48 protein-coding genes (1 of these 48 only partly in view) are annotated in these 56,634 nt (G+C 69.4%); 26 read left to right on the forward strand and 22 right to left on the reverse strand.

Annotated features, from left to right (window positions below):
• Positions 1-259: 259 nt before the first annotated feature.
• From FBZ83_RS24285 to FBZ83_RS24300, 4 genes are all read right to left on the reverse strand, one after another.
• Positions 260-454: a hypothetical protein gene (locus FBZ83_RS24285; protein WP_145689290.1), complete on the reverse strand. Its 195-nt coding sequence runs from the start codon at positions 452-454 to the stop codon at positions 260-262.
• A gap of 434 nt (positions 455-888) precedes the next feature.
• Positions 889-2,085 carry a mannonate dehydratase gene (gene uxuA, locus FBZ83_RS24290; RefSeq protein ID WP_145689291.1) on the reverse strand — a complete coding sequence of 399 codons (1,197 nt, stop codon included), beginning with the start codon at positions 2,083-2,085 and terminating at the stop codon, positions 889-891.
• A 71-nt stretch (positions 2,086-2,156) separates the two neighbouring features.
• Positions 2,157-3,641: a mannitol dehydrogenase family protein gene (locus tag FBZ83_RS24295; RefSeq protein ID WP_145689293.1), complete on the reverse strand. Its 1,485-nt coding sequence runs from the start codon at positions 3,639-3,641 to the stop codon at positions 2,157-2,159.
• Between the two features lie 22 nt (positions 3,642-3,663).
• On the reverse strand, positions 3,664-4,359 hold the full coding sequence (locus tag FBZ83_RS24300) for a GntR family transcriptional regulator (protein WP_247888454.1): 696 nt from the start codon (positions 4,357-4,359) through the stop codon (positions 3,664-3,666).
• A 262-nt stretch (positions 4,360-4,621) separates the two neighbouring features.
• Here FBZ83_RS24300 and FBZ83_RS24310 point away from each other — a divergent pair, with 262 nt between their 5' ends.
• Both FBZ83_RS24310 and FBZ83_RS24315 read left to right on the forward strand, forming a co-directional pair.
• The gene (locus tag FBZ83_RS24310) at positions 4,622-5,218 is read left to right on the forward strand and encodes a PDC sensor domain-containing protein (RefSeq protein WP_145689296.1); all 597 of its coding nucleotides are present in this window, start codon (positions 4,622-4,624) and stop codon (positions 5,216-5,218) included.
• 283 nt (positions 5,219-5,501) lie between these two features.
• Positions 5,502-6,269 carry an alpha/beta fold hydrolase gene (locus tag FBZ83_RS24315; RefSeq protein ID WP_247888455.1) on the forward strand — a complete coding sequence of 256 codons (768 nt, stop codon included), beginning with the start codon at positions 5,502-5,504 and terminating at the stop codon, positions 6,267-6,269.
• 9 nt (positions 6,270-6,278) lie between these two features.
• Here the strand turns inward: FBZ83_RS24315 and FBZ83_RS24320 are convergent, their stop codons facing one another.
• The 4 genes from FBZ83_RS24320 to pflB form a co-directional block, all read right to left on the reverse strand.
• On the reverse strand, positions 6,279-7,496 hold the full coding sequence (locus tag FBZ83_RS24320; RefSeq protein ID WP_145689298.1) for an acetate/propionate family kinase: 1,218 nt from the start codon (positions 7,494-7,496) through the stop codon (positions 6,279-6,281).
• Between the two features lie 10 nt (positions 7,497-7,506).
• On the reverse strand, positions 7,507-8,994 hold the full coding sequence (locus FBZ83_RS24325; protein ID WP_145689299.1) for a bifunctional enoyl-CoA hydratase/phosphate acetyltransferase: 1,488 nt from the start codon (positions 8,992-8,994) through the stop codon (positions 7,507-7,509).
• 211 nt (positions 8,995-9,205) lie between these two features.
• Complete coding sequence (gene eno, locus FBZ83_RS24330) at positions 9,206-10,483, reverse strand: phosphopyruvate hydratase (RefSeq protein WP_145689300.1); 1,278 nt, start codon at positions 10,481-10,483, stop codon at positions 9,206-9,208.
• Positions 10,484-10,676: 193 nt separating this feature from the next.
• Entirely contained in the window at positions 10,677-12,959 is a 2,283-nt protein-coding gene (gene pflB, locus FBZ83_RS24335; RefSeq protein WP_145689301.1) for a formate C-acetyltransferase, read from the reverse strand.
• 372 nt (positions 12,960-13,331) lie between these two features.
• On the opposite strand from pflB, the gene FBZ83_RS24340 reads away from it, so the two are divergent.
• The gene (locus tag FBZ83_RS24340) at positions 13,332-14,168 is read left to right on the forward strand and encodes a MurR/RpiR family transcriptional regulator (RefSeq protein ID WP_145689302.1); all 837 of its coding nucleotides are present in this window, start codon (positions 13,332-13,334) and stop codon (positions 14,166-14,168) included.
• A gap of 156 nt (positions 14,169-14,324) precedes the next feature.
• On the opposite strand, the gene FBZ83_RS24345 is transcribed toward FBZ83_RS24340, so the two are convergent.
• Together FBZ83_RS24345 and FBZ83_RS24350 are read right to left on the reverse strand one after the other, a co-directional pair.
• A complete protein-coding gene (locus FBZ83_RS24345; protein ID WP_145689303.1) occupies positions 14,325-17,477 on the reverse strand; it encodes an efflux RND transporter permease subunit in 3,153 nt (1,050 codons plus the stop codon).
• A 16-nt stretch (positions 17,478-17,493) separates the two neighbouring features.
• Complete coding sequence (locus tag FBZ83_RS24350) at positions 17,494-18,678, reverse strand: efflux RND transporter periplasmic adaptor subunit (protein ID WP_145689304.1); 1,185 nt, start codon at positions 18,676-18,678, stop codon at positions 17,494-17,496.
• 209 nt (positions 18,679-18,887) lie between these two features.
• Here FBZ83_RS24350 and FBZ83_RS24355 point away from each other — a divergent pair, with 209 nt between their 5' ends.
• From FBZ83_RS24355 to FBZ83_RS24365, 3 genes are all read left to right on the forward strand, one after another.
• Positions 18,888-19,598, forward strand: coding sequence for a TetR/AcrR family transcriptional regulator (locus tag FBZ83_RS24355; RefSeq protein ID WP_145689305.1), 711 nt, complete (start codon positions 18,888-18,890; stop codon positions 19,596-19,598).
• Between the two features lie 231 nt (positions 19,599-19,829).
• Positions 19,830-20,522, forward strand: a complete 693-nt coding sequence (locus FBZ83_RS24360; protein ID WP_145689306.1) for a TetR/AcrR family transcriptional regulator — start codon at positions 19,830-19,832, stop codon at positions 20,520-20,522.
• 173 nt (positions 20,523-20,695) lie between these two features.
• A complete protein-coding gene (locus FBZ83_RS24365; RefSeq protein WP_145689410.1) occupies positions 20,696-23,461 on the forward strand; it encodes a hybrid sensor histidine kinase/response regulator in 2,766 nt (921 codons plus the stop codon).
• A 50-nt stretch (positions 23,462-23,511) separates the two neighbouring features.
• Here the strand turns inward: FBZ83_RS24365 and FBZ83_RS24370 are convergent, their stop codons facing one another.
• Positions 23,512-26,037, reverse strand: a complete 2,526-nt coding sequence (locus tag FBZ83_RS24370) for an HWE histidine kinase domain-containing protein (RefSeq protein ID WP_247888456.1) — start codon at positions 26,035-26,037, stop codon at positions 23,512-23,514.
• A gap of 517 nt (positions 26,038-26,554) precedes the next feature.
• Here FBZ83_RS24370 and pyk point away from each other — a divergent pair.
• From pyk to FBZ83_RS24425, 10 genes are all read left to right on the forward strand, one after another.
• Positions 26,555-28,078 carry a pyruvate kinase gene (pyk, locus tag FBZ83_RS24375; RefSeq protein ID WP_145689308.1) on the forward strand — a complete coding sequence of 508 codons (1,524 nt, stop codon included), beginning with the start codon at positions 26,555-26,557 and terminating at the stop codon, positions 28,076-28,078.
• 66 nt (positions 28,079-28,144) lie between these two features.
• Positions 28,145-28,924, forward strand: a complete 780-nt coding sequence (gene pflA / locus FBZ83_RS24380; RefSeq protein ID WP_145689309.1) for a pyruvate formate-lyase-activating protein — start codon at positions 28,145-28,147, stop codon at positions 28,922-28,924.
• A gap of 28 nt (positions 28,925-28,952) precedes the next feature.
• The gene (locus FBZ83_RS24385) at positions 28,953-29,870 is read left to right on the forward strand and encodes a formate/nitrite transporter family protein (protein WP_145689310.1); all 918 of its coding nucleotides are present in this window, start codon (positions 28,953-28,955) and stop codon (positions 29,868-29,870) included.
• Positions 29,871-30,004: 134 nt separating this feature from the next.
• Positions 30,005-30,952: a DMT family transporter gene (locus FBZ83_RS24390; protein WP_145689311.1), complete on the forward strand. Its 948-nt coding sequence runs from the start codon at positions 30,005-30,007 to the stop codon at positions 30,950-30,952.
• Positions 30,953-31,020: 68 nt separating this feature from the next.
• Positions 31,021-31,779 (forward strand): GntR family transcriptional regulator, encoded by a 759-nt coding sequence (locus FBZ83_RS24395; RefSeq protein ID WP_145689312.1) that lies wholly within the window; start codon positions 31,021-31,023, stop codon positions 31,777-31,779.
• Between the two features lie 430 nt (positions 31,780-32,209).
• Entirely contained in the window at positions 32,210-33,196 is a 987-nt protein-coding gene (locus tag FBZ83_RS24405; protein WP_145678951.1) for a TRAP transporter substrate-binding protein, read from the forward strand.
• Between the two features lie 64 nt (positions 33,197-33,260).
• Entirely contained in the window at positions 33,261-33,800 is a 540-nt protein-coding gene (locus FBZ83_RS24410; RefSeq protein ID WP_137143040.1) for a TRAP transporter small permease, read from the forward strand.
• Positions 33,791-35,074, forward strand: a complete 1,284-nt coding sequence (locus FBZ83_RS24415; protein ID WP_145689314.1) for a TRAP transporter large permease — start codon at positions 33,791-33,793, stop codon at positions 35,072-35,074. Before FBZ83_RS24410 ends, FBZ83_RS24415 begins: the two co-directional genes overlap by 10 nt.
• Positions 35,075-35,153: 79 nt before the next feature.
• Positions 35,154-35,831, forward strand: coding sequence for a YjbE family putative metal transport protein (locus tag FBZ83_RS24420; RefSeq protein ID WP_145689315.1), 678 nt, complete (start codon positions 35,154-35,156; stop codon positions 35,829-35,831).
• Between the two features lie 81 nt (positions 35,832-35,912).
• On the forward strand, positions 35,913-38,111 hold the full coding sequence (locus FBZ83_RS24425; protein ID WP_145689316.1) for a methyl-accepting chemotaxis protein: 2,199 nt from the start codon (positions 35,913-35,915) through the stop codon (positions 38,109-38,111).
• A gap of 45 nt (positions 38,112-38,156) precedes the next feature.
• Here FBZ83_RS24425 and FBZ83_RS24430 read toward each other — a convergent pair whose 3' ends face one another.
• The gene (locus FBZ83_RS24430; RefSeq protein ID WP_014199687.1) at positions 38,157-38,360 is read right to left on the reverse strand and encodes a hypothetical protein; all 204 of its coding nucleotides are present in this window, start codon (positions 38,358-38,360) and stop codon (positions 38,157-38,159) included.
• 194 nt (positions 38,361-38,554) lie between these two features.
• On the opposite strand from FBZ83_RS24430, the gene FBZ83_RS24435 reads away from it, so the two are divergent.
• Together FBZ83_RS24435 and FBZ83_RS24440 are read left to right on the forward strand one after the other, a co-directional pair.
• Positions 38,555-39,598 (forward strand): hypothetical protein, encoded by a 1,044-nt coding sequence (locus FBZ83_RS24435; protein ID WP_145689317.1) that lies wholly within the window; start codon positions 38,555-38,557, stop codon positions 39,596-39,598.
• 129 nt (positions 39,599-39,727) lie between these two features.
• Positions 39,728-40,051: a hypothetical protein gene (locus FBZ83_RS24440; protein WP_014199685.1), complete on the forward strand. Its 324-nt coding sequence runs from the start codon at positions 39,728-39,730 to the stop codon at positions 40,049-40,051.
• 75 nt (positions 40,052-40,126) lie between these two features.
• Here FBZ83_RS24440 and FBZ83_RS24445 read toward each other — a convergent pair whose 3' ends face one another.
• Entirely contained in the window at positions 40,127-40,732 is a 606-nt protein-coding gene (locus tag FBZ83_RS24445; RefSeq protein WP_145689318.1) for a cold-shock protein, read from the reverse strand.
• A 312-nt stretch (positions 40,733-41,044) separates the two neighbouring features.
• Between FBZ83_RS24445 and FBZ83_RS24450 the strand changes: the two genes are divergently transcribed.
• The 7 genes from FBZ83_RS24450 to FBZ83_RS24480 all read left to right on the forward strand — a co-directional run bounded on the left by FBZ83_RS24450 (position 41,045) and on the right by FBZ83_RS24480 (position 48,083).
• Positions 41,045-42,286: a flagellar hook protein FlgE gene (locus FBZ83_RS24450; protein WP_145689319.1), complete on the forward strand. Its 1,242-nt coding sequence runs from the start codon at positions 41,045-41,047 to the stop codon at positions 42,284-42,286.
• 25 nt (positions 42,287-42,311) lie between these two features.
• Complete coding sequence (flgK, locus tag FBZ83_RS24455; RefSeq protein WP_145689320.1) at positions 42,312-43,697, forward strand: flagellar hook-associated protein FlgK; 1,386 nt, start codon at positions 42,312-42,314, stop codon at positions 43,695-43,697.
• Positions 43,698-43,701: 4 nt separating this feature from the next.
• Entirely contained in the window at positions 43,702-44,766 is a 1,065-nt protein-coding gene (locus FBZ83_RS24460) for a flagellin (protein WP_145689321.1), read from the forward strand.
• Positions 44,767-44,806: 40 nt separating this feature from the next.
• Positions 44,807-45,958, forward strand: a complete 1,152-nt coding sequence (locus tag FBZ83_RS24465; RefSeq protein ID WP_247888457.1) for a flagellar basal body P-ring protein FlgI — start codon at positions 44,807-44,809, stop codon at positions 45,956-45,958.
• A gap of 25 nt (positions 45,959-45,983) precedes the next feature.
• Positions 45,984-46,304, forward strand: a complete 321-nt coding sequence (locus tag FBZ83_RS24470) for a rod-binding protein (protein WP_145689323.1) — start codon at positions 45,984-45,986, stop codon at positions 46,302-46,304.
• Positions 46,301-46,828, forward strand: a complete 528-nt coding sequence (locus tag FBZ83_RS24475; protein ID WP_145689324.1) for a flagellar protein FlgN — start codon at positions 46,301-46,303, stop codon at positions 46,826-46,828. The genes FBZ83_RS24470 and FBZ83_RS24475 overlap by 4 nt, the downstream gene beginning before the upstream one ends.
• A 253-nt stretch (positions 46,829-47,081) precedes the next feature.
• On the forward strand, positions 47,082-48,083 hold the full coding sequence (locus FBZ83_RS24480) for a glycosyltransferase family 9 protein (RefSeq protein ID WP_145689325.1): 1,002 nt from the start codon (positions 47,082-47,084) through the stop codon (positions 48,081-48,083).
• A gap of 73 nt (positions 48,084-48,156) precedes the next feature.
• Here FBZ83_RS24480 and FBZ83_RS24485 read toward each other — a convergent pair whose 3' ends face one another.
• The 9 genes from FBZ83_RS24485 to FBZ83_RS24530 all read right to left on the reverse strand — a co-directional run bounded on the left by FBZ83_RS24485 (position 48,157) and on the right by FBZ83_RS24530 (position 55,259).
• Positions 48,157-48,696 (reverse strand): hypothetical protein, encoded by a 540-nt coding sequence (locus FBZ83_RS24485; RefSeq protein ID WP_145689326.1) that lies wholly within the window; start codon positions 48,694-48,696, stop codon positions 48,157-48,159.
• 97 nt (positions 48,697-48,793) lie between these two features.
• On the reverse strand, positions 48,794-49,894 hold the full coding sequence (gene flhB, locus FBZ83_RS24490; protein ID WP_145689327.1) for a flagellar biosynthesis protein FlhB: 1,101 nt from the start codon (positions 49,892-49,894) through the stop codon (positions 48,794-48,796).
• Positions 49,895-49,907: 13 nt separating this feature from the next.
• Entirely contained in the window at positions 49,908-50,666 is a 759-nt protein-coding gene (locus tag FBZ83_RS24495) for a flagellar biosynthetic protein FliR (RefSeq protein WP_145689328.1), read from the reverse strand.
• A 24-nt stretch (positions 50,667-50,690) separates the two neighbouring features.
• Positions 50,691-52,784: a flagellar biosynthesis protein FlhA gene (flhA, locus tag FBZ83_RS24500; RefSeq protein ID WP_145689329.1), complete on the reverse strand. Its 2,094-nt coding sequence runs from the start codon at positions 52,782-52,784 to the stop codon at positions 50,691-50,693.
• Positions 52,785-52,854: 70 nt separating this feature from the next.
• Entirely contained in the window at positions 52,855-53,637 is a 783-nt protein-coding gene (locus FBZ83_RS24505; RefSeq protein WP_145689330.1) for a lytic transglycosylase domain-containing protein, read from the reverse strand.
• Position 53,638: 1 nt separating this feature from the next.
• Positions 53,639-53,905: a flagellar biosynthesis protein FliQ gene (gene fliQ, locus FBZ83_RS24510; protein ID WP_014199655.1), complete on the reverse strand. Its 267-nt coding sequence runs from the start codon at positions 53,903-53,905 to the stop codon at positions 53,639-53,641.
• Between the two features lie 145 nt (positions 53,906-54,050).
• Positions 54,051-54,413, reverse strand: a complete 363-nt coding sequence (locus FBZ83_RS24520; protein ID WP_145689331.1) for a flagellar hook-basal body complex protein FliE — start codon at positions 54,411-54,413, stop codon at positions 54,051-54,053.
• A 13-nt stretch (positions 54,414-54,426) separates the two neighbouring features.
• Complete coding sequence (gene flgC, locus FBZ83_RS24525) at positions 54,427-54,846, reverse strand: flagellar basal body rod protein FlgC (RefSeq protein ID WP_040137944.1); 420 nt, start codon at positions 54,844-54,846, stop codon at positions 54,427-54,429.
• Between the two features lie 20 nt (positions 54,847-54,866).
• Entirely contained in the window at positions 54,867-55,259 is a 393-nt protein-coding gene (locus FBZ83_RS24530; RefSeq protein ID WP_211111502.1) for a flagellar basal body rod protein FlgB, read from the reverse strand.
• 125 nt (positions 55,260-55,384) lie between these two features.
• On the opposite strand from FBZ83_RS24530, the gene fliI reads away from it, so the two are divergent.
• A protein-coding gene (gene fliI, locus FBZ83_RS24535) for a flagellar protein export ATPase FliI (protein WP_145689332.1) crosses the window boundary here: on the forward strand, positions 55,385-56,634 show its 5' portion. Its footprint extends 91 nt past the window's final position; the window shows 1,250 of its 1,341 coding nt (coding positions 1-1,250); it begins with the start codon at positions 55,385-55,387; its stop codon lies beyond the right edge, outside the window.

The following is a 56,634-nucleotide window of genomic DNA, read 5'->3' on the forward strand; positions in this document are numbered from 1 at the left end:
CGTCTCGCGCTGCGCTACCGGAGTTCGGTGCGGCGCGTCGGGGCGCTTTGTCTAGAAGATCCGAAGCGGTCTGTCAAGCCTTTGTTTTCGCGCCGACCGACTTTACTTCGTCTCGTCTTCGGCATCCCTGCCGATCCCTTCCGCCGTCGCGCTTCTCAGCGGCCCCGGCGTCGTGGGAGCCGGGTTATAGGCGCCTCGGCCAAACCCGGCAAGAGCTTTTTTCATCGCTCCGCATTTTTTCTGAAAGCGACCCTTCGGATCAGGCGCGGAGGGAAACGGCCCGCCGGCGAGAGGACGGCTGGGGCGCGAAGCCATCGTGCAGGAAGCGTTCGAGTTCGATCTCCTGGGCGCTCTTCGGCACCTGATCGATCGGACGAACATCGCAGCGCCCGTTCGCAGCGACCACGCGAAGAAGCATGGCTGCGGCGTATCGCGGATTCTGACGTTTGCTCATCCCAATCACTTCCCTTGTCATCAGGGTGCGGACACGCGAAGGGTCGACACCACGATCTTGATTTTAATTGATTGTGATGTTTTTGCCATAGCTTTTCGCTCGCCCGCCGAAAGAAAGTGACGAAGGCACTAAGCATGGGAAATTGTTGGAAAAACCATGCCTCAGGATAAACCTGAGGGGTGTGAGAAAAAGAAGACGGAGCGTTTCCAGGCCGCTTGTGGCGGATTTTATTCGAATGCAAACGACCTTTTGCCCGCCCTACCCTTCCCGGAGCGGCATGACGGTATGCTTGGACGCGCGGCACGAAGCCGCAGGCTGGTGGCAACGCCGGCCAAGCCGGCGGAGAAGGCCGCACCGGACACCCCGCTGCGGCACATCCCGCTTGTGAAAGGGGGAAGCGCCACCCGAGGCGCTCCCCTCCTCTCAAGAATGGATCAGACCGGGAGCTGGCGCATCGAGGCCACCGCGGTCATCACGCCGCGGATTTCCGCCAGACCGCGCAAACGGCCGATCGCCGGATAGCCAGGGTGGGTCTTCTTGCCGACGTCGTCCAGCAGCTCGTGCCCGTGATCGGGACGGAAGGGGATGCGCCAGTTCGGGTTGCCGGCGTCCTTGCGGCGCTTCTGCTCCTCCAGGAGCGTGGTGACGACCGACACCATGTCGACATCGCCGCCGAGATGCTCGGCTTCCTGGAAGGAGCCGTCGGGGTCCTTCTTCACGTTGCGCAGATGGGCGAAGGTGACCTTCGGGGCGAAACGCTTGATCATCGCCGGCACGTCGTTCTTGGCTCCGGCGCCGAGCGAGCCGGTGCAGAAGGTGATGCCGTTGGCCTCGGAATCGATGACGTTGACGATGAAGTCCAGATCGTCCTCGTTGCTGACGATGCGCGGCAGCCCCATCAGCGGACGCGGCGGGTCGTCGGGGTGGATGCACATGCGGATGCCGACCTCCTCCGCCGTCGGGATCACCTCGCGCAGGAAGCGGGCCAGCGTCTCGCGCAGCGCGCCGTGGCTCATGTCCTTGTAGCGGTCGAGCATCTTGCGCAGGCCCGGGATGTCGTAGCGGTCGAAGGCGCCCGGCAGGCCGGCCATGATGTTGGCGAGCAACCGCTTCTTGTCGTCCTCCGACGCCTTGTCGAACCAAGCGCGGGCGCGGGCCAGCACCTCGGGGGAATGATCGTCCTCCGCACCCGGACGCTCCAGCATGAAGACGTCGAAGGCGGCGTGCTCGAAGGCGTTGAAGCGCAGCGACGTGCCGCCGCCCGGCACCGGCGCGGCGAGGTCGGTGCGGGTCCAGTCGAGGATCGGCATGAAGTTGTAGCAGACCGTCGTCACCCCGCAGGCCGCGAGGTTGCGCAGCGACTGGCGGTAGTTGTCGAACAGCGGGGTCAGGTCACCCTCGCCGATCTTGATGGACTCATGGATCGGCAGGCTTTCCACCACGCTCCAGCGCAGGCCGAGCGAGGGGTCGGCGGCGATCATCGCCTTGCGCTCCTCGATCTCCTCGACCGACCAGACCACGCCGTAGGGGATCTGGTGCAGGGCGGTAACGATGCCGGTGGCGCCGGTCTGACGGATGTGGTTGAGCCGGATCACATCGTCCGGGCCGAACCAACGCCAAGTCTGTTCCATGGTCTGCTCCTTGAAGAAGAGTGCTGTGCCGAGTCCGGCGTGTCTCGATGGGATTCGTGGAAGGAGGCGCGTCAGCCCGCCGCCGATGGCGCGACCGATTGCACGACGGCGCGGGCGCCCTCGGCGTAGAGGCGGCGCAGCGCGTCGGTCACCGCGGCGGTGAAGCGCGGATCGCGCGGCAGGTCGTCGCCGAAAACGGCGCTCAGCCCGAACAGGGCGGGCGCCAGACGGTCGGCGTCCGGCCCCGCTTCCGCCGCCAGCTCGGCGAGCTTGGCGGCCATGGGGTCGCGCACGTCGATGGGGCGGCCGGCCTCGTCGGTGCCGGAGACGTAGCGCATCCAGCCCGCCACCCCCAGCGCCAGCCGGTCGATCGGCGCCCCGGCGGCCAGCCGGTCGCGGATGGTGCCGAGCAGCCGCTGCGGCAGCTTCTGCGTGCCGTCCATGGCGATCTGCCAGGTGCGGTGGCGCAGGGCGGGATTGCAGAAGCGCTCGATCAGCGCGTCCTTGTAATGGCCGAGGTCGGCGCCCGGCGGCATGTGCAGCGTCGGACCGGCCTCCTCGTCCATCAGGCCGCGGATCAGCCGGACAAAGGCCGGGTCGGCCATGGTGTCCGACACCGTCTCGTAGCCGGCGAGGTAGCCGAGATAGGCGAGCGTGGAGTGGCTGCCGTTCAGCAGGCGCAGCTTCATCGTCTCATAGGGATGGACGTCGGGAACCAGCTCCGCCCCCTCCAGCTCCCAGGCCGGGCGTCCGGTGGGGAAGCGGTCCTCGATCACCCACTGGCTGAACGGCTCGGTGACCACCGGCCAGGCGTCGCGCAGGCCAAGCCCGTCCGAGACGCGGTCGCGGTCGGCGTCGGTGGTGGCCGGCACGATGCGGTCGACCATGCTGTTCGGGCAGGCGACGTTCCCGGCGAACCACGTCCCCAGAGCGGGGTCGCGCAGCTCGGCGTAGCGGCGCAGCAGGCCCGCGGCGGTATCGCCATTGCTCGGCAGGTTGTCGCAGCTCAGCACCGTGAAGGGCTCCACCCCGGCGGCGCGGCGGCGGATCAGCGCCTCCACCAGGAAGCCGGGCACGCTGCGCGGGCGTTCCGGGTTGGCGAGGTCGTGGACGATGTCCGGGTGGGCCTCGTTCAGCGCGCCGGTCGCCGGATCGTGGCAATAGCCCTTCTCAGTGACGGTCAGGGTGACGATGCGGACGGAGGGGCGCGTCAGCAGCTCCAGCACAGCGGCGGGGTCCTCCGGGGCGACCAGCAGCCCGGTGACCGAGCCGACCACCCGCAGCCGCTCGCCGGCGGCGTCGCGCACGGCGACGGTGTAGAGGCCGTCCTGCGGCTCCAGCGCGTCGCGCGTGTCGGGGCTGCGCAGGCTGACCCCGGCGATCCCCCAGGGGCCGAAGGATCGGGCCAGGGCGGCGTCGGTGTAGACGGCCTGATGGGCGCGGTGGAAGGCGCCGATGCCCAGATGGACGATTCCGGTGGTCAGCGCGGCACGGTCATAGCCGGGACGCTGCACGCCGGGGCGCAGGGAGGGCAGCGTGTCGGGGCTCAGGCGCATGGAACACTCCGCATGACGGCTTTCAGGTCTCGAAAAAGTGGCTGTTGGTTCGGGCGATCTCGTCCACCGCGGCGAAAACGGTGCGCAGGTGGGCGCGCATGGCCTCCTCCGCCCCGTCGGGGTCGCGGGCGGCGACACGGTCCACGATGCTCTGGTGTTCGCCGACGATCTTCGCCGCCCAGCCTTCGCTGTGCAGCGACAGGAAACGCACGCGGTCGAGCTGGGCCTTGACGGCGACCAGCAGGTCCCACACCGCCGGACGCCCGGCGATGCGGGCCAGTTCGGCGTGGGTGGCCTCGTCGAGGGCGAAGAATTCGGCGTGGCGGTCGGGCGCCATCACCGCGCGGTGCGAGTCGAGGAGCCGGGTGAGCGCGGCGACGTCCGCCGCCTCCGCCCGCTCGGCGGCCAGACGCACGGTCCGGCATTCCAGGGTCTCGCGGATGAACTGGCTGTCCGACACCGCGCCGAGCTGGATCGGCGCCACGAAGGTGCCAACCTGCGGCACGATGCGCAGGAACCCCTCGTCGGCCAGCCGGCGGAAGGCCTCGCGCACCGGGGTGCGGCTAACGCCGTAGCGGGCGGCAACGCGGGTTTCCGAAATCCCCTCGCCGGGGCGGATCTCCCCCGACAGCACGGCGGCGCGCAACGCCTCATAGACCCCGTGCAGGCGGGGGCCGCGGATGTCGGTGGGGGCGGCGGAGGTCGGCGTGTCGGTCATGGCGTCCATCGCGTCAACTTGCATACTAGTATGCCATCACGAACAGCGCCTGACAAGAGGTGCAGTGCGGGCCGTACGGACAAGCGCGATTTGCAGGCAATTGGTCCAAGGGCAATTATGGTTGGTATGGTCAATTTTCCGCTAAACGGAATAAATTGCGCAATCCCCTGACCACCGGGATGATGCGGGACCTATGGTCTGGAGCCCGCGGAGCACAGGCCGGCAAGGCAGCCAGCGGGCGAACCATTCATGGGAGGAATCGATGTCCAAACGCTTTTCCCTGCTGCTCTCCACCGCGGCGGTTCTGGCAACGCTCGGCACCCTGCCGGCCTACGCCGCCGACCCCGCCCTGGAAGCCAATGTCCGCAAGACGGTAAGCCCGCAGGCCCAGCCCTGGCTCGCCGATCCGGCGGTCGTCGACGCCGTCAAGGCCCAGAACACCGCCCACAAGGGCCTCGATCAGGCCAAGATCGACGCCATGGACAACGACTGGAAAGCCGCTGCCAAAGCCAAGTCCGCCAACCCCACCTATGACAAGATCGCAGCGAACCCCGTCACCAAGCGCCTGAAGGAGGTGACGGACAAGAGCAACGGCCGGATCGTCGAGATCCTGCTGATGGACAACCGTGGCCTGAACGTCGCCCAGACCGGCGGCACCTCCGACTATTGGCAGGGCGACGAGCCGAAGTGGCAGAAGGTCTACAGCAACGGCTCCGACCTCTACATGACCGATCCGGAGAAGGACGCCGAGACGAACGCCATGCTGACCGAGGTCAGCGTTCCCGTGCTCGATCCGGCCAGCAAGGAAAAGATCGGCGTGGCGATGATCGTGCTCGACACCAACAAGCTCGGCAACTGACGACGCGCCATCGGACCGGCGCAATCGCGCAGGACAGGCCCCCTCCCCCGTCGGGACAGGGCCCGTCCTGCGGTCAAGGTTGCCCTTTCATGGCCATGGGCCTCCTGGCAATGGGCGGAAAGCCGGGCGCGACAAGCCTTCCGCCCGCCCTTGCGGGCGGGAGCCTGCTGGCGCAAAGGCGGCTTCGACAGCTTTCCGCGGGTGTTCGGCGGAACTTCACGGCATAACGGATGTCCCCTGGACCGCAACGCCCCCCGCCATGCCGACACAAAACCAAGCCCCCGTGACCGAGGCCGAATGGTGGATCCGGACCGCCGAGGGCGCCCTCTTCGCCAAAAGCTGGACGCCGGATGCCGCCGGCGCCGCGCCGATCATCCTGTTCCATGACTCCCTCGGCAGCGTGGACTTGTGGCGCAGCTTCCCGCAGCGGCTGGCCACCGGGACGAACCGCCGCGTCATCGCCTACGACCGGCTCGGCTTTGGACGCTCCGACGCCCATCCGGGGCGGCTTGCGTTGGACTTCGTCGCCGCCGAGGCGCGGGACAGCCTTCCGCCGCTGTGCGACCAGCTCGGCGTGACGGCGTTCGTCGCCTGCGGGCACAGCGTCGGGGGCGGCATGGCGGTCGAGACGGCGGCGCGCTTTCCGGAGCGGTGCCGCGCCCTCGTCACCATCGCCGCTCAGGCTTTCGTGGAAGAGAGGACCCTCGCCGGCATCCGCGACGCCAAGCGCGATTTCCAGGACCCCGCCAACGCCGCGCGGCTGGCGCGCTATCACGGCGACAAGGCCCGCTGGGTGCTGGATGCCTGGACGGAGACGTGGCTGTCGCCCGCCTTCGCCGACTGGACCCTGGACCATGCCCTGGCGGCGGTGCGCTGCCCGGTTCTGGCCCTGCACGGCGACCGCGACGAGTACGGGTCCAGCGCCCACCCCGAACGCATCGCGGCCGTGCGGGGAGTCGCGAAGCTTCTCCCCGACACCGGCCATGTGCCGCACCGCGAACAGGAAACGCTCGTCGTCGACGCGATCCGGAGCTTCCTGAACGGGCTTTGACGCGTCCGCTCAGGCCGCCAGGGGCGACAGCATCGCGCTGTGCGCCAGGATGCCCAGCGTGTGGCTGGCGATCATCCGCTCTTCGTCGGTGGGGATGACGAAGACCGGGACGCGGCTGTCGGCGGCCGAGATGCGCGTGGCGCGGGCGCGGTTCGCCGCCCCGTCGATGTGGACGCCGAGCCAGCCCAGCTTCTCCGCCACCCGCGCCCGCACCGGGGCGGAGTTCTCGCCGACGCCGGCGGTGAAGACCACCGCGTCCAGCCCGCCCATGGAAGCGGCCAGCCCCGCCGCCTGCTTGGCGACCTGGAAGCAGAACAGCTCCACGGCCTCCGCCGCCTGCGGATTCTCGCTGTCCAGCAGGGCGCGCATGTCGTTGGAGACGCCGGAGACGCCGAGCAGGCCGGACTTGTGGTAGAGCAGCCGCTCCAGCTCGTCGGGTCCCATGCCCTTCTCGCGCATCAGATAGATCAGCACGCCGGGGTCGATGGAACCGGGGCGCGTGCCCATGGGCAGGCCGTCCAGGGCGGTGAAGCCCATGGTGGTGTCGACGCTGCGGCCAGCGCGCATGCCGCACAGGCTGGACCCGCTGCCGAGATGGCAGACGACGACGCGGGCCTCGGCCAGCTCCGGCGCGATCTGCGGCAGGCGCTGGGCGATGTACTCGTAGGACAGGCCGTGAAAGCCGTAGCGGCGCACGCCCTCGTCGGTCAGCTCGCGCGGCAGGGCGAACATCTGGGCCTGCCAGGGCCGCGTGCTGTGGAAAGCGGTGTCGAAGCAGGCGACCTGCGGCAGTTCCGGATAGACCTCGGCCAGCGCGGTCATCGCCGCGATGTTGTGCGGCTGGTGCAGCGGGGCCAGCGGCACCAGGGCCTCCAGCTCCGCCAGCACCGCCGGGGTCAGCCGGACCGGCGCGTCGAAGCGGGTGCCGCCATGCACGACGCGGTGGCCGGCGGCGACCAGCCGCACGTCCCGAAGCTCGTGCCGCATCCAGGTCAGCAGGAAGCCGAGCAGCCCGGCGCGGTCGCCGGGGCCGACCTCATCCAGGAGGCCGTCGGCCAGGACGTGGCGGGCCGCGTCCTTGGCCTCGAAGCGCGGGGCGGTGCCGATGCCGGAGATCTGGCCGGTCAGGACGGCCTCCAGATCGCTCCTTCCGGCGCCGCAGAAGACGGAGAATTTCAGGCTGGAGGAGCCCGCGTTGATGACGAGACAGGCGTCACGGTGCGACATGGTGTGATCCTCACTCCGCGGCCAGGGGGGCAGCCAGGGGAGCGGCAACGGCGTTGAGCGCGAGGGCGGGACGGCGCGCGGCGGCCACCAGCGCCGCCACGGCGCAGGAGGCGAGGCGGGTGCGGACGTTGTCGGCGCGGCTGGTCAGGATGACCGGGACCCGCGCGCCGAGAACGATGCCCGCCGCGTCGGCGTTGGCGAGGAAGGAGAGCTGCTTGGCCAGCATGTTGCCGGCCTCCAGGTCGGGGACGAGCAGGATGTCGGCCTGTCCGGAGACGGGGGACGTGATGCCCTTGATGCGCGCGGCCTCGGCGCTGATGGCGTTGTCGAAGGCCAGCGGGCCGTCGAGGACGCCGCCGGTGATCTGGCCGCGGTCGGCCATCTTGCAGAGTGCGGCGGCTTCCAGCGTGGTGGCGATCTTCGGGTTGAGCGTTTCGACCGCCGACAGGATGGCGACGCGCGGCGTCTCGACACCCAGGACCTTGGCGAGGTCGATGGCGTTCTGGACGATGTGGACCTTGTCCTCCAGCGTCGGGTAGATGTTGATCGCCGCGTCGGTGATCAGCAGCGCCCGCGGGTAGGTCGGCACGTTCATCACGAAGACGTGGCTGATGCGGCGGCTGGTGCGCAGGCCGGTCTCCTTGCGGACGACCTCGGCCATCAGCTCGTCGGTGTGCAGGCTGCCCTTCATCACCGCCTCGGCCTCGCCGGTGCGGGCCAGCGCGACGGCCGCCGCGGCGGCGGCGTGGCTGTGTTCGACGTCGACCAGACGGTAGCGGGCGATGTCCAGCCCGTGGGCGGCGGCCAGCGCGCGGATCTTCGCCGCCGGGCCGATCAGGATGGGGTCGATCAGGCCGGCTTCCGCCGCCTCCACCGCGCCCTTCAGCGAGCTTTCGTCGCAGGGATGGGCGACCGCCGTGGCGACCGGCTCCAGCCCGTCGCACTTGCGCAGCAGCGCGTCGTGCTTGTCGTGGCGGATCATCTGGATCTGCGGCAGCGCGTGGGCGGCGCGGCGGACCTTGCGGGTCGGTGCCACCACCTCGGCAGTCCCGGTCACCACGACCTCGCCGTCCTGGTTGGTGCACAGGCAGTCGAAGACGACGATGTTCGTGTCGGCCTGCTTCTCGCGCACGGTGACGGTGGCGGTGATGACGTCGCCCAGCCCGACCGGACGGCGGAAGCGCAGGTCCTGGCCGGCGTAGACGGTGCCGGCGCCGGGCAGCCGGGTCCCCAGAACGCCGGAAATCAGCGCGCCGGACCACATGCCATGGCCGATCACCTTTTGAAAGCGGCTGTCGGCGGCGAATTTCGCGTCCAGATGAACCGGATCGATGTTGCCGGAGACGGTGGCGAACAGCTCGACGTCCATCACGGTCAGTTGCCGCGCGATGCTGGCGGACTGCCCGACCACGATCTCGTCGAAGGTGACGTTCTCGATCGGGGCCGCCTCGGTCGGCACCACAGGAAGGTCGCCGCTGGTTTCACCATTGGCAGTCATTGCAGAACACTCCGGATGAGAGAAATAGGCATGATGCTGCCCGTTTCAGCCGATCCCTCCCGGCGCGCGCCTTGCTGAAAGGGGAAGCGCGTCTTGCCGTCTTCTTCTGTGAGCGTCTTTTTGTGTACTGATATATTAGCGCAAGAGGCGGTGCGGCGCAGCAAATCCGGCATCACCGGACACTTTGCCGCAGCCGCCTTCCCTTGGACCGTTACGCCTTGAGGATGCCGCGTCCGGCGAAGCGGGATGCTGCGCCGAGCATCTCCTCGATGCGGATCAGCTGGTTGTACTTGGCCAGCCGGTCGGAGCGCGACAGCGAGCCGGTCTTGATCTGGCCGCAGTTGGTGGCGACCGCCAGATCGGCGATGGTGCTGTCCTCGGTCTCGCCCGAGCGGTGCGACATGACCGCCGTGTAGCCGGCCTTGTGCGCCATGTCGACGGCTTCCAGCGTCTCCGACAGCGTGCCGATCTGGTTGACCTTGACCAGGATCGAGTTGCCCACGCCCTTCTTGATGCCGTCCGCCAGACGCGCCGGGTTGGTCACGAACAGGTCGTCGCCGACCAGCTGCACCTTGTTGCCGATGGCGTCGGTCAGCGCCTTCCAGCCCTCCCAGTCGTCCTCGGCCATGCCGTCCTCGATCGAGATGATCGGGTAGCGGCCGACCAGATCGGCCCAGTAGGCCACCATCTGCTCCGACGCCAGCGACTTGCCCTCGCCGGCCAGCTCGTATTTGCCGTTCTTGAAGAACTCGGTCGAGGCGGCGTCGATCGCCAGCATGACGTCGTCGCCCGGCTTGTAGCCGGCGGACTCGATGGCCTTCATGATGAAGCCCAGAGCATCCTCGGTCGAGGCGAGGTTGGGGGCGAAGCCGCCCTCGTCGCCGACGTTGGTGTTGTGGCCGGCGTCCTTGAGCTTCTTCTTGAGCGCCTGGAAGATCTCCGAGCCCATGCGGATGGCCTCGGCGCCGGTCTCGGCGCCGACCGGCATGACCATGAACTCCTGGATGTCGATCGGGTTGTCGGCGTGGGCGCCGCCGTTGATGATGTTCATCATCGGCACCGGCAGCAGGTTGGCGAAGGCGCCGCCGACGTAGCGGAACAGCGGCAGGGCCGCCTCTTCCGCCGAGGCCTTGGCGACGGCGAGCGAGACGCCGAGGATGGCGTTGGCGCCGAGGCGGCCCTTGTTGGGGGTGCCGTCCAGTTCGATCATGGCGAGGTCGAGGGCGCGCTGGTTGGAGCCGTCGAGGCCGGCGATGGCGTCGAAGATCTCGCCGTTGACCGATTCCACGGCCTTCAGCACGCCCTTGCCGCCGTAGCGAGACTTGTCGCCGTCGCGCAGCTCCACCGCCTCGTGCGCGCCGGTCGAGGCGCCCGACGGGACGGCGGCGCGGCCGAAGGCGCCGGATTCGAGCCGGACGTCCACCTCGACGGTCGGGTTCCCACGGCTGTCGAGGATCTCGCGGGCGTGGATTTCGGTGATGGCGCTCATGGCGGGGTGTGGACCTTGATCTGGAGGGTGGATTTTTTGGGGAGGTGGTCGCAGCGGAGCCCCCACCCTTCCCGCTTCGCGGGCCCCTTCCCTCCCCCGCTGGGCGGGAGAGGGAGTTCATCCCCTCCCCTGCGTCAGCGGGGGAGGGCTAGGGAGGGGGCAATACGCCCCAACTCAACAGCTCTGCTACGCTTCAATGCGCCCCATGGAAGGTGCGGCTGATGACGTCCATCTGCTGCTCGCGGGTCAGCTTGATGAAGTTCACCGCGTAGCCCGACACCCGGATGGTCAGCTGCGGGTACAGCTCCGGATGGTCCATGGCGTGCAGCAGCGTCTCGCGGTCGAAGACGTTCACGTTGATGTGGTGGCCGCCCTGGCCGAAATAGCCGTCCAGCATGCCCACCAGATTGGCCACCCGCTCACCCTCGGTAGGGCCCAGCGCGCCGGGCACGATGGTGAAGGTGTAGCTGATGCCGTCCTGGGCGTGGGCGTAGGGCAGCTTGGCCACCGACGCCATCGAGGCGATGGCCCCCTTGCGGTCGCGCCCGTGCATCGGGTTGGCCCCCGGCGCGAAGGGCTGGCCGGCCTTGCGACCGTCCGGCGTGTTGCCCGTCTTCTTGCCGTAGACCACGTTCGACGTGATCGTCAGCACCGACTGCGTCGGCACCGCGTCGCGGTAGGCCTTCTGCTTGCGCAGCAGATCCATGAAGGTCTCGACCAGCCACACCGCGATGCCGTCGACCCGGTCGTCGTTGTTGCCGAAGGCCGGGTAGTCGCCCTCGATGACGAAGTCGGTGGCGAGGCCACGCTCGTCGCGGACCACCTTGACCGTGGCGTGCTTGATCGCCGACAGGCTGTCCGCGACGACGCTCAGACCGGCGATGCCGCAGGCCATGGTGCGCAGCACGTCGCGGTCGTGCAGCGCCATCTCCAGCCGCTCGTACATGTACTTGTCATGCATGAAGTGGATGGCGTTGAGCGTGTTCATGTAGGCGCGCGCCAGCCACTCCATCATCGGCAGCAGGCGGGCGACCACCGTGTCGTGGTCGAGCACGTCGCCGGTGATCGGCGCGAAGGCCGGGCCGACCTGCTCGCCCGACACCTCGTCGCGGCCGCCGTTGATGGCGTAGAGCAGCGTCTTGGCGAGGTTGGCGCGGGCGCCGAAGAACTGCATCTGCTTGCCGATGCGCATGGCCGAGACGCAGCAGGCGATGCCGTAGTCGTCGCCCCAGTAGGGCCGCATCAGGTCGTCGTTCTCGTACTGCACCGAGCAGGTCTTGATCGACGTCTCCGCGCAGAATTTCTTGAAGCCCTCCGGCAGGCTTTCCGACCACAGAACGGTCAGGTTCGGCTCCGGAGCGGGCCCGAGGTTGTTCAAGGTCTGGAGCATGCGGAAGCTGTTCTTGGTGACCAGCGTGCGCCCGTCGAGCGCCATGCCGCCGATGCATTCCGTGACCCAGGTCGGGTCGCCCGAGAACAGCTGGTCGTATTCCGGCGTGCGCAGGAAGCGGACGATGCGCAGCTTGGTCACGAACTGGTCGATCAGCTCCTGCGCCTCCTCCTCGCTCAGCAATCCGTCGCGCAGGTCGCGCTCGACGTAGACGTCGAGGAAGCTCGACACACGGCCGAGCGACATGGCCGCCCCGTTGGCCTCCTTCACCGCGGCCAGATAGGCCAGATAGGTCCACTGCACCGCCTCGCGGGCGTTGGCCGCCGGGCGCGACACGTCGAAGCCGTAGGACTTGGCCATGGCGGCCAGTTCCTTCAGCGCCTTGATCTGCTCGGTGATCTCCTCGCGCAGGCGCAGCGTGTGCTCGTCGATGCGGTCGACTTCCAGGCTCTTGTACTGCGCCTTCTTGTCCTCGATCAGGAAGGTCGCGCCGTAGAGCGCCAGCCGGCGGTAGTCGCCGATGATGCGCCCACGGCCGTAGGCGTCGGGCAGGCCGGTGATGACGCCCGACTTGCGGCAGCGCAGCATCTCGTCGGTGTAGACGTCGAAGACGCCGTCGTTGTGCGACTTGCGCAGGCCGGGGAAGACCTCCTCCAGCTTGGGCGAGGGTTTGAAGCCGTAGGCTTCCAGCCCGTTCTTGACCATCCGCCAGCCGCCGAAGGGCATGATCGCGCGCTTCAGCGGCTTGTCCGTCTGCAGCCCGACGACGAGTTCAAGCTCCCGGTCGATGTAGCCCGGCGCGTGAGCGGTGATCGCGCCGAAGACCTCCGTGTCGGCGTCGAGCACGCCGCCCTTGGCCGCACGCTCCTCCTTCAGCAGGGCGGTGACCTTGTCCCACAGCGCCCGGGTCCGTTCGGTCGGGCCGGTCAGGAAGCGCTGGTCCCCGGCGTAGGGGTGGACGTTGCGGACGATGAAGTCGCGGACGTTGACCTCTTGCTGCCAGACGCCCGGAATGAAGCGGCGCCAGGGGCGCTCGGCTTGCTGTTCCGGGGTCTCGACGAGTCCGTCTCTCAGCAGGGTGTCCATGATGTCTCCTCACGAAAAGGCGTCTGGGCGGCACGCGCCGCGTCGCTGATCGACCCTGGAGGCCCCCCAGCGGAGGGGTCGGAAGACCGCCGGACCCCGCGCGGGGCGGGTGCTGCGGTGTGGCAACGGGCTGTGAAGCCGGCAGGGCCAAAAGTCATTCTGTAGTTTTGCTACATAAACCGGATCGGCGAGGCGCGCAAGGCAAAAGCGGTTGATTTTCCACGTTCTTTGATGAAGTCACTGTGACGGAACGCCGCATCGTCGGCGGTTCCGCCCTGTGGAACAGCGCGGGGGAGAGCGCCCTTCTATCGCACGATGTAGTTTTACTATCCGTGCTACAGTGGCGGACGGACGGAACGGGGGAACAGGCCGATGCTGGCGAGGATCATGGCGGTGCGCGACGGGCTCCGTCCTTCGGAACGGAAGCTGGCGGACTGTGTGCTGGCCCAGCCGGGCGAGGTCATCACCCTGTCGATGGCCGACATGGCCGAGCGCGCCGGGGTCAGCGAGCCGACCATCGCCCGCTTCTGCGGGGCGCTGGGCTGCAGCGGCTTCCGCGAGTTCAAGATCAAGCTGGCCCAGGACATCGCCGCCGGCATGCCCTTCATCGACCAGGAGGTCAGCCCGGGCGACCGCGCGGCGGGCATCGCGGGAAAGGTGTTCGACCGCACCCTGGCGACGCTCATGCAGGTGCGCAACAACCTGTCGGCGGAATCGGTGGACCGCGCCGCCGACCTGCTGGCCGGGGCGCGGCGAATCGAGTTCTACGGCTCCGGCAACTCCGGCACGGTGGCGCAGGACATCCAGCGCCGCTTCTTCCGGCTGGGCATCCCCACCGTCGCCTACAGCGACGCCCACGTCTATTTCGTGTCGGCCCTGTCGCTCGCCCCCGGCGACGCGGTGGTCGCCGTGTCCAGCTCGGGCGGCACCCGCGACATGCTGGAGGCCGTGCAGAACGCGCTGTCGTCCGGGGCAACGGTCGTCGCCATCACCCGCTCCGGCTCGCCGCTGGCGCAGCTCGCCACGGTCAGCCTGCTCGCCGACGTCGCGGAAGACTTCGACATTCACTCGCCCATGACGTCGCGCATCAGCCATCTGGTCCTCGGCGACATACTGTCGATTGCCGTGGCGCTGCGCAAAGGCGACGCCCTGCGAGAGCGGCTGGAACGTCACAAGCAGGCGCTCAGCCGCCACCCTCGCGAGCAATAAATACTAGTATATTAGTTTGAGGGCAAGCCGCCCCGCCGGGTGCCGCGCGTCCTGTGCCGTTCTGCCGCAGCCCCCCACGCAAAAGGCACCCGCGCAGCAAAAAGCCCGGCCCCGTTTCCGGGACCGGGCCTTCCGCTTCCAGCCGCAGCCGAACCGTCAGTCGCCGGCGTGCATCGGCTCGGCACCCTGCAGGGGGTGGGCGCCGGCGCGCTTGCTGCCGAACAGACGGTAGACCGCGACGAAGAAGACCGGGACGAAGAGGATCGCCAGCACGGTGGCGGAGATCATGCCGCCCATCACGCCGACGCCGATGGCGTTCTGGCTTTCCGAACCGGCGCCGCTGCTGGTCGCCAGCGGCAGCACGCCCAGCACGAAGGCCAGCGAGGTCATGATGATCGGGCGCAGGCGCTGGCGGCACGCCTCGATGGCGGCGTCCTTCAGCTCCATGCCCTCGTCGTAGAGCGCCTTGGCGAATTCCACGATCAGGATGGCGTTCTTCGCCGACAGGCCGATGGTCGTCAGCAGGCCCACCTGGAAGTAGACGTCGCTGGGCAGGCCGCGCAGCGTGGCGGCCAGCACGGCGCCGATGACGCCCAGCGGCACCACCAGGATGACCGACACCGGCACTGACCAGCTCTCGTAGAGCGCGGCCAGGCAGAGGAAGACGATCAGCATGGACAGGGCGTAGAGCGCCGGCGCCTGCGACCCGCTCAGCCGCTCCTCGTAGGACAGGCCGGTCCATTCATAGCCGACGCCCGGCGGCAGCTTGGCCATCATCGCCTCCATCTCCTGCATCGCCTCGCCGGAACTGATGCCCGGCGCCGCGGAGCCCTGGATGTTGAGCGACGACATGCCGTTGTACCGCTCCAGCTTCGGCGACCCGTAGGTCCATTGCGCCGTGGTGAAGGCGGAGAAGGGCACCATCTGCCCCATGGCGTTGCGCACGTACCAACGGTCGACGTCGCTCGGCTGCATGCGGTAGGGGGCGTCCGCCTGGAGATAGACGCGCTTCACACGCCCCCGGTCGATGAAGTCGTTGACGTAGGAGGAGCCCCAGGCCGCCGTCAGGGTCGTGTTGACGTCGGTCAGCGACAGGCCGAGCGCGCTGGCCTTCTCGCGGTCCACCGTCAGCTTGAACTGCGGCGTGTCCTCCAGGCCGTTCGGGCGGACGCCGACCAGCTTGGCGTTCTGCGCCGCGAGGCCCAGAAGCTGGTTGCGCGCCTGCATCAGCCGGTCGTGCCCGACGCCGCCGCGGTCCACCAGCTGGAGGTCGAAGCCGGTGGCGTTGCCGAGCCCCGGAACCGAGGGCGGCATGAAGGCGAAGACCACCGCGTCCTTGGCCTTCGACAGGGCGCCCATGGCGCGGCCGGCGATGGCCGTCGGCTTGCGGTCGGCGGACTCGCGCTCGCTCCAGTCGCGCAGCCGGACGAAGGCCATGCCGGCGTTCTGGCCGCGGCCCGCGAAGTTGAAGCCGGCGATTGTGAACAGGCCCTCGACGCTGTCCTTCTCCTGCTCCAGGAAATAGGTCTCGACCTGCTTGGTGGTCTCTATCGTGCGCTCGATGCTGGCGTTCGGCGGGGCCGACCACAGCACGAACATCGTTCCGCGGTCCTCCTGCGGCAGGAAGGAGGAGGGCATCTGGAGGAACAGGTAGGCCAGGCCGCCGACGATCAGCGCATAGGCGAGGCCGTAGCGCCCGAGCCGCGACACCGCCCCGCGCACGCCGCGCAGATAGACGCGGCTGCTGGCGTCGAAGCCGCGGTTGAACAGGCCGAAGAAACCGCGCTTGGCGTGGCCGTGGCCCTTCGCCACCGGCTTCAGGATGGTCGCGCAGAGCGCCGGGGTCAGCACCAGGGCGACCAGCACCGACAGCGCCATCGCCGACACGATGGTCAACGAGAACTGACGGTAGATGGCGCCGGCGGAGCCGCCGAAGAAGGCCATGGGAACGAACACGGCGGACAGCACCAGCGCGATGCCGATCAGCGCGCCGGTGATCTGGCCCATCGACTTGCGGGTCGCCTCGCGCGGGGGCAGCCCGTCCTCGCTCATCACGCGCTCGACGTTCTCCACCACCACGATGGCGTCGTCGACCAGCAGGCCGATGGCCAGCACCATGCCGAACATGGTCAGCGTGTTGATCGAGAAGCCGAACAGCGACAGCACGCCGAAGGTGCCGAGAAGCACCACGGGGACCGCGATGGTCGGGATCAGCGTCGCCCGGAAGTTCTGCAGGAACAGGTACATCACGGCGAAGACGAGGATGATCGCCTCGATCAGCGTCTTGACGACCTCGTGGATCGACAGCTCGACGAAGGGCGTCGTGTCGTAGGGGTAGATGACCTCCAGCCCTTCGGGGAAGAAGGCCGACAGCTCGGCGATGCGCGCCTTCACGGCCGCCGCGGTGTCCAGCGCGTTGGCCCCGGTCGCCAGCTTGACGCCCAGGCCCGCCGCCGGCTTGCCGTTGTAGCGGGCGGTGATCTCGTAGGTTTCCTGCCCGACCTCGATCCGTGCGACGTCGCGCAGCCGCACCTGGCCGCCGTCGGGATTGACGCGCAGCAGGATGGCGCCGAACTCTTCCGGCGTCTGCATGCGCGACTGCGCCATGATGGTGGCGTTGATGCGCTGGCCGGGCACCGCCGGGGCGCCGCCGAGCTGGCCGGCCGAGACCTGCGCGTTCTCCGCCTTGATGGCGTTGGTGACGTCGATGGTGGTCAGCTGGTGGCTGTTCAGCGCGTCGGGGTCCAGCCAGATCCGCATGGCGTGCTGCGGGCCGAACACGGTGATGTCGCCCACGCCCTCGACGCGGCTGATCGTGTCCTGGAGGTTGGAGGCCACATAGTCGGCGATGTCGCCCTGGCTCAGCCGCCCGTCGCTGGACACGAAGCCGGCGACCATCAGGAAGTCGTTGCCGGCCTTCGACACCTGGAGGCCGCGCTGCTGCACCTCCTGCGGCAGGAGCGGCACGGCGAGCTGGAGCTTGTTCTGCACCTGGACCTGGGCGATGTCCGGGTTGGCCTCCGGCTCGAAGGTCAGGGTGATGGTGACGTTGCCCGACGAATCGCTGTTCGAGGACATGTAGCGGAAATGGTCGAGCCCGGTCATCTTCTGCTCGATGACCTGGGTGACCGTGTCCTCCAGCGTCTTCGCGGACGCGCCGGGGTAGCTGGCGGTGATGGACACCGTCGGCGGGGCGATCTTCGGGTACTGCTCGACGGGCAGGCCAAGGATGGCCAGACCGCCCGCCAGCATGATGACGATGGCGATGACCCAGGCGAAGACGGGCCGGTCGATGAAGAATTTCGACATGGATCGGTCCTCGGTCTCAGCGCGCCTGCGGTCCGGGCAGGGCCGCCACGGCGGCCTGGGCCGGGACCGGCTTGACCTCGCCCCCCGGCTTCACCTTCTGCAGCCCCTCGACCACGATGCGTTCACCCGCCTTCAGCCCGTCGGAGACCAGCCAGGCGTTGTTGATCGCCCGCTCGGTCTTGATGGTGCGCGGGTTGACCTTGTTGTCGTCGCCGACGACCCAGACGCGGGCCGAGCCGTCCGGACCGCGCTGCACCGCCTCCTGCGGCACGGCGAGCGCGTTCTCGGCGACGCCCTGCTCGACGCGGGCGCGCACGAACAGGCCGGGCAGCAGCTCCTGGTTCGGGTTCGGGAAGACCGCGCGGAGCTGGACCGAGCTGGTGCCCGGATCGACCGACACGTCGGAGAACTGAAGCTCGCCGCGCTGGGGATAGGGGGCCTCCGCCGCGTGCAGGAACAGCGAGACAGGAATTTTTCCGGGCTCGGCCGGGCGGATGCGGCCGCTCTCCATGTCATGGCGGAGCTGCATGAGCTGCGAGGCGGTCTGGGTCACGTCCACATAGATCGGGTCGAGCTGCTGGACAGTGGCGAGCGCCGTCGCCTGGTTGGCGGTGACCAGCGCGCCTTCCGTCACGGCGGACTTGCCGATGCGGCCGGAGATGGGGGCGAAGACCTTGGTGTAGTCCAGGTTGATGCGCGCCAGATTGTAGGCGGCCTTGGCAGCGGCGAGCTGCGCCTCGTTCTGCTTCAGCGCGGCCATGGCGTCGTCGTAGTCCTGCTTGCTGACGACGCTGTTCTTGACGAGGTCGTTGTAGCGGCCGGCCTTGTTGCGGGCGGCCTGCAGGTTGGCCTCCGCCTTCTGGATGTCGGCCTGGGCGACGGCGAGGTTGGCCTCGTAGGTGGCCGGGTCGATCTGGTAGAGCTGGTCGCCCGCCTTGACGTCGCCCCCCTCGGTGAAGAAGCGCTTCAGCACGATGCCGCTGACCTGCGGGCGGATCTCCGCCACGCGGAAGGCCGCGGTGCGGCCGGGCAGCTCGGTGGTGACGGACAGGCTCTGCGGCTGGATGGTCGCCACCGCGACCTCCGCCGGACCGGGCGCCGGCTGGCCCCCGGCAGCGTGCTTCTTGTCCTGGCAGGCACCCAGCACCACGGTCAGGGAGGCCGCCACGGCAAGAGACAGAAATGCGTTCCTGTTGAACATCCGTTCCTCGTGAAAACGCCGTGATGCGGCGATGAAATGTCCTAATGAGCCAGGAATCTTCCACGTTCCGCCCGGCTTTTTTCGGGACCGGCGGAAAAGGCCGGTGCGCGCGGACGGTGCGAAATGACCCCTTTATTCGTACTGTCTCATACAGTACACTGTACCGGACGATACATTCAGAACGACCGTTCGCGCAAGGGGGAACCGCAATGCCCGACAAGGGGGCATCCACACCGTTTCAGGGCGGAATCGCCGGCGCCGGAATCGCCAGCCTCGGCATCAACAGCTTCGACACGCCCGGCTGCGGCCCGCGCGGCCAAGCGCGCTGCCGGGCGCTGCTCGACGCCGCGGCGGCGCTGTTCGTGGAGAAGGGATTCGCGCTGACCTCGCTGTCCGACATCCTGCGGCAGGCCGGCGGGTCGCGCACCACGCTCTACGAGCATTTCGGCGACAAGGAGGGGCTGTTCCGCGCGGTGATGGAGCGCCACTGCGACCGCGTGCTGGAGGAGATGTCGGCCACGCGCGCCGCCGGGCCGGCGGCGATGGCCGAGGGGCTGGAGGAGAATCTGTACCGCGTCGGCCTGCACATCGCCGGCACGCTGACCATGCCGGAAACCACCGCCATCCTGCGCATCCTGGTGTCGGAAGGCGGGCGCATCCCCGACATCGCCCGGGCCTTTTTCCAGGTCGGCCCGGAGAAGACCATCGGCTGGCTCGCCGATTGCTTCCGCGAGTGGTCCGAGGCGGGGCGCCTGCGCATCGACGATCCGGAGGGAGCCGCCCACGCCTTCATCGGCATGGTGGTCGGCGACCTGCTGACCAAGCGGCTGATCCTTCCGGACGAACCCGTCTCGATGGAGGAATTGGAGCGTTACGTCCGTCAGTCCGTGCGGTTGTTCCTCGCAGGGACGCGGCCCTGACCGTGGACGGTGAGTGTGGGGAGAGCGGCGTATTGCCGTCTTGCCAGCGGGGGCGGCAAAGGCCATAGCTCCCGCGACGATGCGCGCGCTTGCTGTGGCGTTGCCCCCACCCCGGCCCTCCCCCGCTTCGCGGGAGAGGGTGCCTTCCGCGAAGCGGCGGCAGTCCCCTCCCCTGCGAAGCGGGGGAGGGTTAGGGAGGGGGCGAGGGCCGCCAGCGCAAGGAAAAAACCGATGGACCGGGGAAACGCCAGGGAATTGACGGACAGGACAACGGACAAGGACGCACCCACCATCGGCCCACGCGGCCGGGCGCGCCGGCAGGCCCTGCTCGACGCGGCGGCGGCGCTGTTCGTGGAGAAGGGCTTCGAGAAGACCACGCTGACCGACATCATCGGCCGGGCCGGCGGCTCGCGCGCCACCCTCTACGAGCATTTCGGCGACAAGGAGGGGCTGTTCCGCGCGATGATGGAGGAGAACAGCGCCCGCATCCAGGAGGGGCTCGCCGCCATCCAGGCCGACGAACGGGCCGCACCCGAGGACGGGCTGACCCGCTTCGCCCTGCACATCGTCGCGGCGCTGTTCGACGACCGCACCATGGCCATCATCCGCGTGCTGGTGTCGGAGGGCGGGCGCATCCCCGACATCGCCGAAGCCTTCTTCCGCATCGGCCCGGAAACCGCCCAGCGGCGGCTGGCCAATTATCTGGCGCGGCAGACCGCCGCCGGCACCCTGTCCGTCGCGGAGCCGGAGACCGCCGCCCGCGGCTTCATCGGCATGATCACCGGAAACATCCTGCTGCGCCGCCTGATCCTGCCGGACCAGTCCCTCTCGTTGGAGGAGGTGGAGCGTTACGTCGGACGCGCCGTTGCCCTCTTCCTGGCGGGCGCCCGCCCCCTTCCAAACGGGCGTCCGGACCCTTCCTAACAGGCTCCCGCCCGATGGTGGAGCACTGACCTTGGGCCGAGGGTCGCACGGCCGGGCACAGGAAAGCGTTAGGACCGAAGGACAGGCGTTGCAACATACTTCAGTATGTTAGGGTTCACACGATCGTTTCCCTCATCCCAACGGCCCCCGGGCCGGGACGGTCGATCGTGTCCATGGTTCGCTGGCTTCTGCTGCTCGTCTTCACCCTGGCCCCGCTGATCGGGTTCGAGGTCTATTCCCACACCCGGCTGCGGGTGGAGCGCGAGGCCGAACTCGGCCAGGAGGCGGTGCGCCTGCTCGACCTGATCCAGACCGAACAGCAGCGGATCGTCGACGACATCGAACACATCCTGGCCACGCTGGCGGAGGCGAACATTGCCGGCTCCGGCTGCCAGGACACCATGGAACGGCTGCGCCAGCGCCTGCCCAGCTATCTGACGCTGGGCTTCGCCGACCGGACCGGAATCATCCTGTGCTCCACCGACCGGCGCAGCGTCGGGACCGGCAGCGCCGACCAGCCGCAGATCCGGCAGGCCCTAGCCTCCGGCCTCTTTTCCGTGGGGGAGTATGTCGCCACCGAGGGGCCGCGCCGCCGCGCCCTGCCCTTCGCCCTGCCCTACGCCCGCGGGGGTGGCCAGGGAGATCAAACCGGACCGGCCGTCGTCACGGCGCTGCTCGATCTCGATTGGCTGCGCCAGTATCAGGCGCGCAAGCCGCTGCCGCCGAACGTGACGGTCCTGCTGGCCGACCGCGGCGGCACCGTCCTCGTCCGGGTGCCGGACCTCCAGGGAATCGTCGGCCAACCGCTTCCCGAGCGGCTCGGCCTTCTTCTCAGCGGCACGGAGACGGCAACGGCGCTGACCGAGGGGCTGGACGGGAGGCCCCGCGTCACCGCCTATTCCCCGCCCGGCGCCAACGGAAGCGGTCTCGCCATCGCCGTGGGGATCGACCGGGCCGCCGCGCTGCGCAGCGTCGACGTGGCCGCGCTGTGGTCCTGGTTCCCCTTCTCGCTCATCCTGCTGCTCACCCTGACCGGCACCGCCTGGGCCATCGGGCGCCTGACCCGCCAGCGCGAGACGGAGCGGTCGTTGCTGAAGGCGGTGCTGGAGCATCTGCGCGCCGGCGTGGTGGTGGCCGAGGCGCCCACCGGGCGGGTGATCCTGCACAACAGCGCGGCGGAACGGCTGATCGGCCAGCCCCTGGGCCGGATCGACCGCGTCGAGGACTATCCCCGCCCCTTCACCAGCGTCGCGGACAGGTCTTCGGAGACGTCCGCGGAGCTGCCGCTGGTCCGCGCCCTGCGCGATGGCGCGGTGGTGCGGCAGCAGGAGCTGCGCCGCGACACCCCCGCCGGCCCGATCACCTGTCTGGCCGACGCCGAGCCGGTGCGCGACCCCGACGGCTGCATCACGCTGGCCGTCGTCACCCTGACCGACCTCACCGAGCGCAAGGCCGGCGAGGAGGCCCTGCGGCGGAGCGAGACCCGGTTCCGCGAGCTGGTCGAGAACACGCCGGTGATGATGTGGATCAACCGGCCGGACGGCGGGCGGGAATACTACAACGCCGCTTGGCGCTCCTACACCGGGCGCAGCCTGGAGCAGGGCGAGCGCTGGTCCTACATCCACCCCGCCGACTATCCCCGGCTGCTCGACAGCCGCGAGCGCGGCATCGCCGCGGGCGAATCCTACGGCTTCGACGTGCGCATGCAGCGCCATGACGGGACCTACCGCTGGCACGTCTGCCGGATCAACCCGATGCGCCAGAACGATCAGATCATCGCCTGGGTGGGCACCGCGGTGGACGTGCACGACAGCCGCATGGCGCGCGATGCGGCGGAGCAGGCCGACCGTTCCAAGAGCCGCTTCCTGGCGGCCGCCAGCCACGACCTGCGCCAGCCCATGCAGTCCATGTTCTTCTTCGCCGAGGCGCTGCACAGCCACGTCCATTCCCCGCGCGGGCGCGACGCCCTGGCGATGCTGGAGCGCGGGATGGAGACGCTGAAGGGCCTGCTCGACAGCCTGCTCGACGTCTCGCAGCTCGACGCCGGGGTGATCGAGCCGCGGATCGAGGACATCGCGGTCAAGCCGCTGCTCGACGACATCGGCTCCTCCTACGCCCCGGTCGCCGCCGCCAAGGGTCTCGATCTCCAGGTGGTGAACCATCACGACCTGACCGTGCGCAGCGACCGCAACCTGCTGGGGCGCATGGTGCGCAATCTGGTGGAGAACGCCATCCGCTACACCGAGCGCGGGGTGATCCGCCTGGAGTGCCACCCCCTGGACGGCCACGCCGGCATCCAGGTGCGCGACACCGGGATCGGCATTTCCGGCGAGCAGATGTCCTGGATCTTCGAGGAGTTCTATCAGGTCGGCAACCCCGAGCGGGACCGCAACCAGGGGCTCGGCCTCGGCCTCGCCATCGTGCAGAAGCTGTCGGCGCTGCTCGGCCATCCGGTGGAGGTGCGCTCCGAACTCGGCAAGGGGTCGGTGTTCCGCATCTCCGTCCCCCTCGGCGAGGCCGTGGACAGCCCGGCCCCGTCTCCCCCGGCCCGTGTGCCGGAGCGCGGGCGGCTGGCCGTCCTGATCGACGACGACGCCATCGTCCTGATGGGGCTGCGCTCGATCTTCCAGGACTGGGGCTACGACACCATCGTCGCCTCCTCCACCGAGGAGGCGCTGGAGCGGCTGCGGGCAGCCGGGCGGCGGCCCGACGTGATGGTCGCCGACTACCGGCTGCGCGAGCACAAGGTGGGCACCGAAGCCATCCTGAAGATCCGCGAACTGGCCGGCGCACCGGTCCCCGCCGTCCTGCTGACCGGCGATTCCGGCCCCGACGTGATGCAGGAGGCCGAACGGCACGGGATCGGCCTGATGTTCAAGCCGGTCACCGCCCGCCTGCTGCAGGAAGCGCTGACCCGCCAGACCGGCACCGCCGCGTGACGGTGCGCAGCGGGCCGAATCTTCCGACGACCAGCTCTTCCAACAACCGGTTACAGCCCCCGCACCGTCTGGAGCCCCCGCCGCACCTGCTCCGAATCGTAGGGCTTGCGCAGGACCAGCACGTCGCGGAACTCCTCCGGGAAGATCGCGGACTCGCCGTAGCCGGTGGCGAACAGGAAGGGGATGCCCAGCTCGCGCAGCCGCTCCGCCACCGGGAAGGAGGTCTCGGTTCCCAGATTGACGTCGAGAAGCGCCATGCCCGGCGGGTCGTCGGCGATGGCGACCAGCGCCTGACGGACGCTCGCCACCGTCTCCACCCGGTCGGCGCCCAGCTTCAGCAGCATGTCCTCCGCGCTCATCGCGATGATCATGTTGTCTTCCAGAAGCAGAACCGTCCCACCCAGCGGGACATCCGCCGCCGCGCAGGGCGTCACCGCCGCCTCGATCACCGCCTCCGGGCGTTCCGGCGCCACGCTGACGTGGATGGCCGGTATGGTGAAGCGCGCCTTCAGCCCGGCCAAGGCGTAGGTCACCGTCGCCTCGCCCTTCAGCTCGTGCGGGACCGAACGCTCGATGATGGTGGTGCCGAACCCCTGGCGCGTCGGCGCCTGCACGGGCGGGCCGCCGCTTTCCTCCCAGCAGAGTTCCAGGGCGTCCCGGTCGTCGAAGCTCCAATGGACCTTCACCCGGCCGCCGCTGTCGGCGAAGGCGCCGTATTTGGCAGCGTTGGTCACCAGCTCGTGCATGATCAACGCCATCACCGACAGAGCCGGCGGCGACAGCAGCACCTCCGGCCCCGACAGGACCACCCGGTCCGCCCGGCTGCCCAGATAGGCGTCGACCTCCGCCGCGATCAGCGGGCGCAGGGGCGAGGGTTTCCAGTTCTCCGCCGTCAGCTGGTCGTGCGCCCGCGCCAGCGCCTGGATGCGCCCGCCGACGATCTCCGCAAACTCCTCGACGCGGGTGACGCCGGCCCGGCTCTGGACCAGCAGCGCGCGGACGAGGCTGAGGATGTTGCGGACCCGGTGGTTCAGCTCGGCGATCAGCAGCTCCTGCCGCTCGCGGGCGGTCCGGCGCTCCTCCTCCGCCTGGTCGGCCAGCCGCAGCACCACCTCCATCAGCGTGATCCGCAGCGAGTCGGCGATGCGCAGGTCGGCCTCCGTCCAGGGCTCGGACTGACCGTGCACCGTTTCCTTCCACGCCTCGAAGCTCTTGCGCGGGGTCAGCCGTTGCCCGTTCGGGCCGGGCTCCACCGGCTTGTCCGGGTTGCCGGCCCAGGTGACGGTGCGCACCGACTCCCGGCGGAAGAAGATGATGTAGTCGCGCGGTTTGCGCGACACCGGTATGGCCAGCATGCCGGCGGCGCGCTCGGCGAAATCCAGCGCCGGCTGGTGGACCTGTCCGATCTCGCTGGTAGCGAAGACGCGGCTGGCGTGCGCGCGGTTGAGCATGCGCACCAGCCCGAGCAGCTCCTCCGGCGTCGGGGTGCTGCCGTCCACAAGGGTCTGGCCGCCCAGCACGATGGCGAAGCCGTCGCTGCGGATGTAGTGGCCGACCTCGCCGCGCAACCGCTCCAGATTCTCCATGGAGGAGGCGCCGTCGGCCATCACCGCCATGATGCGGGTGTGGAGCAGGCGCGCCTTGGCCTCGTAGGCCTCCTCGCGGTCGCGTTCGACGCCCTCCAGAAGGAAGGAGAACATCTGGCCGTACAGCTCGGCCGCCGTGCGCCGCTCCAGCGACAGCCGCCGTGGCACCATGTTGTGGCAGGCGAACAGGCCCCACAGCTTGCCGCGGCGCAGGATCGACACCGACAGCGAGGCGGCGACGCCCATGTTGCGCAAATACTCGCAATGGATGGGCGACACGCTGCGCAGAACGCTCATCGACAGGTCGAGCGGTTCGCCCTCCGGTCCGACGGGCGGCAGGATGGCCGCAGGCGGCGCGTCCACATCGTTGATGCAGCGCAGCCAGTTCCGCTCGTACAGCGCGCGGGCCTGCTTCGGGATGTCCGACGCCGGGTAGCGCAGCCCCAGATAGGACGGCATGCCGCGCACCGCGGATTCCGCGATCACCTCGCCCGCCCCGTCGCGGTCGAAACGGTAGATCATCACCCGGTCGAAGCCGGTCAGCGACCGCAGCTGCCGCGCCGCCTCGCGGCAGCAGGAGTCGAAATCGGGGGTGCGCTGGAGCCGCCCGATCATCGCGCGGACCATGGAACCGACGTCCAGCTCGCTGTCCGGCTCGCTCGGCTCCGCCTCGATGATGATCGACTGGCCGGACAGATGGACCGCGATGTCCAGCGGCAGCGCGTTGGCCGACAGCTTCACCCGGAAGGCGCGCTCCACCGACCCGTTGATCAGGGAGAGCTGGAGCCGGCCGCGGATGGCGTGCAGCGCTTCCTCGTCCATCACCTCGGTCAGGGGAAGCCCCAGCAGGGCGTCGGGCTCCACCCCCAGCCACGCCCCGATGTTGGACGAAGCGTGCTTGACGATCCAATCCGTCGACAGCGCGATCAGGAATCCGCTTGGTTGGATGGACCCGACGAGATGGATCGGCTCCCGGTCGCAATTGCTCAAGTCTACGCCACCGTTCATAGCCGCACCGCCCGCGTCATTCGGCCACCATCGTCATTGTTCCGGCGTTCCTCAAATTTGTTCCATGCATCCGGATGGGCCGATGATTTGCCGATCCCTTGGCTTATTCCATGCCAACACACCGAAGCGGACTTAAAGCACGTCGTGTCCCTAAAATAATCCAAAATCGGAAAGGGACCAATGCCGCCGCTCTCGGCAAAAAGCCTTACGCCGGCGGCCGCTCCACCCGATGGACGTCTGCGACATTTTGGCTGAAAGGCCGGGCCGCCTTACGAAACGGGCTTGCCTTTCAATCTGATATACTAGTATTTTATTTGCGAAGGACAGACGCGCAGCCCGGCCGGCCCAAGCCCGCCCGTGCCGCGAGCGCATCCCCCAGGACCGCACCGACCGCCGCGCGCCGCATCCGTCACGCCGGCTCTGGCGCGGCGGTCTTACCGATGAACGCCCGCGCGCCGCGCCCGCCGTCCCCGCCCTCTTTTGCGGAGCCCGTTTCGATATGACCGCCACCTCCCCGATCCGCCGCTTCCGGCAGACGAAGATCGTCGCCACGCTGGGTCCGTCCTCCTCCTCGCCGGAGATGATCCGCTCGCTGTTCGAGGCGGGCGTCGACGTCTTCCGCCTGAACTTCAGCCACGGCTCCCACGACGACCACGGCGCCCGCGTGCGCGCCATCCGCGCCCTGGAGCGCGAGCTGGAGCGGCCGATCGCCATCATGGCCGACCTCCAGGGGCCGAAGCTGCGGCTCGGCCGCTTCGCCGACGGTTCGGTGGAGCTGACGGTGGGCCAGCGCTTCCGCCTCGACCTCTCCACCGAGCCGGGCGACGCGACCCGCGTCGGCATGCCCCACCCGGAAATCTTCGCCGCCCTGCGCCCCGACACCGACCTGCTGCTCGACGACGGCAAGGTTCGGCTGCGCATCGCCGCGTGCAGCCCGGAGCACGCCGACACCGTCGTCGTGGCCGGCACCAAGCTGTCCGACCGCAAGGGCGTGAACGTGCCCGACGTGCTGCTGCCGCTGTCGCCCCTGACCGCCAAGGACCGCGCCGACCTCATCTTCGCGCTCGACCAGGAGGTCGACTGGGTGGCGCTGTCCTTCGTCCAGCGGCCGGAGGATGTGGCCGAGGCGCGCAAGCTGATCGCCGGGCGCGCCGCCCTGATGTCCAAGCTGGAGAAGCCGCTGGCCATCCAGCATCTGGAGCGCATCGTCGAGCTGTCGGACGGCGTGATGGTCGCCCGCGGCGATCTCGGCGTGGAGATGCCGCCGGAGGACGTGCCGAGCATCCAGAAGCGGATCATCCGCGAGGCGCGCAAGGCCGGCAAGCCGGTGATCGTCGCCACCCAGATGCTGGAATCGATGATCGGCGCCCCCGCCCCGACCCGCGCCGAGGCATCGGACGTCGCCACCGCCGTCTTCGACGGCGCCGACGCGGTGATGCTGTCGGCGGAGACCGCGTCGGGCGCCTATCCGGTGGAGGCGGTGTCGATGATGGACCGCATCGCCCGCCGGGTCGAGCATGACGACCTCTACCGCACGATGATGGACGCGCAGCACGCCGACCCGCAGGAGACGGCCGCCGACGCCATCACCGCGGCGGCGCGGCAGGTCGCCCACACCATCCACGCGGCGGCCATCGTCACCTACACGACCAGCGGCTCGACCACCCTGCGCGCCGCCCGCGAGCGGCCGGAGGTGCCGATCCTCTGCCTGACCGCGACCGTCGCCGCCTCGCGCCGTCTGGTGCTGGCCTACGGCGTGCACAGCGTGCTGACCGAGGACATCCAGAACTTCTCCGACATGGTGCACAAGGCGACCCGCATCGCCTACGCACACGGTCTGGCGGAGGACGGGCAGCGGCTGGTCATCACCGCGGGCGTGCCCTTCGGCATGCCGGGATCGACCAACATTCTGCGCATCGCCTGGGTGGAGCGCCCCGTCCTCTCGGCGGGCGCGCACACGCAGTACGCGCAAGAGTCGCGGTCAGATCAATTGACCCCGGTCATGGCCGACGCCGGGGCATGACATAGGATGGCACACAGCGCCGGTGCCGCATGAAGCGGACACCGGCGCCCATTCACGAGGTGCCTCATGCTCAGCCCGATTACCCCCCAACCCGCGCACGCCGCCGGGACGGGCGCATCGGTCCGCGGCTGGGTCCATTCGGTGGAGACGGGCGGCACGGTCGATGGGCCGGGTTTGCGCTACGTCCTGTTCCTGGCCGGATGCCCGCTGCGCTGCCAGTACTGCCACAACCCCGACACCCGCCACATGCACGACGGGTCGCCGGCCCAGTCCTCGGACGTGCTGGCCGACATCGCCACCTACGCCGATTTCCTGCACCGCGCCCACGGCGGCCTGACCATCAGCGGCGGCGAGCCGCTGGTCCAGCCGGAATTCTGCGCGGCCATCTACCGCGGCGCCAAGCAACTCGGCCTGCACACCGCGCTCGACACCTCGGGCTTCCTCGGCAGCCACGCCGACGACCATCTGCTGGCCGACGTCGATCTGGTGCTGCTGGACATCAAGGCGTTCAAGGAATCGACCTACCGCGCGGTGACCGGCGTGCCGCTGCGCCCGACCCTGGAATTCGCCGAGCGGCTGTCCGCATTGCGCAAGCCGATCTGGCTGCGCTACGTGCTGGTCCCCGGCCTGACCGACCATCTCGACGAGATCGAGGGGCTGGCGGAATTCGCCGCCGGCCTGGAGGTGGTGGAGCGGGTGGATGTCCTGCCCTTCCACAAGATGGGCGAGTTCAAGTGGAAGCAGCTCGGCCTGCCCTACGCGCTGGCCAACACCGAACCTCCCCCGCCGGAGCTGACCGAGCGGGTGCGCGGCATCTTCCGGACGCAGGGCCTGAAGGTCGTGTGAGACGCCGTACGAGACGAGGAGCACCTTTATGGACACGCATTCCTTTCCGGAGGCGAACCCACACGCCTCCCCGGCCATCTCCCCTGCCGCCGCCCCGCCCGCGTCCTCCCTCGACGCGCTGATGCCCGACGCCATCGCGCTCGCCGCGGAGAATCTGGGCGTCAAGAAGGCCAACTACGACGGCGCGACGCTGTTCGCCCTGGCCGTCCTGGCCGGCGCCTTCATCGCGCTGGGCGGCCTGTTCGCCACCGTCGCCATGTCGGGGGCGGAGGGCATGCTGCCCTACGGGGTGACCCGGCTGCTCGGCGGCCTGGTCTTCTCGCTGGGGCTGATCCTGGTCATCGTCGGCGGCGCCCAGCTCTTCACGGGCGACGCGCTGATGGTCATGGCCTGGGCGAGCGGGCGGGTGAAGACCGGGCGGATGCTCCAGGTCTGGACCACGGTGTGGATCGGCAACTTCGTCGGCGCCGCCGGCACGGCGCTGCTGGTCTTCCTGTCCGGGCAATACGCCTTCGGCCACGGGGCGGTGGGCGCCTCGGCGCTCTACTTCGCCACGGCCAAGGCCGGGCTGCCCGCCGGGCAGGCCTTCTTCCTGGGCATCCTGTGCAACGTGCTGGTTTGCCTGGCGGTGTGGCTGGCGCTCGGCGCGCGCAGCGTCACCGACAAGATCATGGCGATCGTCTTCCCGGTCAGCGCCTTCGTCGCCGCCGGCTTCGAGCACTGCGTCGCCAACATGTATTTCGTGCCGCTGGGCCTGCTGATCGAATGGGGCGCCCCCGCCTCCTTCTGGGCCGACCTCGGCCGCGCCGCGCCGGTCATCCCGGTCGGGCAGTTCCTGCTGAACCTCGCCGCGGTGACGCTGGGCAACTGGTTCGGCGGCGCGGTGCTGGTCGGCGCCGTCTACTGGTTCATTTATCGCCGCCCGAGCCGCCGCACGGCGCATTGAGCGGCAAGCGTTGGCCCCCACCCTAACCCTCCCCCGCTGACGCAGGGGAGGGGACTGAATCTCCCTCCCCTGCGAAGCGGGGGAGGGCCGGGGTGGGGGCAAGGTCTCACCAACGAACCACCCCCGGGGCACCCATGGCCCAGCCCATCCCCACCCATCTCCAGGCGCGCAACGGCATCGTCTCCATGCTGCTGGCGGTGTTCCTCTACGCGGTGCTGAACGCGCTGGCGAAGCATCTCGCGGCGGACTACTCGCTGGCCGAGGTGACCTTCTTCCGCAACGCCTTCGCCCTGCTGCCCGCCACCGCCATGCTGGCCCGCGCCGGCGGCTGGCGCGGCCTGCGCACGGAGCATCTGGGCGGCCATTTCTGGCGGGCGGCGATCGGCCTGACCTCGATGGTGCTGCTGTTCCTCTCCTACCACCTGATGCCGATGGCCGACGCGGTGGCGCTGTCCTTCTCCGCCCCGCTGTTCCTGACCGCGTTGTCCGTGCCGGTGCTGGGGGAGCGGGTCGGCCCCTACCGCTGGGGAGCCGTAGCGGTGGGTTTCGCCGGGGTGCTGGTCATCGTGCAGCCGGGAAGCGGCATGCTGAACACCGGCGCGCTGGTCGGGCTGACCGCCGCCGTCGCCTACGCCTTCGCCATGATGGCGATGCGGCAGCTGGGGCGGACGGAGGCGCCGGTCACCACCGTCTTCTACTTCACCGCCTTCTCCACGCTGCTCAGCGCCGTCGCCCTGCCCTTCGTCTGGACGATGCCGACGGCGGAGGGTTTCGCGCTGATGGCGGCGATGGGGCTGGTCGGCGGCGGCGCCCAGTATTTCGCCACCCGCGCCTACGCGCTGGCCCCGGCGGCGGTCATCAGCCCCTTCAACTACGCCGGAATCCTCTGGGCCTGCCTGTTCGGCTGGCTGTTCTGGGGCGACTGGCCGGGAACGCATGTGCTGGCCGGGGCCGCCATCGTCATCGCCAGCGGCCTGCTGATCCTGATCCGCGAGACGCGCCGCCGGCCCGAAGCGGAGGCGTGCGACACTTCGCCTGGGGTGTCCCCCACTTTGCCCCTCAGCACCGGACGCAAACACTAATATATTAGCTTTTATGGTTTCCTGCGGAGCGCCGACCCGTGCGCCCCGCCCGCCCGACGAGGTGGCTCATGCCATCGGATTCCCTCACCGCCATCCCGCCGCGGCAGCGCCGGCTGGCAACGGCCCGGCCCGCGCCGCGCTCCGCCTCCCTCATCTACCGCGACCTGCGGAACGACATCCTGGGCATGCGCCGACGACCCGGCGAGCCCATCGCCGAGGCCCGCATCGCCGCGGCCTACGGCGTCAGCCGCACCCCCGTGCACGAGGCGGTGCTGCGGCTGGCCGACGAAGGGCTGATCGACGTCTTTCCGCAGTCGGGCACCTACGTCTCGCTGATCCCGGTCGCCGCTCTGCCGGAAGCCGGGGTGATCCGCAAGGCACTGGAGGAGGCTGCGGTGCGGATGGCCGCCGTCCGCGCCACCGCCAGCGACATCGCCCGGCTGCGCGCCGCGCTGGCGGAGCAGCGCGATCTCTGCGCCGCCTGCGACCGCGACGGCTTCCACGAAGCCGACGAGAGCTTCCACGCCCTGCTCGCCGAGGTCGCCGGATTCCCTGGTTTCTGGACGCTGGTGGAGCAGGTGAAGGTGCAGGTCGACCGCTGCCGGCGCCTGACGCTGCCCGTCCCCGGCCAGATGACGAAGGTCATCGCCGAGCACGACGCCATCGTCGAGGCCGTCGCCGCCCACGACCGCGAGGCGAGCGTCCGGGCGCTCGGTGCCCATCTCGACGAATTGCGCTTGGCAATCGACGATTTGCGCGCCGCCGCACCGCTTTATTTCACCGACGCGCCCACCGCCGTGGGGCGTCAAACCCCTGCCCGGCTTTAATCCCCACCCGGCTTGCGACATTTTGGCGTCACGCGTTCCGACCTCCGTTTTGCGCTTGCCTTGAAAGCTGATATATTAATATAACTAGCGCAGCGGGATGTAGCACGGACGTGAACAACCGACGCCGCCCGCTCACCGGACAACACCAGGGCAGCCGCGCGGAAGAACGCCGCGGGCGCTTCGGAACAAAGGACAAGAACCGCCCAGCTTCACCCCCGTCGGCACGCGCCGATGGCGCCGGGATTTTGCGCCCTCATCCCCTTCGGGATTCTTTTTTGCCTTCCCCTTCGCAGCGCTATTATTCGAGGCGCACAGCCGAACAGCCGGGGGCTTCTTCCGAACGCTCGAACCATTCGTTTGTCCATTTTCGGCGGGCCGACACCCCGCCTCCGCTCCAACAGGCACTTCTCCTAAGGCAGGAGTACGGTCCATGAAGAACAGTTTCCGCCGCCTCGGCATGGCGCTGCTGGCCGCCTGCGCCGCGGGCGCGCTGCTCGCCGCCCCGGTCTCGGCCCGCGACTTCCGGTCGGCCGACATCCACCCCGGCGACTACCCGACCGTCGAGGCGGTCAAATACATGGGCAAGCTGCTCAGCGAACGCAGCAACGGCAAGCTCGGCGTGAAGGTCTACCCGAACGGCGCGCTGGGCAACGAGCGCGACACGATCGAGCAGATCAAGATCGGCGGCCTCGACATGATGCGCATCAACGTGGCGCCGCTGAACAACGTGGTGCCGGAGTCGATGGTCGTCGCCCTGCCCTTCATCTTCCGCGACACCGACCACATGCACGCCGTTCTGGACGGCCCGATCGGCGACGAGATCCTCGCCGCCATGGAAAGCCAGGGGCTGATCGGTCTGGCCTTCTACGACAGCGGATCGCGCTCGCTCTATTCCAAGAAGCCGGTGTCGTCTCTGGCCGACCTGAAGGGCATGAAGATCCGCGTCCAGCAGTCGGACCTGTTCGTGTCGATGATCGAGGCGCTGGGCGCCAACCCGACGCCGATGCCGATGGGCGAGGTTTACACCGGCCTGAAGACCGGCATCATCGACGCGGCGGAGAACAACTACCCGTCTTACGAATCCTCGCGCCACTTCGAGGCGGCCAAGTACTTCACCCGCACCGAGCACGCGATGGCGCCGGAGGTGCTGGTCTTCTCCAAGGTCACCTGGGACCGCCTGTCCAAGGACGATCAGGCCGCCATCCGCAAGGCCGCCAAGGACTCCGTCCCCTACATGCGCAAGCTGTGGGCGGAACGCGAGGAGGCCTCCCGCGCCATCGTCGAGAAGGCCGGCTCCCAGATCAGCGACGTGAAGAACAAGCAGGAATTCATCGACGCCATGAAGCCCGTGTTCGCCAAGTTCGCGAACACGCCGAAGCTGCAGGGCCTCGTCCAGCGCATCCAGGATACGAAGTAAGGCACGCGGTCGCGGCGCCGGCCAAGTCCGGCCGGCGCCGCCCCCCCGCGGGAAGGACGGCATCATGAGCATCGAACTTGAACTGGAAGAGGTCCGCCCCCTCGCCGCCCCACGCTTGTTGACGCGGGTGAACGCGCGTCTGGCGTGGTCGGGGATGTGCGTGGCGATGGTCGGCCTGATGGCCATCGTCTGTGTGGTGTTCTATCAGGTCTTCGGCCGCTACGTGCTGAACGACTCGCCGACCTGGGCGGAGAGCCTGGCCATCGTGCTGGTCCTCTACGTCACCCTCATCGGCGCCGCCGTCGGCGTCCGCGACGCCGGCCACATCGGCCTGGAATCCTTCCTCGTCATGCTGCCCGACGCCATCCGCCGCAAGGTCGAGATCGTCATCTACGCCCTCGTCGGCGTCTTCGGCGCCTGCATGGCCTACAACGGCTGGGTCCTCGGCACCTCCGTCGCCGCCTACTACATCCCCAACCTGCACGTCTCCGAAGCCGTCCGCTACATCCCGCTCGTGCTCTCCGGCGTCCTGATCGTGCTTTTCGCCATCGAACACGTCGTCGCCATCATCCGCGGCGAGGAGGTCGCACCATCATGGAACTGACCATCCTTTCCATCAGCTTCTTCGGCTTCCTCGTCCTGGGCATCCCGGTCGCCTTCGCCATCGGCCTGTCGGCGCTCTGCACCATCCTCTACGAGGGCCTCCCCGTCGCCGTCATCTTCCAGCAGATGATGTCCGGCATGAACGTCTTCTCCTTCCTCGCCATCCCCTTCTTCGTCTTCTCCGGCGAGCTGATGCTCCACGGCGGCGTCGCCGACAAGATCGTCGCCACCGCCAAGAACATGGTCGGCCACATCCGCGGCGGCCTCGGCATGTCCAACGTCGTCGCCTGCACGCTGTTCGGCGGCGTCGCCGGCTCCCCCGTCGCCGACGTCTCGGCCATGGGCGCGGTGATGATCCCGATGATGAAGCGCGAGGGCTACCACGCCGACTACGCCGTCAACGTCACCACCCATGCGGCTCTCGTCGGCGCGCTGATGCCGACCAGCCACAACATGATCATCTACGCGCTGGCCGCCGGCGGCAAAGCCTCCATCGGCGCGCTGATCGCCGCTGGCATCGTCCCCGCCCTGCTGCTGATGGTCTGCAACCTGGGTGCCGCCTACTACGTCGCGGTCAAGCGCGGCTACCCCGCCGGCACCTTCCCCGGCTGGTCCATCCTGGGCCGCTCCTTCGCCGCCGCCGCGCCGGGCCTGCTCATCGTCGTCATCATCCTGGCCGGCATCACGTCGGGCGTCTTCACCGCCACCGAGTCCGCCTCCATCGCGGTGATCTACGCGCTGCTGCTCACCACCTTCGTCTACCGCACGCTGACCTGGGAGCATTTCCTGGCGGCCGCCGCCAAGACGGTCAAGACGACCGGCGTGGTCCTGCTGCTGATCGGCGTCTCGACGATGTTCCAGTACATCATGGGCCTCTATCAGGTGGCCGAGATCACCGGTGAGCTGATGGCGGGCATCTCGACCAACCCGCTGGTCATCTTCCTGCTGATCAACATCATCCTGTTCCTGCTCGGCACCTTCATGGACATGGCGAGCACGATCCTGATCTGCACGCCGATCTTCCTGCCCATCGCCATGCAGTACGGCATGGACCCGGTGCAGTTCGGCATCGTCATGCTGATCAACTGCGCGCTCGGCCTCAACACGCCGCCGGTCGGCACCACCCAGTTCATCGGCTGCGCCATCGGCGAGGTCTCGGTCGGGCAGGTCATGCGCTCCATCACCCCCTTCTACGGCGCGCTCTTCCTCGCCCTCCTCCTCGTCACTTACGTCCCATCCTTCTCCCTCTGGCTCCCGCACATGCTCATGCGCTGACCGGGCGCCCCCAACCGCACAGCAAGGATACCGCGGGGCGCTCCGATCATCGGGCGCCCCGCTGCAATGGAGACGAATCATGATGACCGCCGAACTCTGGCCGCAACTCGTCGCTTTCGGGCAGGTGGTCGCCATCGACCTCGTTCTGGCCGGCGACAACGCCATCGTCGTCGGCATGGCCGCCGCCGCCGTCCCGGCCGAGCAGCGGCGCCGGGTCATCCTGTGGGGCATCAGCGCCGCCATCGTGCTGCGCATCATCTTCGCGCTGATGACCACCCAGCTTCTCGCCATCATCGGGCTGACCCTGGCCGGCGGCGTGCTGCTGCTCTGGGTCTGCTGGAAGATGTTCCGCGAGCTGCGCTCGCAGGGCGCCGACGAGATCACGCCGGAGGAGGCGCTGGACGCCCCCGACGTCCTGCCTGGAACGGCCTCCCTCAGCAGCAATGCGGCGGTGGCCGCCGCCAGCAGCGTCTCCGTGGGCGCCGCCGTCTGGCAGATCGTGGTGGCCGACGTGTCGATGTCGCTTGACAATGTGCTGGCGGTGGCCGGTGCTGCCAAGGAGCATCCGACCGTGCTTGTGCTCGGCCTGCTGCTCTCGGTGGCGTTGATGGGTGCCGCCGCGAACGTAATCGCACGTGTTCTGCACAAACATCGCTGGATTGGTTGGATCGGTCTTGCGATCATCACTTATGTTGCGCTCGACATGGTCTGGCGGGGCTCGAACGAGGTTCTGGCCCACACGGCCTGGCTCGGCTGACGGGAAGTGGGGACAAGGCCCGCCGCGGACGGCGTGCGGCGGCGCCAAGAGAAGCAAGACCGCCGTTGGGGAAGAGATGACATGTCCAAACCGTTAGGAATTGCCCAGGATAAGGCGGTGCGCCCAAGCCGGCTGGGAGGCGTTCAGGGGCGCCTGTTCACCGGTGTCGGCGCCGTGGTGTGCTGCACGCTCGTCGCCATCGGGGTGGCGCTGACCGGGTACGCCGGCTTCGGCCGGACGCTGCAGGTCATCACCGCGGAGGCCGTGCCGTCCGCGCTCGGCGCCCTGCGGGCGGCCCAGCACGCGGGCCGCATCGACGCGCTGGCTCCCGCCTTCCGCTCCGTCACCAGCAAGGAGGAGAAGGCGGACCTCGCAGCGCGCATCGCCATGGAGCGGCAAGACTTCGAACGCGAACTGCGCGATCTGGCCGAGCTTGAGCAGAGCAGCGCCAACGCCGCGTCCCACGCCGGCGGTCCGTCCGAAACCGCCGCCGCCAGCAGCGCCGCCCAGGCCCTGCTCGCCAACGTCACGCTGCTCGATCAGGCGGCGGACAAGCGGATCGGGCTGAGCGACCACCGCGCCGAACTGCTGGAGCAGGTGGTCGCCGCCACGCGGCGCCTGTCCCAGCTCGTGGCGCCCTGGAAGTCGATCCACAGCAGCGGCGTGGACATGCAGCGCGCCGCCTTCCGGGACGACACCCGTCCGGCGGAAGAGCGGCTGCAGGCCGGCGAGGAGTATCTCCAGACAGAGGAACAGCTCACCCTCGTCCGCAGCATCGACGACGGCGCCACCACCGTCCGCGGCCTGCTGACCGAAGCCGCCGCCAGCTCCGACGCGAACCGGCTGTCGATCATCGAGGCGCAGACCCGCATCCTCGTCACCACCATGACCGCCAGCTCGAACCAATTGCCCGAGGCCTCACGCCAAGCGATGGCGGAGCCGCTGAAGGCGATCGAATCCCTCTCGATCGAGCCGGACGGGCTGATCCCCACCCGTCTGGCCGAGTTGGAAATCCTGAAGGCGCAGCGCGACCTGCTGACCAACAACCTGAGCCTGTCCGAAACGCTGTCCATGGCGGTCGTGAACCTCGTGCACACGCAGGAGGGCGCCATCACCACCGCCGCCGAGGACAGCGAGAAGGCCCTGTCCAACGGCACGATCCTGCAGATCGGGGTCGGCGTGGTCAGCCTGCTGCTGTCGGCGCTGGTCGTCCTGGTCTTCGTGCGCCGCATGGTGGTCCGACGCCTGCTCACCCTCCAGGGCGGAATGGAGAAGATCGCCGCCGGCGACCTCGACGTGACGGTTCCCGCCGGAGGCCGCGACGAGATTTCCGCCATGGCCCGCACGGTGGAGGTCTTCCGCGAGAACGCCCTCGCCAAGCGCCGCCTGGAGGCCGAGCAGATCGAATCCGCCCGCCGCGCCGAGGAGGACCGCAAGCGCTCCCTGGAGGAGATCGCCAACAGCTTCGAAGGGGCGGTCGGCAGCGTGGTCAGCCGCTTCGTGGCGGAATCCACCGAGATGGAGGAGAGCGCCCGCAGCATGTCGGCCACGGCGGAGGAGACCAACCGCCTCGCCACCAGCGTCGCCGCCGCGACCGAGCAGACCTCGGCCAACGTCGAGACGGTCGCCGCGGCGTCGGAGCAGCTCACCAGCTCCATCGAGGAGATCACCCGCCAGATCAGCGAGTCCACCAACATCGTCCGCGAGGCGATGACGCTGGCCGAGCGCGCCAACGGGCAGATCGGCGGCCTTGCGGACTCCGTGCAGAGCATCGGGCGCGTCGTCGACCTCATCAACGACATCGCCAGCCAGACCAACCTGCTGGCGCTCAACGCCACCATCGAGGCGGCGCGCGCCGGCGAGGCCGGCAAGGGCTTCGCCGTCGTCGCCAACGAGGTGAAGGCGCTGGCCGCCCAGACCGCCCGCGCCACCGGCGAGATCGCCGCCCAGGCTGCGGGCATCCAGAGCGCGACCGGCGAGGCCGTGCAGGAGATCCAGGCGGTCGTCCAGGTGGTCACCCGCGTCGGCGCCATCGGCGCCACCGTCGCCGCGGCGGTGGAGGAGCAGAGCGCCGCCACCAAGGAGATCGCCCGCAACGTCCATCAGGCGGCGCTGGGCACCTCCGAGGTGACGCAGACCATCGCCGGGGTCAACGCCGCCGCCGACCGCAGCGGCACCGCCGCCCGCACGCTCCTCGACAAGGCCCACGACCTCGCCGACGGCGCCAACGCGCTCAACCGCGAGCTGTCCGGCTTCCTCCAGCGCGTCCGCGCGAGCTGACGGGAACGCCCTTCCCCGCACCGTCGCGGGGAAGGGCGTTTTCCTTTATTCCGAAATCACGATCTGGCGTTCGCGCCCGCCCTTGCCGACGATCTTCAGCACGCGACGGCCGCGCTCGTCGCGGCTGGATTCGTCCAGCACGACCCGCCCCAGGGCGGCGAGCAGATGCAGAAGCTCGCTGTTCGAGGCCACCCCGAAGCCTTTGCGAAGCTCCGCCAGCAGGACCTCCGTCTCATCGCGCGTCGTCACGGGCCCTGCCCTCCGGCTTTTGATTGCGGTCCCCAGCCTGCCGCAGGACGGGCGCCGCTGTCGAGTGCCCTGAGACGAGGGTTCTGAAAGCGGAAGAGGACGGCTTGCCAGCGCGCCCCGCGGCCACTACGGTCACTGCCCGTATCGTCACCCCCGCGCCCGACGGCGCCGGCGGACCAGTCAGGAGAGGCAGCATGGCAAAGACAGGCAACGGGCGGAACGGCGCGGACAAGCCGGCCTCCGGAACCTTCACGGGCACGCCGGCGGACCGCCTGGTCCGCTATTGGCGCAACAGCGACCGCCGCTTCGACGAACTGCTCGACGAGACGCTGGACGCGGGCCGCCAGGCGGTGCTGGAAGCCGCGCTGGACAAGCTGCGCGAGGAGGAACAGCCGGAGTTCCTCGACGAGGTGGAGACCATCGCCGAATCCGTCCGCCGCACCGACGCCCAGGGCGACGACATGATCGCCACCCTCTTCTGGCTGGCGGTGGAGGTGTCCGGCGACCTGTCGCAGCCACCCGCCGCCGCGGCCATCGAGGAGGCTCTGGATTCCACCGGCCTGCTGGAAACCGCCGCCGACACCCGCCTGCTGCCGGTCTGGCTGGAGCCGGAAGCGCTGGTCTATCTGGAGGCCGCCGACCGCCGTACCCTGCTGCTGCGCCTGCTGGACTCGACCGACGCGGCGCTGCGCTTCGTCCGCGAGGCCGACCTGCTGGCCGATCCGGCGGACGCCGGCACCCGTCTGGTCGGCGTCGTCGGCCTGATCGAGGAGGAGGCGGAAGCCGTCGAGGCGGCCGGCGAGGACGCGGTTCCCGATTTCCTCGGGCTGGCCCGCATCGGCGAGGACGGCGAACCCGAGCTGGACCCCGCGGAGGAGACCCGCATCCGCGAAGCGCTGACCCGCTTCACCGCGGCCATCCAGGGCGCCGACCCGCGCGTCCAGCGCTGCGAGCCCGCCGGCGGGCTGAACGACCTGCTCGACCTGATCGCCGAGGCCGATTGGACGGACAATGGCGAACTGGCGGAACTCGCCTCCTTCATCGACGTGGCAAGCGACGAGACGGCGGACGCCGTGGTGGACGCCGTTGTGACCAGCACCGCGCACGGCCTGTTCGTCCGCGCCTTCAACGCCGACGGGCGGCTGCTGGACGAGCGGGCCTTCACCCTGCAGGGCGACGAGGCCGCCCAGGCCGTCGCCCTGCTCCAGCAGCGCTGCCGGAGCGTGACCAAGGAGTAAAAAGAGGCGCATTCCGGGCGTCTTGTGGCGGGACGCCCCTTCGCCACCCTGTTGTTCGGCGCGGAAATCGGGTACACCCCTATTGGCAACCCGGTTTCCTGTCCCCACCCCAGTCTTGGAGCTTCTTCGATGCGCGACCAGTCACTCTCCATCGCCGAGGCGGCGGCCTGGCTGAAGTGCTCGGAAGCCGAGGTGGAGGAACTTGTGCAGGCGGGCCGGCTGCGCGCCGACCGGATGGAGCCGGCGATCGACCGGATCTCGCTCAACACCGTCATCGTCCTGGCGGAGAGCCTGCCGGTCGAACGCCGCATCTTCGAGGTGCGCGAGGCCGCCGGTCGGATGGACTCCTCCGAATCCCGCGGCCACTACCCGTCCCGCCCCTCCGGCGGCATGGACCAGCGCCCGCCGGTGGTCGTCGAGCGCCGTCCCTCGCGGTCCTTCACCCCCCGCTGATCGCGTCAGCCAGGGTTCCGGTCTGAAGCAGGCGCCGCCGGGCGGAGACCCCGACGGCGCCCGAGCCCTGTCGGCTCACACCAGTTCGACGCGCAGCGCGGTCGGGCCGCCGTCGCCCGACACGGCGACGAAACGCACGTCCTCGCCGTCGGCCACCACCTCAAGCCCGGACTGGCGCAGGATCGCCCGGTCGAAATAGACGCCGATGCCCGTCTCGTCGTCCCACGGGTCAATCAGGCCGGATTGGCTGTCCAGGTTGTACCAGCGCACGGTGCCGTAGATCATCTCACCGGTGGCCATCGGCATCAGGGCCGGGGCCGGCCGCTCGCGCCGCGGCTTGGGCTCGCGGACGGCGGCCGGGGCGGGGCGGGGCGCCTGGGGATCGCCGGCCTCGGCCTGGCGCTGGCGGCGCTGCTTCGGCGCGCGGGCCGGCTTGGCCTCCGCCGGGTCGGCGGGGGTGATGGAATGGATGGCCACGACCTGCGGCCCCTTCGGGGTCTCGGCGATGTCGCAGACGAGGCCGGTGCCTTCGGTCAGCGACACCTCGCCCAGCGAGGCGAGAACCCGGGAATGCAGAAACGCCTCACCGCTTCCGTCGGCGAAGCGGACGAAGCCGAAGCCCTTGTCGGCCTTGTACCATTTGACGACCGCCGTAACCTGCTGCTTTTGCTCTTCGCTCACTCTGGACACTCGATGCATGGAGGACAACCGGTCCAACAGTGACCGGATTTGGCGATCCGCGCAATGCGGCATCCGTTCGCCGCCCCCGCAATCGCACCTCGATTTCACTCTTGTCCCAAGGGGCCGAGCGGCGCGACCGGCCGCCGCTCCAGCAGGCGGCTTCCGCAAAAGAGCGGAAAATTTTAAGTAAACGCCTGAAAACGCTCTTTAAATCCGCTTTAAAAGCCGCCCTGTACTCTCGCTTCCGAAGTCCATCGCGGAGAATCCCGTGGCTCGCTTTCGGCCCAACCGACTTGAGATGAGGATCTCCCGATGAGCCTGTTCAGCGCCATGCGGTCCGGTGTGAGCGGGATGTCCGCGCAAAGCTCGCGGATGGCCGCCATTTCGGACAACATCAGCAACTCCGCCACCATCGGCTACAAGCGCGCCGCGGTCGACTTCTCAACGCTGATGACCTCCTCCGGTGCGACGAGCAACTACGCCGCGGGCGGCGTGCGCTCCAACGTGCACTATCAGGTGTTGAAGGACGGGACCATCCAGGGCACCCAGTCCGCCACCGACATGGCGATCGAAGGGCGCGGCTTCTTCGTCGTCGGCGACAACGCCGGCAACACCGGAACGTCGCCCAGCTACGCGCTGACCCGCGCCGGCAGCTTCCTGCCCGACGACCAGGGCTTCCTGCGCAACAGCGCCGGCCAGTACCTCCAGGCCTGGAAGCTGGGTCCCGACGGCAGCCTGCCCGCGGTGAACCGCAGCAGCTTCGACGGGCTGAGCGCCGTCTCCATCGCCGGGCTGGCCTATGGCGGCAGCAAGACGACGCAGATGAGCTTCGCCGGCAACCTGCCGGCGCAGTCTGACGGCACCTCGAGCTTCGACACCTCCACGTCCCTTTACGACGGCCTCGGCAATCCGCTCGACGTCAAGCTGAGCTGGCAGAAAACCGGGAACCCAGCCGATCCCAACGAATGGAGGCTGACGGTCACACCGCCACCCGGCTACACCGCAGACCTTCCCAGCACCACGATTTCCTTCGCCGCCAGTGGCGACGCCTCCGGTCTGCCGACCAGCGCACTGCCGCAGATCACCCTTACCTCTCCGGCCAGCCCGACGTCCGATACGATCAAGCTGTCCATCGGCAACCTCACCCAGCTCAACGGCGATTACGTGCCGCAGTTCATGGGCGACGGCGCCCGCGCCGGCCGCGTCAGCACGGTGGACGTCGACAAGGCGGGCACGTTGTGGGCCGTCTACGACAACGGCGCCCGCCAGCCGCTCTATCAGGTGCCGGTCGCCGACGTGGTCAATCCGGGCGGTCTGGTCCCGCAGGACGGCAACACCTACACGCTGGGCATCGACAGCGGCACGATGACGCTGAGCAACGGCAACAGCGGCACCGCCGGCTCGGTCGCCGGCTACGCGCTGGAGCAATCGAACGTCGACATCGCGGAGGAGCTGGTGTCGTTGATCGAGACGCAGCGCGCCTACTCCTCCAACGCCACGCTGGTGCGCACCGCCGACGAGATGGTGGACGAGACCACCCGTCTGAAGCGCTGACGGACGGGAAAGGGGATCGCCCGCCATGAGCCTCCAACTGGCCCTCAGCGCCGCCCTCTCCGGGCTGCGCGCGACCCAGCAGCAAGCCGCGCTGGTCTCGCACAACATCACCAACGCCACCACCGCGGGCTTCGTCCGCAAGGATCTGGCCGTCTCCACCGCGATCAGCGGCGGACGCGGCCAGGGCGTGCGCGTCGACGGCGTGCTGCGCAGCGTGGACGAGTTCCTGATCCGCGACGCCCGGTTCGAGCAGAGCCGCTACAGCGCGCAGGAAACCCGCGCCTCGGCGCTGGCCGACTACGCCACCGCGCTGGGCCAGCCGCAGGACGAGCGGTCCGTCTCCACCGCCCTGGCCAAGCTCCAGCAGTCCTTCAGCCAGCTCCGCAACCAGGCGGACAACGAGGCGGCGCGCACCGCCGTGGTGGATTCCGCGGAATCGCTGGTGCGCCGCCTGCACGACACCGCCGCCGCCGCCATCACCGTGCAGAACGACGCCAAGGCGCGGCTCCGGTCCTCCGTCGACGAGGTCAACCGCTCGCTGGTCCGCATCGGGGAGCTGAACAGCGCCATCGCCACCCAGAAGGCCAAGGGCGCCGAGACCGGCGACCTGATGGACGAGCGCGACCGGCTGCTCGATCAGGTGTCGAACGAGATCGGCATCCGCACCCACACCCGCGAGACCGGCGAGGTGGTGGTGATGACCCGCAACGGCCAGACGCTGCTCGACCGTGAACTGCCGGCGGGCGCCCAGCCGCTTCAGCTCATCGACGGCGATCTGCTGGCCGGCGGCAAGATCATCTCCGGCAACCCGGACCAGGACATTCAGAGCGGGCGCATCATGGGCTATGTCCAGACCGCTCATCAGGACATGCCTCGGGCTCTGGCCCAGCTCGACGAGCTGGCGGCGGGCATCATTCAACAGTTCGAAGCGGCGGAGTCCGAACCCGGAACGACCGGCCTGTTCGTCATGGCCCCCGGCAGCGGCGGACCAGCTTCGCGCATCGCCGTCAACGGCGACATCCGCAGCAACCCCTGGAAGGTGCAGAGCGGCGTCCGGGCCGGTGCGCCCCTGGCCCCTGGCGACACCACGCAGATCGACCGTTTCCTCAACGCCTTCTCCGCCACCCGCAGCTTCGGCGATCCGGACCTGCCCTCCTCGGCCACGCTGGGCGACTACGCAACCGGCATGGTCTCCACCCAGCAGGGCTACCGCACCACCGCCGAGTCCGAGATGAAGACCCGCAAGATCAGCGCCGACGCGCTGCAATCGGCGCGTCTCAACCGCGACGGCGTGAACGTCGACGACGAAATGCAGAAGCTGCTGCTGATCGAGCAGAGCTACGGCGCCAGCGCCCAGGTGCTCCAGGCCGCCGGGCGGATGCTCGACACGCTGCTCCAGATCCGGAACTGACGCCATGCTCTACAACGCCGTCTCCACCCTCGGCCTTTCCAAGCGCCTGCAGACCGCCAACACCGAGCTTCAGCTCGAACGGCTGCGCAACAACGACGAGATCGCCAGCGGCAAGCATTTCGACGTCGCCAAGGCACTGGGTGCGCGCACCGGGCAGGCCATCGCGCTGCGCAACCTGTATGACGAGACCGACCAGACCCTGAAATCCACCGCCCTGCTGCAGGGGCGGCTGGGCACCATGGACAGCGCGCTGACCAACATCCTGTCCGCCGGGCAGGACGTCCTGGCCGCCGCCTCGGTCGGGCTGGGCCAGCCCTCGCCCACCGGCAGCTCGCTCCAGGTGCGGGCCCGCGCCATGCTGGAGCAGGTGGTTGGCATGCTCAACGCCTCCTCCGGCAACGGCTACCTGTTCGGCGGGGTCGAGGTGAAGGCCGCCCCCATGCGCGCCGTGCAGGGCGACGAGTCCGGCCTGCCCTCCCCCATCCAGATCGTGCAGGACACCATCGCCGCGGCCACCGGGGGCACCGCGTCGCCGCAGACCCCGGCCGAGACCGCCGCCGCCGTGGCGGCGCTGGACGACCTGTTCGCGACACCGTCGGCCGCGCCGCTCGGCTTCGAGGGCGGGTTCTACCAGGGGGCACCCTCGACCGCGCCGCGCCTCAGCGCCCGGCTCGACCGCACGACCGAGATCCCCTACGGCATCCAGGGCAACGACCCGGCCATGCGGGACCTGCTCCAGGGCCTCTACATGCTGGCCAGCGTCGACACCAGCCAACTGCCGCTGGACGCCTACAAGCCCTACATGGAGGCCGCGGTCGCCAAGGTGTCGGTCGGCATCGAGGGGGTGCGCGACGCCACCGCGCAGCTCGGCATCCACCGCGCGCAGCTCGACGACATCGCGGCGATGAACACGACGCAGCTCCGCATCCTCAACGACCAGCTCGACGCGATGGAAAGCGTCGATCCGGCGGAGGCCAGCCTGCGCATGAACCAGCTCGAGGTGCAGATCGAGGCGACCGCGGCGGCCACCGCCCGCATCGCCCGGATGAGCCTCACCAATTACCTGTAGGGCGGCCCGGCCGCCCTGCGGGACGATGAAAGACGGTCTGATGAAGCACGGCCCGACGAAGCTTGGCCCGATCCGCCGCACCCTCCGCGTGGCCGCGCTGGCCGCGGCCTGCCTGCTGGCCGCCGCCGCCGTGGCGGAGGAGGGGCTGGCCCAGACGCGGGTGAAGGATCTCGTCACCTTCGACGGGGTGCGCCGCAACCAGCTCATCGGCTACGGCCTCGTGGTCGGGCTGAACGGTTCGGGCGACCGGCTGATCAACACGCCCTTCACCGAGCAGAGCCTGAAGGGCATGCTGGAGCGGCTGGGCATCAACACCCGCGACGAGGTGCTGCGCACCCGCAACGCCGCGGCGGTGATGGTCACGGCCTCGCTGCCGCCCTTCGCCCGCCAGGGCACGACCATCGACATCACCGTGTCGGCGCTGGGCGACGCCACCAGCCTGCTCGGCGGCACGCTGCTGGTCACGCCGCTGCTGGGCGCCGACGGGCAGGCCTACGCCGTGGCCCAGGGATCGCTGTCGGTCAGCGGCTTCTCGGCGGGCGGCGTGGCCGCCAACGTGACCAAGGGCGTGCCGACCAGCGCCCGCATCGCCAACGGCGCCATCGTCGAGCGCGAGCTGAAATTCGCGCTGGACGAGACGACCGGCGTGCGCATGGCCCTGCGCAATCCCGACTTCACCACCGCCAACCGCATCGCCGACGCGGTGGCGCTGCGGTTGGGCAGCAGCGCCGTGCATGTGCTGGACGCGACCACCGTCGATGTGCGCATCCCGCCCCGCTACACCGGCGCGGTCGCCCGGCTGATCGGCGACATCGAGCAGCTCACCGTGCGCCCGGACGGCATCGCGCGGGTGGTGGTGGACGAGCGCAGCGGCACCGTGGTCATTGGCGACGATGTGCGCATCAGCCGCGTCGCCATCACCCAGGGCAACCTGACCGTCCGCGTGGTGGAGACGCCGCAGGTGTCGCAGCCGCAGCCCTTCTCCGACGGGCAGACCGTGGTGGTGCCGCGCACCGACGTGCAGGTGCAGGAGGGCAACGGGCGCCAGTTCGTCACCATCGGCGGCAATGTCAGCCTGCAGCAGCTCGTCAACGGGCTGAACGCGCTGGGCGTCGGGCCGCGCGACATGGTCGCCATCCTCCAGGCGATCAAGGCGGCGGGTGCGCTGCACGCCGATCTGGAAATCATCTGATCCTCTCCGGCCGGACGACGACACGATGGACATCTCCCCCCTTTCCCCGACCGCCCAAACCGCGCGTTCCGCCGCCGCGACACCCGCCGCCCAAACCCGATCCGCCGAGAAGGCCGGGCAGGAGTTCGAGGCGCTGATGGTCGGGCAGATGCTGGAGTCCATGTTCGCCGGCATCGAGACCGGCAGCGCCTTCGGCGGCGGCCAGGGCGAGCGGACGTGGCGCAGCTTCATGCTCCAGGAATATGGCAAGGCCATCGCCGAGGCCGGCACGCTGGGGATCGGCCGCATGGTCGAGGCCGACGTGGCCCGCCTCTACGGCCAGACGAGCGAAGGAACCAAGGGATGAGCCGCCGCTTCAAGGACCTGATCCGCGAATTTGCCCCCGACACCAATCCGGTCGAGGACGCCGCGCCCGCCGGCGCGCCGGAGCCTGAGAGTCCCGCGCTGGCCGACGGGCCGACCGCCGTGGTGATGACGGAGTTCCTCGACACGGTGGCGGAGTTGAGCGTCCTGCTCGACGAGGAGACGGCGGCGCTCGCCGCCGGCGAGCTGGAAGGGCTGGAGGTCTACGCCCGGCGCAAGCAGGCGATGGCCGACCGTCTGGGCGGCATCATGACCCAGGCGCAGTCGGGCACCCTGCGGCTGAACGACGACCTGCGCGCGATGATCCTGGAGCGGGTGGAGCGGCTCGACCGCGCCATCAACGACAACGCGGCGGGGCTGGTCGCCATGCGCAAGGCCGTGCTGTCGATCAACCGCAGCCTTCTGGTGGCGCTGGAGAAGGCGGCCAGCGATGGCCTTTACGCCCCCTCCGGCCACGCGGTGCGCCCGGTCGAGCTGTCGGCGTCGGGCCTGAACGCGGAGCTGTAGGCCGGCCGAATTGTAGTTCCCTCTCCCGCCCCGGGAGAGGGTGGCGCCATAGGCGCCGGGTGAGGGTCGTCCAAGGATCAAGGGGCTGATTCTTGGCGTCACCCTCACCCTTCCCACGCTTCCGCATGGGCCCCTTCCCTCTCCCGGGGCGGGAGAGGGGATTGAGGACGACGGCTTTGCGGAGGGTTCCGCCGCCGGATGCGGGCCGCTATAGTCCGGCGTCCGCTTGGCCGCATCTTTCCAAGGCTTCCGTATGCCCGCAACCGACCGCGCCGGCCCCCCGTCGCTTGCCGTCTTCACCCATGGCGAGCTGATCGGCGACGCGCTCATCAAGATTCCCTTCGTGCGCGCCCTGCGGGGGTTGTTCCCGGACCACCGGATCACCTGGATCACCACCGAAGGCACCCATCTGGCGACCACGCTGCGCCCGATGATGGACGGGCTGATCGACGAGTTCCGCGCCGACACCGGCATCGGTCGCAACCCGCTCGGCCTGCTGAAGCCCATGCCCATCAAGGATCGTTTCTCGCTGGTGCTGGACACCCAGGCGCTGCCCTGGCGGACGCTGCTGGCACGCCGGCTGAAGCACGACCTGTTCGTCTCGGCCTGCGCCGGCTACCGCCTGTCGGACCGCCGCCCGCCGCCCGGCTACAAGGAGCCGCGGCACGTGCTGGACCGCCTGTTCGACCTGCTGGAGGTCGCCGGTGGGCGCCGCCCTCCGCTGGACATGGCCGTTCCCATCCCGGCCGAGGCCGAGGCCGAGGCGCGCGCCGTCCTGCCCGACGGGCCGGGCTACATCGCCATCGCGCCGGGGGCGGGCAAGCGGGTGAAATGCTGGCCGTTGGACCGCTTCGTGGAGTTGGCCCGCGCCCAGGTCGCCGATGGGCGGGTGCCGGTCTTCATCCTCGGCCCGGCGGAGTTGGACTGGCTGCCGGAACTGCGCGCTGCCGTGCCGCAGGCGCTGTTCCCGCTCCAGGACGCCGAACTGGCCGAGCCGCGCTATTCCCCGCTGCGCACCATCGCGCTGACCCGGCGCTGCGCCGCGGCGGTCGCCAACGACAGCGGGACCAGCCACCTGTTCGGCCTCGCCGATGTGCCGCTGCTGACCCTCTACGGTCCGACGACCGCGGAGAAGCTGCGCCCGAAGGTGACGCGGGGCGCCGTGCTGACGGCCTCGACCTTCGGCGGGCGCGAGATGGAGCGCATTCCCGCCGACGCCGCGATCAAAGAGGTCGAGGCGCTGATCGGTTCATAATCCAGAGAACGCCTCAGCCGTCATAACCCTCTCCCCTCTGGGGAGAGGGGATACCCGATGGTCGCGCCAAGCTTCAGCGCTTCACGGCGGGCGTGATCTCACCCGCCTCCTCCAGCCGCCGCAGGCAGGCGACCAGGGCGCGCTGGAAGTTGCGGCCCTCGGAGGGCAGGTTGACGCCCTGGCCGGTCGTCCAGAACTCCACGAAGGCGCAATCGGCCGCACGGTCCGCGGTCGGCCATTCGACGGTCACACCCAGCCCAAGCTCCGCCGTGCGGCGGCGGCTGTCGGTGACCAGGATCTTCGTTTCCCAATGCATCCCGCCGCTGCCCGCCTCGGCGCGGCGGTGGCTCCACAGGCGCAGGTAATCGCGGAAGCTCTCGGACGCGCGGTCCTGCTGGACGTAGCTGCCGCGGTCCACCACCGAGGGCGCGAGGCGCAGCGTGTAGCGGGCCTGGGCAAGAGCCTGCGTCACTTCCGCAATCAGCCGGTCCATCTCGGCGAAGCTGCGCCGCACGTTGTCGGCCAGCGCGGTGGCCAGCGCCTCCCCCTTCAGCGCGCCGGAGGCGGCGCGGTCGGAACGGTACATCTCGAACAGGTCGTCGCTGTCGCTCATGGCCGTGATGCGCCGCGGAAGGGGAGGATTTCCTTCGTCTACCGCCAAACCCGTTGAGAAGACATTAAGCTGATTTCCAAACCATCCGGCCGCCCCGCTACGCCCGTTGCGCCGGCTGCGCGGCCCCACCGTTCTTCAGGCGCAGCACATACATCATCACCTCAGCCACCGCTTGGTAGTGCTGGAGCGGGATCACCGCGTCGACCTCCGACGCGGCGTAGAGGGCGCGGGCCAGCGGCGGGTTCTCGATCACCGGAACGCCGTTCTCCTCGGCCACCGCGCGGATGCGCAGCGCGACGAGGTCGGCCCCCTTGGCGAGGCAGACCGGCGCCGGCATCTTGGCGCGGTCGTATTCCAGCGCCACGGCAAAGTGGGTCGGGTTGGCGATGACCACCGTGGCGCGCGGCACGTTCGCCATCATGCGGCGCTTCGAGCGGTCGCGCCGGATCTCGCGCAGCTTCGCCTTTAGATGGGGATCGCCCTCGGTCTGCTTGAACTCGTCCTTCAGCTCCTGGAAGGTCATGCGCAGGCGGCGCCGCCATTCCAGCCGGTTCCACAGCACGTCCACGGCGGCCATCACCACCGTCGCCAGGAGGACGGCCAGCAGCAGCCGCAGGGTCAGGTCCCGCAGCAGGTCGGGAAGCGCCGCAACGTCCATGCCCACGATCCCCTCCGTCCAATCGATGTAGGGCGCCACGGCGAACCAGACGGCGCAGGCGATGATCGCCAGTTTCACGAGACTCTTCACGAATTCGACCAGCGCGTGGCGCGCGAAGATGCGGCGCCAGCCGCTGAGCGGCGACAGGTGAGACAGCTTGGGCCGGATGCGGTCGCTCGCCGCCAGCAGCGGCCCCTGCCCCACCGCCGACACCACCGCCCCGCCGACCAGCAGGCCGAACACCGGCAGCATCGCCACCGCCACACCGCCGATCAGCCAGCGCAGGCTGTTCATCACGTCGTAGGGACCGCCGTCGAGCCGGATGTCGTTCGGATTCTCGATCAACGGCAGCAGCACCTCGGCGATGCGGGAGGCGGCGAGCGGCCCGCCCGCCGCGGCGATCAGCCAGGCCGCCGCCATGGTGGCCGCCAGACCGACGTCGCGGGCGCGGGGGACATCGCCCTTGTCCATCGCCTCGCGCAGCCGTTTCTCGGTCGGCTCCTCGGTTTTCTGTTCCTCGTCCTGGCTGTTGTCCGACATCGCCGCCCCCTTCTCATCGCCCGCCGAGCCAGCCGGCCAGCGCCGCCAGCGTGGCGGTGACCATGGCGCCCGCCGTCACCAGGAAGACCAGCATCCCGCCGCCGACCATCGCCGGGGTGGCGACGAAATAGACGGGCATGGAGGGCATCACGCGATTGACCAGGGCCAGAGCCATGTTGGCGATCATGCCGAACACCAGGAAGGGCGCCGCCATCTGCACGCCCAGGCGGAAGGTGACGCCGACGAGCTGGGCGTAGCGCCCCGCCACCATGCCGGGATCGGGCAGTTGCGCCGCCGGCCAGCTTCCGTAGGAGCGCACCAGCGCGTCGATCATCAGGTAATGCAGGTCGAGCGCGAACAGCAGCGCCAGCCCGGCGATGACCAGCGTGCCCGACAGGATCGACCCGCTCTCGAACCCCGCGGCGTCGGTGCCGAAGGGGTTGGCGAGGCCCATCGCCTGCGCGGCGATGTTGCCGGCGACCTGGAGCGACGCCAGGAACAGCTTGGCCCCCAGCCCGAGGAAGGCGCCGGCCACCGTCTCCGCGAAGATCTGCTCCAGCATCACCGCGGCGTCCGGCGGCAGTCGGTCGGGCAGGCCGGGCACCGTCGGGGTCAGCGCCAGCGCCACCGGGATCGCGATGCACAGCCGGACGCGCGGCGGCACCGCCAGCTCGCCGAAACCGGGCAGCAGGCTGACCGCCGCCGCGACGCGGGCGAAGACCAGGAAGGCGCGGTAGACCTCCAGGCTGAGCAGATCGGCGAGCGTGTCCATCACCGTTCTTTCCTTCCCGGTCCTTCACACCTGGTCGATCGTCTTGACGGACACCTTGCGGTGCAGTTCGGCGTGGCTGATGACCGGGGTCATCGGGCTGACCCGCTCCAGCAGGGAGCGCACGAAGGGCCGCACCTCCGCCCCGACCAGCAGCGCCGGCCAGACCTGGGGCGTGGCGTGCTTTTGGATGGTGATGCGCAGCGCCGTCAGGAACTCCTGCACCTGGGTCGGCGGCATGGCGAAGCGGCGGTCCTCGCCCTCGGCGATGACGCTCTGCTGGAGCGCCTGCTCCCAGCGTGGGGTCAGGACGATGACCGGGACGAAGCCGTCGGGTGCCGTCAGCGACTGGCAGATCTGCTGACCCAGCCGCGCCCGCACATGCTCCGTCACCAGCGTGATGTTGCGCGTCCAGTTCACCGCCTCGGCGATGGCCTCGACGATGGCCGGCAGGTTGCGGATCGACACCCGCTCCGCCAGCAGCGCCTGGAGCACGCGCTGCACCACCACCAGCGTGATGCGCGACGGCACCATGTCGGAAATCAGCTTCTGGTACTCCCGCCCCAGCCCGTCGAGCAGCTTCTGCATGGCGGCGAAGGTCAACAGGGTCGAGAGGTGGTCCTTGATGACCTCGGTCAGGTGAGTGGTGATGACGCTTTCCGGGTCGACGACCGTGTAGCCCTTGGCGATGGCCTCCTCGTGCCGCGCCGGGTCTATCCAGCGGGCCTGGAGGTTGAAGGTCGGCTCCCGCGTCGCCTCTCCGGGCAGGTCGGGGGCCGCCCCGCCGGACGGGTCGATGGCGAGAAGCTGCTTGGGCCGCACCTCGCCGCTCGCCACCTCGACGCCCATGACGCTGACCACATAGCCCTTGGGCGGCAGGAAGCTGCTGTCCTTGATGCGCACCGACGGCAGGATGAAGCCGAATTCCTTGGCGAAGCGCTTGCGCAGCGTCTTCACCTTGCCGGTCAACGGACCGTTCTTGTTGAGGATCAGCGGGACGAGGTGGTTGCCGACCTCCACCTTGACCTCGTCCACCTTCAGCATGTCCTCCACCGCCTCCTCGGCCGGGGCGGTGGGCGCCTTGCGGCTTTCCTCCAGCCGGGCGAGTGCGGCGCGGCGCATCTTGCCGCGCATCGCGTACCAGCCCGCCGCGCCGAAGCCGCCGCCGAGCAGGACGAAGGGCGCGGCGGGCAGGCCCGGCGTCACGCCCAGCGTGCAGAGCAGCCCGCCCGCCACCATCAGCGCCTTGGGATAGCCACCGAGCTGGGCGAGCACCGCCTGATCGGCGGAGCCGACGTTGCCGCCCTTGGTCACCAGCAGGCCGGCGGCCAGCGAGACGACCAGCGCCGGGATCTGCGTCGCCAGACCGTCGCCCACCGTCAGGATGGTGTAGACCGACGCCGCGGATTCGAAGGACATGCCCTGTTGCGCCATGCCGATGGCCATGCCGCCCAGCACGTTGATGGCGGTGATGACCAGCCCGGCCACCGCGTCGCCGCGCACGAACTTCGACGCGCCGTCCATGGCGCCGAAGAAGGTGCTCTCGTCCTCCAGCTCCTTGCGGCGGCGGCGGGCCTCGACGTCGTCGATCATGCCGGCGGACAGGTCGGCGTCGATGGCCATCTGCTTGCCCGGGATGGCGTCCAGCGTGAAGCGCGCGCCGACCTCCGCGATGCGGGAGGCGCCCTTGGTGATGACGACGAAGTTGATGACGATCAGGATGGCGAAGATCACCACGCCGATCACGAAGTTGCCGCCCATGATGAACTGGCTGAAGCCCTCGATCACATGGCCGGCGGCGGACGGGCCGGTGTGCCCATGGCTGAGGATCAGGCGGGTGGACGCGATGTTCAGCGCCAGCCGCAGCACCGTGACGACCAGCAGCACGGTCGGGAAGGACGAGAAGTCCAGCGGCCGGGAGATCCACAGCGAGACCATCAGGATCAGCACGCTGACCGCCAGCGACAGCGCCAGCCCGAGGTCGAGGAACCAGGTCGGCACCGGCAGGAACAGCACGGCCAGCACCAGCACGATGGCCAGCGCGAACAGCACGTCGCGGTTCGCCAGCCCGGCATCGCCGAGGCTGGTCATCCGGTTCCGGAAGGTGTCCGTGAAAGCCATGCGGGAACTCCAGGGTGCGGCACCGTTGGTACGCTAGCACCCCGCGGTAAAACCGGCTTTTACGTCTGCGCTACTGGGCGGTCGGCAGCAGCGGCTTCACCGCCGCGTTGGCGTAGAGGCTGGACAGGAAGGACAGGCGGCCAAGCTCGGCCCGGCCCCAGGCGGGCAGTGCGCCGGGGGCGGCTTGGGAACTGGCCATTTGAGGGCCGGCGGCCAGCGTCTTCAGGTAATCCATGGCGCCGGCCACCCAGCGCCGGTTGCCGCCGACCCGCTCGCGGTAGGCCGCTCCGCGCTCCGACTGGGCGGAGTGGTAGCGGGCGATGGCGGCGTCCAGCGATCCCTGCGCACGGTGCAGGTCGCCCAGAAAGCGCGCGGCGTAACGGGCGTTGGCGCGCGGGTCGAAGGCGGTCTCCATGTCGGGAAAGGCGTCGGGGTGCCATTTCAGATTGACCTGGAGGCAGCCGACGTCGATCGAGCGCGTGCCCCGCGCCTGCGCGGCGCGCACGAAGGCGATGGCCTCGTCCCGCGTCGGGAAGTAGCTGGAAGCGCCTTCGGTGTTGACGGTCCAGGGCCAGACGGTGAACAGCCGGTCGGCGGTCATCCGCCCGGCCTCGGTGAAGCCCATGGCGAGCAGCATGTGGTCGGCCACCCCGGCCTCGCGCTCCGCCGCCAGGATGGCGTCGATGCAGGCGGCCTCCGGCGGCAGGCTGCGCGCGGGCAGGACGCGCGGCGCGTAGAGGGCGGTGGACCAGGTGCCGATCTGCGCGGCCGGCGGCTTCACCTCCGCGGCGGTCGCGGTTCCGGCCAGGAGCCCGGCCAGGAGCAGCATCGCCAGTCCGGCCAGCCGGCGCATGTCACCGCACCGAGACGATCAGGCTGCCCAGCCGGTCAGCGTAGGTGGTGAGCGCGCCGTACATGAAGGGCAGCGCCAGCACGGTGGTGACCAGGATGGCGACGATCTTCGGCACGAAGGTCAGCGTCATCTCCTGCACCTGGGTCAGCGCCTGGACCAGCGAGATCGCCACGCCCACCAGGACCGCGATGACCAGCGGCGGCGCGGCGATCAGCAGCATCGTCCAGATGCCCGTGCGCAGGACTTCCAGCACGTCGGCTTCATTCATGGGGGTTCTCCTGGGGAGTGTTTGCCCCCACCCTAACCCTCCCCCGCTGGGCGGGGGAGGGAACTGCCGCCGCTTCGCGAAAATCCCCCTCCCCCGCTCAGCGGGGGAGGGCCGGGGTGGGGGCAAGACGTCCTGACGAAAGCGCTCAAATCGCCATCCGCATGACGTCCTGATAGGCCTGCACCATGCGGTCGCGGATGGACACGACCGTCTGCACGGTCATCTCGGCGGCGAGCACGGAACGCACGACCTCGTGCGTGCCGGCCTTGCCGGCGACGGCGGCGACGGACATGCGCTCGCCCTCGTTCAGCGTCTCCACCGCCTGCGACACCTGCCGGTCGAGGAAGGCGCCGAAGCTGCTCTCCGCCGACGCTGCCGTCTCGGCGGGCGCCGATCCCGCAGCAGCTGTGGTGGGCGGGGTGGCGAGCGAGGCGGCGGGCGCCGGCTGGGCCAGGGGCGCGCGGTGGAGGCCGTAGGCGGCGGCGGCGCGGCCGATGGGTTCGATCATGCTCTGGATCTCCTCAGCCGCGCAGAAGGTCGATCATGCGGCTCATCATGCTGCGCGACTGCTCGATGACGTTGACGCTCGCCTCGAAGGACCGGCTGGCCTCGCGCATGTCCATCATCTCGATCAGCGGCTGGACGTTCGGGCGCTTGACGTAGCCCTTCTCGTCGGCGGCGGGGTGCGAGGGTTCGTAGACGAGCTGGAAGTCGCTGCGGTCGCGCCCGATCTGCTTGACCTTCACGATCTCCGACCCGGCGGCGCGGTCCATCGTGGTGGCGAAGGAGACGGTCTTGCGGCGGTAGGGATCGCCGCCCGCCGTCATGGCGGTGGAATCGGCGTTGGCGATGTTCTCGGCGACCACGCGCAGCCGGGTGCCCTGCGCCTGCAGGCCCGAACTGGCGATCCGCATCGTCGCGGCCAGGGGATCGGTGAGCATGGGAAGGGCCTCCGAAGTCGTCAGCCGGCGCGCCAGGCGGCGCGCAGGATTTGCAGGTTGCGCTGGAACAGGCCGGCGGTCAGGGCGAAGGCGTCGCGCGTCTCGCTGCCCTTGTTCATCTCCTGCTCCAGCGACACGGCGTTGCCGTCCGGCGTGGTCTCCCACTGCTCGGGCTTGCGCGCCTCCTGCACCGCGCCGGACGGGTTGAAGCCCGCCAGGTGCATGGGCGAGGTGAGCGCGGGCGCCACCGACTGCGGGCCGTCCATCAGCGCCGCGAAGGGCTTCAGGTCCTTCGGCTGATAGCCGGGCGTGTTGGCGTTCACGACGTTGGCGGCGATCAGCTTCTGCCGCTCCGCCAAGTAATCGAGGCGCGCGCCGGTCAGCCGGAACACCGAAATATTGCTAAAATCCATTGGAACGGCCCTATCGCAAAGCCGGAAGGCAAGGCACGGTCAAGATGACCCCCGGCGTTTAAAACCGGATTTAAAATCCTCGTGGCAGGATCACCGCATTCCGACACGGCGGAGACGTCCCGGCGATGCGCGTGCTTTCCAACCTTCTGTCCGAGATCGAGCGGATGCCGACCCGATCCTGGCGCGGCGAGATCCGCAGCGCCACCGGCATGACGCTGGAGGTGGAGGGGCTGCGCCGCGTCCTGGCGGTGGGCGACAAATGCTGGGCGGAGACGGCGCGCGGCCAGCGCCTGCTGTGCGAGACCATCGGCTTCCGCCAGGGCCGCACGTTGCTGATGGCCTTCGACAACCTCGACGGCGTGGCGGAGGGCTGCGCCGCCGTCACCGACGACACCGCCTTCACGCTGCGCCCCGGCCCCGGCTGGCTGGGCCGCGTGGTCAACGCGCTGGGCGAGCCGATCGACGGGTGCGGCCCCCTGCGCAACGGCCACCACGCCCGCCCGTTGCGCGCCGCCCCGCCGCCGGCCTACGCGCGCCGCCGGGTGGGGCCAAAGATGGACACCGGCGTGCGCGCCATCGACGTCTTCACGCCGATCTGCCGCGGCCAGCGCATGGGTGTCTTCGCCGGGTCGGGCGTCGGCAAATCGACGCTGCTGTCGATGGTCGCCCGCCACGCCGGGGCCGACGCGATCGTGATCGGTCTGGTCGGGGAGCGCGGGCGCGAGGTGCAGGAGTTCATCCAGGACGATCTGGGGGCGGAGGGCCTCGCCCGCTCCGTCGTCGTGGTCGCCACCTCGGACGAGCCGCCGCTGATGCGCCGGCAGGCCGCCCATCTCTGCCTGACCGTGGCGGAGGAGTTGCGCGACCGCGGCCTGCACGTTCTCTGCCTGATCGACAGCGTGACGCGCTTCGCCATGGCCCAGCGCGAGATCGGCTTGGCCGCCGGGGAGCCGCCGACCGCCAAGAGCTACCCGCCCAGCGTCTTCGCGGAACTGCCCAAACTGATGGAGCGCGCCGGGCCGGGACAGGAGGGCCAGGGTGACATCACCGGCATCTTCACCGTGCTGGTGGACGGCGACGACCATGACGAGCCGATCGCCGACGCGGTGCGCGGCATCCTCGACGGCCACGTCGTTCTGGACCGCCGCATCGCGGAGCAGGGGCGCTACCCCGCCGTCAACGTGCTGCGCAGCGTGTCGCGCCTGCTGCCCGGCTGCCACACGGCGGAGCAGAACGCCCTGCTGCGCCGCGCGCGGAGCCTCGCCGCCACCTACGACAACATGCGGGAGCTGGTGCGCATCGGCGCCTACAAGCAGGGCACCGACGCGGAGGTGGACGACGCCGTCGCGCTGAACCCGGCGCTGGAGGAGTTCCT

The sequence above is a fragment of the Azospirillum brasilense genome, from assembly GCF_007827815.1.
Classification (GTDB): domain Bacteria; phylum Pseudomonadota; class Alphaproteobacteria; order Azospirillales; family Azospirillaceae; genus Azospirillum; species Azospirillum brasilense_C.

Bases quoted from the DNA above. Each gene is read 5' to 3' on its own strand.
- FBZ83_RS24475 (WP_145689324.1), top strand. From the start codon at position 46,301: ATGAGCCGCCGCTTCAAGGACCTGATCCGCGAATTTGCCCCCGACACC.
- FBZ83_RS24320 (WP_145689298.1), bottom strand. From the start codon at position 7,496: ATGTCGCACCGTGACGCCTGTCTCGTCATCAACGCGGGCTCCTCCAGC.
- FBZ83_RS24450 (WP_145689319.1), top strand. From the start codon at position 41,045: ATGAGCCTGTTCAGCGCCATGCGGTCCGGTGTGAGCGGGATGTCCGCG.
- FBZ83_RS24495 (WP_145689328.1), bottom strand. From the start codon at position 50,666: ATGGACACGCTCGCCGATCTGCTCAGCCTGGAGGTCTACCGCGCCTTC.
- fliQ (WP_014199655.1), bottom strand. From the start codon at position 53,905: ATGAATGAAGCCGACGTGCTGGAAGTCCTGCGCACGGGCATCTGGACG.
- eno (WP_145689300.1), bottom strand. From the start codon at position 10,483: ATGAGCGCCATCACCGAAATCCACGCCCGCGAGATCCTCGACAGCCGT.
- FBZ83_RS24310 (WP_145689296.1), top strand. From the start codon at position 4,622: ATGTCCAAACGCTTTTCCCTGCTGCTCTCCACCGCGGCGGTTCTGGCA.
- FBZ83_RS24420 (WP_145689315.1), top strand. From the start codon at position 35,154: ATGATGACCGCCGAACTCTGGCCGCAACTCGTCGCTTTCGGGCAGGTG.
- FBZ83_RS24480 (WP_145689325.1), top strand. From the start codon at position 47,082: ATGCCCGCAACCGACCGCGCCGGCCCCCCGTCGCTTGCCGTCTTCACC.
- FBZ83_RS24390 (WP_145689311.1), top strand. From the start codon at position 30,005: ATGGCCCAGCCCATCCCCACCCATCTCCAGGCGCGCAACGGCATCGTC.
- flhA (WP_145689329.1), bottom strand. From the start codon at position 52,784: ATGGCTTTCACGGACACCTTCCGGAACCGGATGACCAGCCTCGGCGAT.
- FBZ83_RS24345 (WP_145689303.1), bottom strand. From the start codon at position 17,477: ATGTCGAAATTCTTCATCGACCGGCCCGTCTTCGCCTGGGTCATCGCC.
- FBZ83_RS24385 (WP_145689310.1), top strand. From the start codon at position 28,953: ATGGACACGCATTCCTTTCCGGAGGCGAACCCACACGCCTCCCCGGCC.
- pyk (WP_145689308.1), top strand. From the start codon at position 26,555: ATGACCGCCACCTCCCCGATCCGCCGCTTCCGGCAGACGAAGATCGTC.
- FBZ83_RS24415 (WP_145689314.1), top strand. From the start codon at position 33,791: ATGGAACTGACCATCCTTTCCATCAGCTTCTTCGGCTTCCTCGTCCTG.
- pflA (WP_145689309.1), top strand. From the start codon at position 28,145: ATGCTCAGCCCGATTACCCCCCAACCCGCGCACGCCGCCGGGACGGGC.
- FBZ83_RS24325 (WP_145689299.1), bottom strand. From the start codon at position 8,994: ATGACTGCCAATGGTGAAACCAGCGGCGACCTTCCTGTGGTGCCGACC.
- FBZ83_RS24340 (WP_145689302.1), top strand. From the start codon at position 13,332: ATGCTGGCGAGGATCATGGCGGTGCGCGACGGGCTCCGTCCTTCGGAA.
- FBZ83_RS24295 (WP_145689293.1), bottom strand. From the start codon at position 3,641: ATGCGCCTGAGCCCCGACACGCTGCCCTCCCTGCGCCCCGGCGTGCAG.
- FBZ83_RS24520 (WP_145689331.1), bottom strand. From the start codon at position 54,413: ATGATCGAACCCATCGGCCGCGCCGCCGCCGCCTACGGCCTCCACCGC.
- FBZ83_RS24350 (WP_145689304.1), bottom strand. From the start codon at position 18,678: ATGTTCAACAGGAACGCATTTCTGTCTCTTGCCGTGGCGGCCTCCCTG.
- FBZ83_RS24440 (WP_014199685.1), top strand. From the start codon at position 39,728: ATGCGCGACCAGTCACTCTCCATCGCCGAGGCGGCGGCCTGGCTGAAG.
- FBZ83_RS24300 (WP_247888454.1), bottom strand. From the start codon at position 4,359: ATGACCGACACGCCGACCTCCGCCGCCCCCACCGACATCCGCGGCCCC.
- flgC (WP_040137944.1), bottom strand. From the start codon at position 54,846: ATGCTCACCGATCCCCTGGCCGCGACGATGCGGATCGCCAGTTCGGGC.
- FBZ83_RS24470 (WP_145689323.1), top strand. From the start codon at position 45,984: ATGGACATCTCCCCCCTTTCCCCGACCGCCCAAACCGCGCGTTCCGCC.
- pflB (WP_145689301.1), bottom strand. From the start codon at position 12,959: ATGGACACCCTGCTGAGAGACGGACTCGTCGAGACCCCGGAACAGCAA.
- FBZ83_RS24360 (WP_145689306.1), top strand. From the start codon at position 19,830: ATGGACCGGGGAAACGCCAGGGAATTGACGGACAGGACAACGGACAAG.
- FBZ83_RS24505 (WP_145689330.1), bottom strand. From the start codon at position 53,637: ATGCGCCGGCTGGCCGGACTGGCGATGCTGCTCCTGGCCGGGCTCCTG.
- FBZ83_RS24435 (WP_145689317.1), top strand. From the start codon at position 38,555: ATGGCAAAGACAGGCAACGGGCGGAACGGCGCGGACAAGCCGGCCTCC.
- FBZ83_RS24355 (WP_145689305.1), top strand. From the start codon at position 18,888: ATGCCCGACAAGGGGGCATCCACACCGTTTCAGGGCGGAATCGCCGGC.
- FBZ83_RS24410 (WP_137143040.1), top strand. From the start codon at position 33,261: ATGAGCATCGAACTTGAACTGGAAGAGGTCCGCCCCCTCGCCGCCCCA.
- FBZ83_RS24460 (WP_145689321.1), top strand. From the start codon at position 43,702: ATGCTCTACAACGCCGTCTCCACCCTCGGCCTTTCCAAGCGCCTGCAG.
- flhB (WP_145689327.1), bottom strand. From the start codon at position 49,894: ATGTCGGACAACAGCCAGGACGAGGAACAGAAAACCGAGGAGCCGACC.
- FBZ83_RS24425 (WP_145689316.1), top strand. From the start codon at position 35,913: ATGTCCAAACCGTTAGGAATTGCCCAGGATAAGGCGGTGCGCCCAAGC.
- FBZ83_RS24285 (WP_145689290.1), bottom strand. From the start codon at position 454: ATGAGCAAACGTCAGAATCCGCGATACGCCGCAGCCATGCTTCTTCGC.
- FBZ83_RS24365 (WP_145689410.1), top strand. From the start codon at position 20,696: ATGGTTCGCTGGCTTCTGCTGCTCGTCTTCACCCTGGCCCCGCTGATC.
- FBZ83_RS24395 (WP_145689312.1), top strand. From the start codon at position 31,021: ATGCCATCGGATTCCCTCACCGCCATCCCGCCGCGGCAGCGCCGGCTG.
- FBZ83_RS24405 (WP_145678951.1), top strand. From the start codon at position 32,210: ATGAAGAACAGTTTCCGCCGCCTCGGCATGGCGCTGCTGGCCGCCTGC.
- FBZ83_RS24465 (WP_247888457.1), top strand. From the start codon at position 44,807: ATGAAGCACGGCCCGACGAAGCTTGGCCCGATCCGCCGCACCCTCCGC.
- FBZ83_RS24485 (WP_145689326.1), bottom strand. From the start codon at position 48,696: ATGAGCGACAGCGACGACCTGTTCGAGATGTACCGTTCCGACCGCGCC.
- FBZ83_RS24530 (WP_211111502.1), bottom strand. From the start codon at position 55,259: ATGGATTTTAGCAATATTTCGGTGTTCCGGCTGACCGGCGCGCGCCTC.
- flgK (WP_145689320.1), top strand. From the start codon at position 42,312: ATGAGCCTCCAACTGGCCCTCAGCGCCGCCCTCTCCGGGCTGCGCGCG.
- uxuA (WP_145689291.1), bottom strand. From the start codon at position 2,085: ATGGAACAGACTTGGCGTTGGTTCGGCCCGGACGATGTGATCCGGCTC.